A 56,970-nucleotide genomic window follows, 5' to 3' on the forward strand; every position below is an offset into this window, starting at 1 on the left:
TTACCGGGTGGTTGCCGCCGTGGTGACCAAACTTCATCTTCACGGTTTTCGCTCCGCTCGCCAGCGCCAGCAGCTGGTGGCCGAGGCAGATGCCGAACACCGGAATATCGGTTTCGAGGAAAGCTTTAATCGCGTCGATAGCGTAGTCGCACGGTGCCGGGTCGCCGGGACCGTTAGAGAGGAAGATGCCGTCCGGATTCATTTTCAGCACTTCTGCGGCCGGGGTTTGCGCCGGGACTACCGTCAGGCGGCAGCCGCGATCCACCAGCATGCGCAGGATGTTGCGTTTTGCGCCGTAATCATAGGCCACAACGTGGTAAGGCAGTTCGCTCTCTTGTTTCGCTTCCGGCAGCTCGCCCGCCAGCGTCCAGCTACCCTGCGTCCAGCTGTAGCTCTCCTGGGTCGTCACCTCTTTCGCCAGATCCATCCCGTTCAGCCCAGGGAAAGCTTTCGCTTTCTCCAGCGCCACGGTCTCGTCGAGGTTTTCGCCCGCGATGATGCAGCCGTTCTGTGCGCCTTTTTCGCGCAGCAGGCGGGTCAGCTTGCGGGTATCAATATCGGCAATCGCCACGATGTTATGGCGTTTCAGGTAGGAAGAGAGATCTTCAGTGCTGCGGTAGTTGCTGGCAATCAGCGGCAGGTCGCGAATGACCAGACCCTGCGCATGCACCTGAGAGGACTCTTCGTCAGCCGCGTTGGTGCCGACATTGCCGATATGAGGATAAGTAAGAGTGACGATTTGGCGGGAATAGGAAGGATCAGTGAGGATTTCTTGATAACCGGTCATTGAAGTATTGAAAACGACTTCCCCAACCGCCGTGCCCGTTGCCCCTATGGCCCGACCGTAAAACTGGGTTCCGTCTTCCAGAACCAATAGCGCTGACTTAATCAAAACACCCTCCAGAGAATATTCACTCACTTTATTTGCATATTAATTCATATCAGGATGATGAATCAATGCAAATTTGCTGGCCGTGGATTTTTGGCAAACGGCGGCATTCTGGAGAGATGTGGGATAAAAGTCAACTTATGACGCCTGTTTTTCTTTCTCTTTTACGCCACTGCCTGCTTTTACAGGGTTTAAGAGATAAAAAAAGAAGATAAGCAGAGCGGGGAAAACGCTTGCGCGGCAAGAAAATTGTATCTCAGTAGCGACCGGGGTGAAAAACCAGACCAGATGGTCAAAATTTACATTTTAGAAACAAAAAATGGCTTATAAACTATCTATTTCAGCGCTTTAAGGTTAAAAATCATTTTTAGAAGTCAAAATAAAAGGGCAATAAATTATTGCCCTTTGCAATCAATCCATTATGACTGCAACAACCACATCACGAAGGGTAAAAACGCTTACAGATTGTTGAGATCGAGGACATCACGCATGTCAAAAAGACCGCTTTCTTTGTCTTTAAGCCATGAAGCGGATCGCACCGCGCCATTAGCGAAGGTCATGCGGCTTGATGCTTTATGCGTAATCTCGACACGTTCGCCAATATCGGCGAACATCGCCGTATGTTCGCCGACGATATCCCCGGCGCGAACCGTAGCAAAGCCAATAGTGCCGGGAACACGCTCGCCGGTATGGCCTTCACGTGAATAAACCGCACACTCTTTTAACTCTTTATTCAGTGAGCTGGCGATCGTTTCCCCCATCGCCAGCGCCGTGCCTGACGGGGCATCCACTTTATGGCGGTGGTGGGCTTCGATAATTTCGATATCGGTGTAGTCGCCCATCACCTTTGCCGCTTTCTCCAGCAGCTTCAGCATGACGTTCACGCCAACGCTAAAGTTGGCGGCAAAGACGATGGCAATCTCCTGCGCCGCATCGCTGATGGCCTGCTTGCCCGCGTCATCAAAACCGGTTGTGCCAATCACCATAGCTTTATGGTGCTGACGGCAAAAGGCGAGATGGTGAAGCGTCCCTTCCGGGCGGGTGAAATCGATAAAGACATCGAAATCCTCTTTTACCGCCTCAAGGCTGCTCTGCACCGTGACGCCGCTTTTACCCGCGCCTGCGAGTTCACCCGCATCGCTTCCCAGCAGAGAGGAACCCTCCCGCTCCAGCGCTGCACCAAGGGCCACGCCCTCCATAGCCAGCGCCGCCTGAATCAGCTGTCGGCCCATTCGACCGCCAGCGCCCGCGATGGCTACGCGGATTGCTGCATCATGCATAGTTGTGCTCTTTTGTTAATTAAATGCGTAAAAATCGTTTCCAGATTAACCAGCCCATCGCTGAGCCACCAGCCGAAAACGCCAATAATTAGAAATTAATGATATACACCGGCAAATATCAGTAAAAGGCATGACAAGAGCCTGACTTCGTTATTAAGGTGCCAGCGCCAGCACGTCGGCGAACCATGCACGAAAGCCCTCAACATCCATATCGAGCGCTACCTGCGCATTGGCGGGCAAGCCCAGCTTGCCGTCAATATCTACCACCGTCGCACCCGTGGTGAACTGCCCCTGCGTCTCAACCGCCACAAAGCAGGGTTTTAGGGTAAAGAGATCCGGGCGGACCTGGTAAGCGATAGCGCAGAGATCGTGCATGCGCTGCCCGGTCGCCATGCTGCCGCTGCGGTAGTGGCTGAAAAGCGCATGCAACATTTTGCCGGTGCGGTTAAGGGTGGGAAGCGTCGCCAGAAACGCGGGCGCAAGGGTCGCGCGGTTGGTGACATCCAGGCCGCACATGACGATATCCAGCCCGCTGGCAAAAACGCGCGCCGCGGCGTCGGGATCGACGGCGATATTAAATTCGGCGCTCGGCGTAAAGTTACCGCGCCCGGCGGAGCCGCCCATCATCACCAGCCGACGGATGTTGAACTGGCACTCCGGGTAGTGGGTAAGCAGTAGCGCGATATTGGTCAGCGGGCCGATGGTCACAAGCGTAATGGGTTCAGGCGAGGCGAGCAGCATGTCGCGGATCGCCTGAAAGGCCGGGATCGCCAGCGGCTGGCGTGCATGTTCAATAAAGTCGTAGCCATCCAGCCCCGACTCGCCATGCACATTTGCCGCGCTGTAGAGCGGGCGCAGCAAGGGCGTGGCGGCACCCTGCGCCAGCGGGACATCCGCGTTCCAGAAGTGAAGCAGTTGCAGCGCGTTGCGGGTGGTTTTCTCCAGCGAAACATTACCGGCAACGGTGGTGATCAGTTTCAGATCGCACTCAGGCGCGAACAGCGCGGCGGCAATCGCCACGGCGTCGTCAATACCGGGATCGGTGTCGAGAATGATTGGCAGACCCATAGCCCCTCCACGAAAAATGGACAAAAAAAATGCCAGACTCGGTCTGGCATCTTCGCATAACCCTCGGGAAAAGGTTACTCGACTTCGCGAACCTCGACCCGCAGCTCTTTTGGCACTTCAAAGACGATATTCTCTTCGCGCCCTTCAAGCGGGATGGCTTCGCCGCCGCCCAGCTCCTGCAGGCGTGAAATCACATTCTGCACCAGAATATCCGGTGCGGAAGCGCCAGCGGTGACGCCAACACAGGCAATACCCTGAACCCAACTCTCCTGGATATCAGAGGCATCATCAATCAGATAGGCCGCTTTACCCATCCGCTGCGCCAGCTCGGCGAGGCGGTTGGAGTTGGAGGAGTTTTTGGAGCCCACCACCAGCACCACTTCCGCCTGCTCAGCCAGCGCACGCACCGCTTCCTGACGGTTGGTGGTCGCGTAGCAGATATCATCTTTACGTGGCCCGACGATATGCGGGAAACGCACGCGCAGAGCGTCAATGACGTCAGAAGTATCGTCGACGGAGAGCGTAGTCTGGGTCATGAAGGAGAGTTTGCCCGGATCTTTGATCTCAAGCGTCGCAACATCATCCGGCGACTCAACCAGGTACATGCCCCCTTTCGGGTTGCTGTACTGACCCATAGTGCCTTCCACTTCCGGGTGACCGGCGTGACCAATCAGGATCGCCTCTTCGCCACGACGGCTGGCGCGCGCCACTTCCATATGTACTTTCGTGACCAACGGGCAGGTGGCGTCGAAGACCGTTAAATCGCGGCTTTTCGCTTCGTTGCGCACCGCTTGTGAGACGCCGTGCGCCGAGAAGATAAGGATCGCGCCGTCCGGCACTTCGCTTATCTGCTCAATAAAAATAGCGCCGCGCTCGCGCAGGCTGTCGACCACGTAGCGGTTGTGCACCACTTCGTGACGCACATAAATCGGCGCGCCGTAGATCGCCAGCGCGTTTTCAACAATGCTGATAGCGCGGTCAACGCCAGCGCAAAAACCGCGCGGGTTAGCCAACAGGATCTGCATTTGTCTCCTCCAGTGCCGGATCGACTTCCAGCACATCGATATCAAAGTGGACGGTTCTGCCCGCCAGCGGATGGTTGAAATCGACGGTAATCGAGTCGCCGTTGATTTCGCGGATCACGCCCGGCATTTCGCTGCCATCCATTGCGGTAAAGAGCATAATCGCACCGATTTCCGGCTCGCCGGCGTCCATAAATTCACGGCGTGAGAAGTACTGGATCAGATCCGGGCTCGGCGTGCCGAAGGCGGCGTCCGGCTCAAGGGAAAAGACCTTTTTCTCCCCGGCCTTCAGGCCAAGCAGATGTTGCTCCAGCCCTTCGGAGAGGGAACCGTCGCCAAGGCGAAACAGCGCCGGCTTACCGTTGTTGCGTGTGGATTCGGCAAGTGAACCATCTTCGAGCTTGAGCGTGAAGTGCACCAGCACTGCGCTGTCGCTCTGTACGGATTTAGACATGCAGGTTGCTCTTATGTGATAGCGAATGTAGGGCCCGGGTGCGTATTGCATGCCGGATGGCGCTACGCTTATCCGGCTTAATAACCGGGCCTACAACGCTTTATGGCTTACGCCTGTTTTTTCACTGCGGCGGAGGGTAAAAACCCTTCCAGCACGATCAGCGCCGCGCCGATACAGATTGCGGTATCAGCAAGGTTAAAGGTAGCAAAATGCCAGTCGCCCACATAAAAATCGATCATATCGACGACAAAGCCATGCCACAGACGGTCGAACAAGTTACCCAACGCGCCGCCAATAATCAGCGCATAGGCGATGTTATTCAGCTTTTGCGACGCTTTGGCGCGATACATCAGCACCGTCAGCACCACGCAGATACCGATAGCGATACCCGCGAAGAACCAGCGTTGCCAGCCGCCGCTGTCGGCGAGGAAGCTGAACGCCGCCCCATAGTTACGCGCATAGTGCAGGTTTAGCGACGGGAACAGAGAGACCGTCTCCCCCAGAGCGAAGTTCTGGAGGATCAGGTATTTACTGCCCAGATCGATAATCAGCACCGCCACGACCAGCCATAGCCAGCGCAGCCCTGTTGAAAAGATCGGTTTACTCATCAGGCAAACTTACGTTTTTCGCCGTCACCGGCGACGTTGCTAACACAGCGTCCGCAAATATCTGCGTGTTCCGCCACCTGACCGACATCATGGGTGTAATGCCAGCAACGCGGGCACTTCTCACCATCGGCTTTACTCAGCGCTACTTTCAGCCCTTTGAGCAGTTCGCTCTGCTGCGCATCCGCAGAAGCGCTGGCATAATCCGCAACCTGCGCGCCTGAGGTCAACAGGACAAATCGCAATTCATCGCCCAGCGCCGTCAGTTTCGCCGCCAGCTCTGGCTGTGCGAACAGCGTAACCGTCGCTTCAAGGGATCCGCCCACTTTCTTATCGGCACGCGCCTGCTCAATCACCTTGTTGACTTCGCCACGCACTTTCAGCAGCTCGGCCCAGTAGGCGTCGTTCATCGCTTCGCTGTCCGCCAGGCCAAACAGGCCTTCGTACCACTCGCCGGTGAAGACATACTTCTCGCGATCGCCTGGCAGGTAGCCCCAGATCTCATCAGCGGTGAAGGACATGATCGGTGCCATCCAGCGCACCAGCGCTTCACAGATGTGATAGAGCGCGGTCTGACAGCTGCGACGCGCGCGGCTCTCCGCTTTCGCGGTGTACTGGCGGTCTTTAATGATGTCGAGGTAGAAGGAGCCCATTTCCACGGAGCAGAAACGCATCAGGCGCTGCACCACTTCATGGAAGTCATAGGATTCGTAGGCTTTCAGGATATCTTCCTGCGCCGCTTGCGCGCAGCCAACGGCCCAGCGATCCAGCACCACCATCTCTTCCGGTTTCACCATATCTTTCGCCGGATCGAAACCGTTAAGGTTCGCCAGCAGGAAGCGCGCGGTGTTACGGATACGACGATAGCTGTCGGCGGCACGCTTCAGGATCTCGTCGGAAACGGCCATTTCACCGGTGTAATCGGTTGATGCCACCCACAGACGCAGGATATCCGCGCCGAGTTTGTTCATCACATCCTGCGGCGAAACGGTGTTGCCGATCGATTTCGACATCTTGCGGCCCTGACCGTCGACGGTGAAACCGTGGGTCAGCACCTGACGATAAGGCGCTTTGCCCTTCATCGCCGTGGAGATCATCAGGGATGACATAAACCAGCCACGATGCTGATCCGAGCCTTCCAGATACATGTCTGCCGCGTGGCCCGCGAACTCCGGGCGAACGTCGACAACGGAAGCGTGGGTTGAACCGGAGTCAAACCAGACGTCCAGCGTATCCGGCACTTTGACATAGCTGTCGGCGTCATCGCCGAGGATGTCGCGCGGGTCGAGATCCCACCAGGCCTGGATACCGTCAACTTCGACGCGTTTTGCCACCTCTTCCATCAGCTCCAGCGTACGCGGGTGCAGCTCTTCGCTATCTTTATGGACGAACAGCGACATCGGCACGCCCCAGGTGCGCTGACGGGAGATACACCAGTCAGGACGGTTAGCGACCATCGATTCGATACGCGCCTGGCCCCAGTCCGGGATCCACTGCACGCCTTTGATCTCTTGCAGCGACTGCGTGCGCAGCCCTTTTTGATCCATGCTGACGAACCACTGCGGCGTGGCGCGGAAGATGATCGGCGACTTGTGACGCCAGCAGCACGGATAGCTGTGCTGCATCTTCTCGACGTGCAGCAGCGCGCCTTTTTCGGTCAGCAGCGCCACGATGATGTCGTTCGCTTTGAAGACGTTGATGCCATCAAGCGTCGGGTAGGTGCCCGGCAGATAGCGACCGTCCGGGCCAACCGGGTTAGCAATTTCCAGACCGTACTTCTGGCTGATGGTGTAGTCGTCCGGGCCGTGACCGCCAGCGGTATGCACCGCACCGGTACCCGCTTCCAGCGTAACGTGATCGCCGAGGATCGCCGGAACATCGAAATCGAGGAACGGGTGTTTAAAGCGCATCAGCTCAAGCTCAGCGCCGTTGACCGTAGCCAGCACGCGATAATCGCTGATGCCGGTGCGTTTCATCACGCTCTCAACCAGATCTTTTGCCAGGATCACCGCCTGACCGTCAACCTGTACCAGCGCGTACTCAAACTCCGGAGAGAGGGAGATAGCGCGGTTAGCAGGGAGTGTCCACGGCGTGGTGGTCCAGATAACCAGCGAGACTGGGCCGTTAACAGAATCAACGCCGAATTTCGCTTTCACCGCCTGCTGATCGGCAGCCTGGAAGGCGACGTCGATAGAAGGCGAGGTTTTGTCGTAATACTCAACTTCCGCTTCCGCCAGCGCGGAACGGCAGTCGACGCACCAGTGCACCGGTTTTGCCCCTTTCAGCAGGTGGCCATTACCGATGATTTTGCCCAGCGCGCGGATGATATTGGCTTCGGTTTTGAAGTCCATGGTCAGGTAAGGGTGCGACCAGTCGCCGAGCACGCCCAGACGGATAAAGTCTTTGCGCTGCCCGTCTACCTGCGTGGCGGCATATTCACGGCACTTGGCGCGGAACTCGGCGGCGGTGAACTTCTCGCCCGGTTTGCCGTACTCCTGCTCGACTTTCAGTTCGATCGGCAGACCGTGGCAATCCCAACCCGGAACGTAAGGCGAGTCATAACCTGCGAGCCCTTTGGACTTCACAATAATGTCTTTCAGAATCTTGTTAACCGAGTGACCAATATGAATGCTGCCATTCGCATATGGAGGGCCATCATGCAGAATGAAGGTTTTTTTGCCTTTTTTCGCCGCACGGATGATGCCGTAGAGGTCATCATCAGTCCAACGCGCCAGCATTCCCGGTTCGCGTTTGGCGAGATCGCCACGCATTGGGAACCCTGTTTCCGGCAAATTCAGGGTAGATTTATAGTCACTCATTAGATTCTCGGTTCCGTATTTCGGTTTGATTAATACCACCAGGCCTTAAGAAGCCGGTTTAGATAGCCCAAAAAACTCACGGGCCGCTACCTCATCTCGGGCGATTTGCGCCTTCAGTTCATCGAGGGAAGCAAAGCGCTGTTCGTTACGTATTTTTTTACGCAGTACTACGTCTATATGGCGACCATAAAGGTCCATTGCAACATCCAGCAGGTGCACTTCCAGCTGCTGGCGAATACCTGCCACCGTCGGGCGGGTACCAATATTGGCGACGCCCGGCAGCAGCGTGTCGCCGAGGCCCGCCACTTCAACCGCGTAGACCCCTTTTACCGGGGAGACCTGGCGGCGCAGCGGCACATTCGCCGTCGGAAAACCGATGGTGCGCCCCAGCGCATCGCCGTGGACAACGCGCCCGGAGATGCTGAACGGGCGGCCAAGCAGATTCTCGGCAAGCGCCAGGTCGTCGTTCGCCAGCGCCTGGCGAATCGCGGTGCTGCTCACCCGCACGCCGCCTTCGCAGAAGGTTTGCGTACTGGTGACGTCAAAGCCATATTTCTCGCCGGCCTTCTGTAATAACAAGAAATCCCCCTGGCGACCAGCGCCAAAACGGAAATCGTCACCGACTGCGAGAAATTTCACACCGAGGCGGTCGACCAGCAGGTCGCTGACAAAGGTTTGTGCGGTCAGCGCCGCAAAACGCCTGTCGAAGCGTAGGCAGAGAACATACTCCACGCCGCACTCGGCCAGCCAGCGAAGCTTCTCGCGCAGACGCGTCAGCCGCGCGGGGGATTTCTCCCCGGCGAACAGCTCCAGCGGCTGCGGTTCAAAAATCATCACCACCACCGGCAGGCCGCGCGCGCGCCCTTCTGCGCCCAGCCCCTGTAGCAACGCCTGATGACCGCGATGTACGCCGTCGAAATTACCAATAGTCAGCACACACCCGTGCGGTGCATGACTGAGGTTATGTATGCCGCGTATCAGCTTCATGTCTGGCTCAAAACAGTGAAAATCGTCGGATTATACCTTGTACAGCGGGCAACGTTAACCGGCGATTGCCTTATCGCGCCAGAAAGGAGAGGCTTTTCATCAGGCTGCCGCTGGCTGTGGTGAGAATCTGCCGCTATGCACGATTTTTCTGGTGGAAAAGCTGTATTCGCGACACGCAAGCTGTTAGAATCCTGCGCCATCACTACGTAACGAGCGTCGTTGCTTAACGGCGCTTATTTGCACAAATCCATTGACAAAAGAAGGCTAAAAGGGCATATTCCCCGGCCTTTGAATTGTCCATAAAGATCATATTTGGGAGTTGGACCTTGGCTAATATCAAATCAGCTAAGAAGCGCGCCGTTCAGTCTGAAAAGGCTCGCAAGCACAACGCTAGCCGTCGCTCAATGATGCGTACTTTCGTTAAGAAAGTATACGCAGCAATTGAAGCTGGCGACAAAGCCGCTGCGCAGAATGCATTTAACGAAATGCAACCGATCGTGGATCGTCAGGCCGCTAAAGGTCTGATCCACAAAAACAAAGCAGCGCGTCATAAGGCTAACCTGACCGCGCGTATCAACAGCCTGGCTTAATCGCTTCGCTGTTCGCTTTGTAAAAAAAACCCGCTTCGGCGGGTTTTTTCATTTCTGATGGAGCGCGAAGAGCGCCGAGTAGTCGCGATTGCAGATGCGCTGCACCGCCGGATGCTGGATCATACGTTCAGCAAAAATCGCGTGATACTCCTCCTGCACGTTGTCGAGCCTGCCGATCTCTACCATTCGCGCATCGGCATAGAAGTCGTCGCCATAAGAGGTCGGCGCAACAAAAATGGCATCATGTTTTGCGCCAAAGGCCTTCATCAGCGCGGCATCATCAAACTCGCCGAGGATCTCCACCTGCAGGTTTTGCACATGAAACCAGTTCATCAGCTTGCGGCCAAGCATTGAGCGGCGGCCGGGAATTAATAACCGACGCGTTTCAAGGCAGGCGGGAAACGGCAGTTCCGGTGCCGGGCCGCTGCTCCAGAAGCTGACGCTGCATTCGCCAATCTTCACCGAAAAGAGCCCCTCCTGCTGCGCAGAGTCGATGGGGCAATCAGAGATAATCATATCGAGCTTATGCTGGCTTAACTGCTCCAGCAGCAGCTCGTGCGTCGATTCAAAGCAGCGCAGGTGAATCGGCTCGCCTTCCTGCACGGCAGCATCAAGAATGCCGCTCACCAGCCGCTTCGAGAGCGCATCCGCCACGCCGACATCAAACAGCAGGTTCGCCTCTTTGCGGTAGTTGATGATATCGAGCATCTCCTGGCTTAACGCGAACATCTTATCCGCATAACGAAATACCAGTTGCCCCAGTTCGGTGGCTTCCAGCCCCCGCCCTTTGCGTTTAAAGAGCTTGCCCTGCAGCCGCTCCTCCAGCGCTTTGATCTGCCCGGTGATGGTCTGCGGCGTTAAGTAAAGCGCCTCCGCCGCGCCAACGACGGAGCCTTCCCGGTAGACATGCCAGAAGTAGTACAGATGGTTGTAATTGATATATGACATGGCGCTTTACCTTTTCGTTACTACGCCGTGCGGATAATGCGCGTACGCAGCAGGCAGTAACCCGCCACGGCCGAAATAACCGAGCCGGTGAGAATGCCCAGTTTGCTCCAGGCGATCATATCGGCATGAGCGTCGCCAAAGGCGAGCGACGAGATAAAGATCGACATGGTAAAGCCGATGCCGCACAGCACGCCGACCGCCATAATCTGTTTGAACACCGCGCCATGCGGCAGCTTCGCCAGTTTCAAACGCAGCGCCAGCCAGCAGAAGAGCGAAATGCCGAGCGGCTTACCGATCACCAGACCGGCAATAATCCCCAGCGGCAGCACATCCGTCAGGCCAGCAAGGGACATACCGTTCAGGGAAACCCCGGCGTTAGCAAAGGCAAACAGCGGCAGGATAAGCCAGGCGACCCACGGACTAATGGCATCGCTCAGCTGATGTAACGGCGACACGCCGTTCTCTTTCTTCAACGGCACAAAGAAACCGACGATAACGCCCGCAAGCGTGGCATGAACCCCGGATTTCAGCACCGCCGTCCACAGCACAACGCCCACTAACATATAGAGACCGATTCGGCGCACGTTGAGTGCGTTCATGATTGCCAGCACGGCGATAGCGGTCGCGGCAACACCCAACGCCAGAGTCGAGAGATCGCTGGTGTAGAACAGTGCGATAATCACGATCGCGCCGAGATCGTCAATGATCGCCAGCGCCATCAGAAACACCTTCAGTACCGGCGGGACGCGATTACCTAACAGCGCCAGTACGCCAAGGGCAAAGGCAATATCGGTCGCGGTAGGAATGGCCCAGCCGTGGCTTGCCAGCGGGTTATGACCATTAAACAGCAGGAAGATGAGCGCCGGTGCGACCATCCCACCCAGCGCGGCAATCACCGGGAATACCGCCTGCTGGCGGCTGGCGAGCGTTCCCTCAACCAGTTCATACTTCACTTCCAGACCGACCATCAGGAAAAAGATCGCCATCAACGCATCGTTAATCCACAACAGCATGTCTTTATTAATCTCAAGCGCCCCGACTTTCAGCTGGACCGGGGTCTGTAAAAACGAGCTGTAAATCTCCTGCGTCGCGCCGAGGTTCGCGCAGAGCATGGCCAGCGCGGCGGCACAAATCAGCACGATGCCACCTGAGGCATCGCTATTTAAAAAACGGTGCAAAAACTTCATCGGATTCTCCCACTCCCTGTAACGTCGTGGCGGCTATCTTACTCCTCGCTACTCTTCGTTAAAAACAGATTATTATTGCTTATCAGTTCTGTTTTCCCGAGGTATGCCAGCGGATAAAAAAAACCCGGCAGCGCCGGGTTGATAAAGAGAGGTGATGCGGGACGCTTAGCGCGTCAGGTCGTCGAAGAATTTTTTGACGCCGTCGAAGAAGCTTTTGGAGCGCGGGCTGTTGTTTTCCCCCGTCGGGCCACCAAAGCTATCCTGCAGATCCTGCAGCAGCTGCTTCTGCTTCTCGTTCAGGCCGACCGGCGTCTCTACGACCACACGGCACAGCAGATCGCCCTGTGCGCCACCGCGCACGGATTTCACGCCTTTACCGCGCATGCGGAACAGCTTGCCGGTCTGGGTTTCGCTCGGCACTTTCAGCTTCACGCGACCATCCAGCGTCGGCACTTCGATTTCGCCGCCCAGCGCCGCCATGGCAAAGTTGATCGGCACTTCGCAATAGAGGTTATTGCCTTCGCGCTCGAAGATCGGGTGCTGTTTCACCTGCACCTGAACGTAGAGATCGCCTGCCGGCGCGCCATGCTCGCCCGCTTCGCCTTCGCCACTCAGACGAATACGATCGCCGGTATCCACCCCTGCCGGGATCTTCACGGAGAGGGTTTTGGATTTCTCAACGCGACCGTGGCCGTGGCATTTATTGCACGGATCTTTAATCAGCGTACCGCGGCCCTGGCAGTGCGGACAGGTCTGCTGTACGGCAAAGAAGCCCTGGCGCATCTGCACCTGGCCGGAGCCATGACAGGTCGGACAGGTCTGCGGCTGGGTACCCGCTTTTGCGCCGCTGCCGTGGCAGATGTCGCACTCTTCCAGCGTCGGGATACGGATCTCTTTCGTGACGCCGCGTACCGCTTCTTCCAGCGTCAGCTCCATGGTGTAACGCAGATCGGAACCACGCGCCGCGCGCTGACGGCCACGACCACCGCCGAAGATGTCGCCAAAGACATCGCCAAAGATGTCGCTGAAGTCGGCACCGCCGCCAAAGCCGCCGCCACCGTATCCACCACCGCCGCCGCCCTGCTCAAAGGCCGCATGACCGTACTGATCGTACGCCGCGCGTTTCTGGGGATCGGTCAGGACCTTATAGGCTTCGTTGATCTCTTTGAATTTGCTTTCGGCCTCTTTATCGCCCTGGTTGCGGTCCGGGTGAAATTTCATGGCCAGGCGTCGGTACGCCTTTTTGATTTCAGACTCTTCGGCCGTTTTCGACACGCCGAGAATCTCGTAATAATCTTGCTTCGCCATCGGTTTATCTGCCCCTTAACATACGAGCACGGGCGTGGAGAAAACTCCGACGCCCGTGCTGGTTATCTACCCTGCATAAGGGCGATTACTTTTTGTCTTTAACTTCTTCGAACTCGGCGTCAACCACGTCGTCATCTTTCGCCGCGTTGGCGTTGTTCGCAGAAGCATCAGCGCCGCCCGCCTGCTGCTGTGCGTGCTGCTGCTGGGCGATTTCCATCAGTTTCTGGGAAACCTGTGCCAGCGCCTGCATTTTGGCGTCGATGGCCGCTTTATCTTCGCCTTTCAGCGCAGTTTCCAGCTCGCTCAGCGCGGACTCGATTGCAGTTTTGTCTTCAGCCGGCAGTTGGTCGCCTGCTTCTTCAACCTGCTTACGGGTGCTGTGCAGCAGATGATCGCCCTGGTTACGGGTCTGGACCAGCTCTTCGAACTTACGGTCAGACTCGGCGTTCGCTTCCGCGTCACGCACCATTTTCTGGATTTCATCCTCGTTCAGACCAGAAGAAGCCTTGATGGTGATCTTCTGCTCACGGTTGGTATTCTTGTCTTTCGCAGAGACGTGCAGAATACCATCGGCGTCGATATCGAAGGTGACTTCGATCTGCGGCATGCCGCGCGGTGCCGGGTTGATACCGTCGAGGTTGAACTGGCCCAGCGATTTGTTATCGGAAGCGCGTTTACGCTCACCCTGCAGCACGTGGATGGTTACCGCAGACTGGTTGTCTTCCGCCGTAGAGAACACCTGGCTGTGCTTGGTCGGGATGGTGGTGTTTTTGTTGATCAGCGGAGTCATCACGCCGCCCATGGTTTCGATACCCAGCGACAGCGGGGTAACGTCCAGCAGCAGAACGTCTTTAACTTCACCGGTCAGAACGCCGCCCTGAACCGCAGCACCGATAGCTACTGCTTCATCCGGGTTCACGTCTTTACGCGGATCTTTGCCGAAGAACTCAGCCACTTTTTTCTGCACCATCGGCATACGGGTCTGGCCACCGACCAGGATCACGTCATTGATGTCAGAAACGGAGAGGCCCGCATCCTGCAGCGCAACTTTCAGCGGCTCGATAGAACGGCTTACCAGGTCTTCGACCAGACTTTCCAGTTTCGCGCGAGTCACTTTGATGTTCATGTGTTTCGGACCGGTCGCGTCTGCGGTGATGTACGGCAGGTTCACGTCGGTCTGCTGTGCAGAAGAGAGCTCGATTTTCGCTTTCTCTGCCGCTTCTTTCAGGCGCTGCATTGCCAGCGGATCGTTGCGCAGATCGATACCCTGATCTTTCTTGAACTCTTCCACCAGGTAGTTGATCAGACGGCTGTCGAAGTCTTCACCACCGAGGTGGGTATCACCGTTGGTCGCCAGTACTTCGAAGGTTTTTTCGCCGTCTACATCGTCGATTTCGATGATGGAGATATCGAAGGTACCGCCGCCCAGGTCGTATACCGCGATAGTGCGGTTACCGGTCTCTTTATCCAGACCGTAAGCCAGCGCAGCCGCTGTCGGTTCGTTGATAATACGTTTTACTTCCAGGCCCGCGATACGGCCGGCGTCTTTAGTCGCCTGACGCTGCGCATCGTTAAAGTAAGCCGGAACAGTGATAACCGCTTCAGTTACCGGTTCACCCAGGTAATCTTCCGCCGTTTTCTTCATTTTTTTCAGCACTTCTGCAGAGATCTGCGGCGGTGCCATTTTGTTGCCTTTCACATCAATCCAGGCGTCGCCGTTGTCGGCTGCCATGATTTTGTAAGGCATGATAGATACGTCACGCTGGACTTCTTCGTCCTGGAAGCGACGGCCAATCAGGCGCTTGATCGCAAACAGCGTGTTTTGCGGGTTCGTCACTGCCTGACGTTTAGCCGGCTGACCTACCAGAGTCTCGCCATCCTGTGTGTACGCAATTACGGAAGGCGTGGTGCGATCGCCCTCGGCGTTCTCAAGCACGCGTGCCGAAGCGCCATCCATGATGGCTACACAAGAGTTGGTTGTCCCAAGGTCGATACCAATAATTTTACCCATCTAAACGTCTCCACTAAAAATTCGTCATCAGCTGGTTGTGAACCTGTAATAAGGGCAAACCTCACGGTTTCAACTGCCCTGTATTGATTTTTTTGCAAGCCCACAAAATGCGGTTGACTACAAGATGGGGTCGCCGCGCCGCGCATCAAGGGGGAGACAATAAAAAAATTTTTAATTTCCACCTGTTCAGATCATAGACAGGCCGGATGGCGCTATTTATGATGCCGCGCCCCGCTTGCAGAAAACGCCCGCGGGGTAATTATTTCTCCCCTTTATCAATTGATTCTTTTGAGGAATTATGGGCAACACTAAGTTGGCTAATCCGGCTCCGCTGGGCTTAATGGGCTTCGGCATGACCACTATTCTGCTTAACCTGCACAATATTGGTCTATTCCCGATGGATGTCATTATCCTGGCCATGGGCATTTTCTATGGTGGTATCGCACAAATTTTTGCCGGCCTGCTTGAGTATAAAAAAGGCAACACCTTCGGCTTAACAGCCTTTACCTCTTACGGTTCTTTCTGGTTGACGCTGGTAGCGATTCTGCTGTTCCCGAAAATGGGGCTGACAGAGGCGACCAACGGCCACTTCCTCGGCGTCTATTTAGCCATCTGGGGCGTCTTTACCCTGTTTATGTTCTTCGGCACGCTGAAAAGCGCGCGCATGCTGCAGTTTGTCTTCCTGAGCCTGACGGTGCTGTTTGCGCTACTGGCGGTGGGACACCTGGCGGATAACGAAAACATCGTTCATATCGCAGGCTGGATTGGCCTCGTCTGCGGTGCCAGCGCCATCTACCTGGCGATGGGCGAAGTGCTGAACGAACAGTTTGGCCGCACCGTGCTGCCGATTGGCGAAAAACACTGATTCGTTCAGGTGCCAGTATAAAAAACGGAGCCTGAAGGCTCCGTTTTTTTATAAGGATTCGAGCGGGGTGTCGGCCACGCTATCGGCATGATGCAGATCCTGGCGCAGCCAGATGCCTAAGCCAAACCCCATCAGGGAGAGCGCCAGCACGTACCAGGCCGGAGCCATCGGCGAGACGCTCATCAGCATCGTCACCGCAATTGGCGTCAGCCCGCCGAAAATGGCATAGGAGACGTTGTAAGAGAAAGAGATGCCGGTAAAACGCACCTCCGCCGGAAAGGCGCGCACCATCACATAAGGCACAGCACCCACAACGCCGACGCACAAGCCGACAAGGCCATAGAGCAGAAAGAGTTGTTCCGGGTGGCTGCCAACGCGGTGATAGAAGAGCCAGCTGGCAGCGGCGAGCAGCAAGCTGCCGACGATAAAGGTGCGGCTGGCACCGAAGCGATCGACTAACAGCCCCGCCGCCAGACAACCAAAGCAGAGCATGATCGTGGCAATGCTATTTGCCTGTAAGGTCAGAGCGGGCGCGAAGCCATACTGCTTTTGCAGCCAGACCGGCGACATCAGGATCACTACCACAATTCCGGCCGAGAGCAGCCAGGTCAGCAGCATCGAAACTACCACTGCTTTTTTGTGCTTCAACACCACCGCTTTTACCGGCAACTCCTGCGCCAGCGCTTTGCGCTGCTGCATCTCCAGGAAAATGGGCGTCTCACGCAGCCAACGGCGTAAATACATTGCCACCAGCCCGAACGCGCCGCCGAGCAGGAAGGGGATACGCCAGCCGCCATCGTGGATCGCCTGCTGCGTCATGCTGGTGTTGACCAGCGTGGCAACCACCGATCCCAGCAGGATGCCAACCGTTAAGCCCGCCGTCAGCGTGCCGCAGGCAATACCGATGCGGCGCGCCGGGACATGCTCAGCAACAAACACCCATGCACCAGGCACTTCGCCACCAATCGCTGCGCCCTGTAACACGCGCATTAACAGCAGCAGCAGCGGTGCAACAATGCCCATTGAGGCATAGGTCGGCAGCAGGCCAATCGCCAGCGTTGGCAGCGCCATCAGCAAAATGCTGAGGGTGAACATCTTCTTGCGCCCGACCAGATCGCCGAAGTGCGCCATCACAATACCGCCCAGCGGGCGCGCCAGATAACCGGCGGCGAAAATGCCAAAGGTCTGCACCTGACGCAGCCACTCGGGGATATCGGCCGGGAAGAAGAGCTCCCCGACCACAGCGGCGAAAAAGACGAAGATAATGAAATCGTAAAACTCCAGCGCCCCGCCGAGGGCGGCGAGGGTCAGGGTTTTATAATCCTGTTTATTCAGAGGGCGTGTGTAATGTGACATAGCGAACCGTTGATAAGAGTGAACGATTATATTCTTACGGGTTATGTAAAGTAAAAATGACTATACCGTAAAAATATCAATACGCCACCACCGGGATCGCATATGTCAGAAAAGCGCTACTTTCAGGATAAAGTTTCGCGCCTTGCGCTTTTAGGACGAAAAGCTGCTACGACCTGCGGATCTGTCTCCACATACGGGCCATCAAGAAGCTGTACACAATACGGTACACTGGCAAATATGCCCGCCACTTTCACTTCACCGCTCTCGCTTTTCAGCCCTTCGAGGGTCTCTTTAATCGATTTCGGCTGGCCTGGCAGGTTAAGGATCAACGCCTGCTTGCGGATCACGCCCACCTGGCGCGAAAGAATGGCCGTCGGTACAAAGTTGAGGCTGATCTGGCGCATCTGCTCGCCAAAGCCCGGCATCTCACGATCGGCAACGGCAAGGGTAGCATCAGGCGTCACGTCGCGGCGTGCCGGGCCGGTTCCGCCGGTGGTCAGCACCAGATGACAGCTCATCTCGTCCACCAGCTCACATAACGTTTGCTCGATGATGGTCTGCTCGTCAGGGATCAGGCGCGTTTCGATATGAAAAGGGGTGGTTAAGGCCGATGCCAGCCATGCTTCAAGCGCGGGCAAACCTTTATCTTCATAAACGCCGCTGGAGGCGCGATCGGAAACCGAAACTAAACCAATGCGTAGTGTGTCCATAATTATTCCGTTGCAAAAAACCGTTTACGGAATGATACACGCTGAGGGGAGAGGCAAACAGAGTGGAGAGAAGAAGCGTGACCGGGAGCCCGGCCACGCCTGATGATTACAGCAGATCGCCGATCATTTTTTCCAGTTTTTCCTGGTCAACGGCAAACTTGCGGATACCGTCCGCCAGTTTATCAACCGCCATCGGATCCTGGTTGTGCTGCCACAGGAATTCCGCTTCGCTGATGCGCTCCGGACGCGCTTTTACTTCGCCGGTGTAAACCAGTTTGCGCTCCAGCGCGCCTTCGCTTTCTGAAAGCTCTTTCAGCAGCGCCGGGGCGATGGTCAGACGGTCGCAGCCAGCCAGCTCAATGATTTCGCCGATATTACGGAAGCTTGCGCCCATTACCACAGTTTCATAACCGTGCTCTTTGTAGTACTGGTAGATTTCACTCACGGAAACCACGCCCGGATCTTCTGCCGGTGCGTACTCTTTCTTGTCGGTATTAGCTTTGTACCAGTCAAGAATACGACCTACGAACGGGGAGATCAGGTAGACGCCCGCTTCGGCACAGGCACGCGCCTGGGCGAAGGAGAAGAGCAGCGTCAGGTTACAGTTGATGCCCTCTTTTTCCAGCTGTTCTGCTGCGCGAATGCCCTGCCAGGTGGAAGCCAGCTTGATCAGGATACGATCGTTGCTGATGCCCGCATCGTTATACATTTTGATCAGGCGTTTGGCTTTGGCGATGGAGCCTTCGGTGTCGTAAGAGAGGCGCGCGTCAACTTCAGTAGAGATACGGCCCGGGATCAGTTTGAGGATTTCCAGACCGATGTTAACGGCCAGGCGGTCGGACGCATCAACCACTTGCTGCGCGCGATCGCTGCTCTGGCTACGCGCCCAGGTCACAGCTTCGTCAATCAGTTTACGGTATTCCGGGATTTGGGCTGCCCCAAGGATCAGAGAAGGGTTGGTTGTAGCATCCTGCGGCTGATAGAGCTTCATTGCCGCGATATCTCCGGTATCAGCCACGACTGTTGTGTACTGACGCAGGGAGGTCAATTTATCCGTCATGATAATGTTTCTCTTTAAACGATACCCTGAATAAATCACGTCGAGACCGATGACGCCTTTATGGCTTGTCGGGCGCAAAGGCTGCCAGCGCACCTGAACGAGAAGTATGACGAGTATACTTGTTAGGGGGATGTAACCGGTCTGGCAAGATGATAACACGACGCCCTGTCAGCGCAACCGCAGACAATGCAGGTGGCATTGTATGATAAACTCCCTGATTAATTGCCTGCGAAGGGATAAGCCCGTTGTAAACGCGCCGTCGCAGGTTACCTCTCCCGGCATCGACAAGAGGGTCGTTAATGCCAGAATTCTTCTCTTTTATCAGTGAGATCCTGTGGGGATCGCTGATGGTATACCTGCTGGCGGCAGCGGGTATCTGGTTTGCATTTCGCAGCCTGTTTGTTCCGTTTCGTTTTTTCCGCGACTTTGGCAAAAGTCTGAAAAGCGGCCGCAGCGTACCGCCCGGTGCCCTTACCTCGTGGCAGGCGCTCTGCCTGAGCCTGGCGACGCGCTTAGGCAGCGGCAACCTGGCGGGCGTGGCGTTTGCGCTCACCGCCGGTGGCCCGGGCGCGATCTTCTGGATGTGGATCGCAGCGCTTATCAGCATGGCGACCAGCTTCGCCGAGTGCGCGCTGGCCCAGCTCTATAAAGAGCGCGATGCCAATAACCAACTGCGCGGCGGCCCGGCCTGGTATATGGCGCGCGGCCTCGGTATGCGCTGGATGGGCGTGCTCTTCTCCATTTTCCTGCTCCTCGCTTATGGGCTGGTGTTTAACACCATTCAATCCAGCGTAGTGACGCGCGCCGTTCACTTCGCCTGGCAGGTGCCGGGCACGCTGACCGGGCTGGTGCTGGCGGTGGGCTGCCTGCTGTTTATGACCCGCGGCCTGGCGGTGCTCTCCCGTCTGATGCAGTGGATGGTGCCGCTGATTGCGCTGGCATGGATTGCGGTGAGTTTCAGCATCAGCCTCTGGCATGCCAGCCTGTTACCGGAAGTCTTCGAGACCATTTTTAAAAGTGCCTTCGGATGGCAAGAGGCGGCGACCGGCACCATGGCATGGACGCTGAGCCAGGCGATGACCAGCGGCTTTCAGCGCAGCATGTCGACTAACGAAGCCGGAATGGGCTCTTCACCGAATGCCGCGGCGATGGCAGCCTCCTCCCCGCCCCACCCCGTTGCGCAAGGCATTGTGCAGATGATTGGTGTGCTGACGGATACCTTTCTGGTCTGCACCGCCAGCGCGATGATGCTGCTGCTGGCTGGTAACGGGTCGGCAGAGAGCAGCCTCATTGGCATCCAGTTGATGCAGCAGGCGATGGTCTCTCTTGCAGGCGGCTGGAGCGCCGGGTTTCTCGCGCTGGTGGTGCTGCTGTTCGCCTTTACCTCGATCCTCGCCAACTACCTCTATGCCGAGAACAATCTGATCTTTTTAGGCCGCAACAGCCGTGGCAACCTGATGCTGCTGCGGGGCGTGGTGGTGTTAATGGTGCTGTGCGGTTCACTGGTCAGCGTACCGCTGATTTGGCATATTGCCGATGTGGTGATGGCGCTGATGGCGATGATTAACCTGACCGCCATCCTGCTGCTGTCGCCGGTGGTTAAGCTGCTGGCGGGGGACTATCTGCGCCAGCGTAAACTCGGCGTCGAGCCGGTGTTTAACCCGCAGCGTTATCCGGAGATTCAGCGTCAGCTGGCGCCAGGCAGTTGGGACTCGCTTCCCCCTTCGTCTCGCTAATCGCAACTATCGATCAAGCCAGGTGATTTTTTTGTTAAAGTCAGCGGAAATTTCTCACACAGCAAGGAGTGAGCATGCTGATTTTGATTTCACCTGCCAAGACGCTTGATTACCAGAGCCCGCTGGCAACCGAGCGCTACACCCAGCCAGCGCTGCTGGAGCACTCTCAACAGCTGATTAAGACCGCGCGCACGCTTTCGGCGCCGCAGATCAAAAAGCTGATGGGGATAAGCGATAAGCTCGCCGACCTCAACGCCACCCGTTTTCACGACTGGCAACCCGACTTCACCCCGGAAAATGCGCGTCAGGCATTGCTGGCGTTTAAAGGCGATGTTTATACCGGCCTGCAGGCTGAAACCTTCAGCGATGCAGATTTTGACTTCGCCCAAAAACATCTGCGCATGTTATCCGGCCTGTATGGCGTGCTGCGTCCGCTCGATTTAATGCAGCCCTACCGTCTGGAGATGGGCATTCGTTTTGAGAATGAGAGAGGCAAAGATCTCTACCAGTTCTGGGGCGATATCATTACCGATACCTTGAATGAGGCGCTGGCCCAACAGGGCGATGAGATTGTGGTGAATCTGGCGTCTGATGAGTATTTCCGCGCCGTGAGGCCGAAAAAGCTCAATGCGCGCATCATCAAACCGGTGTTCCTCGATGAGAAAAACGGCACGTTTAAGGTCATCAGCTTCTACGCCAAAAAAGCGCGTGGCCTGATGAGCCGCTACATCATTGAGCAGCGTCTGACGAAGCCGGAGCAGCTAACAGGCTTTGACCGCGAAGGGTACTTCTTTGATGAGACGGCCTCGACGCCAGACGAACTGGTGTTTAAACGCCACGAGCAGTAAGCAGAAAAGCGTCCCCCACCCGCAGGTGGAGGACGTTTGAAATTACGCTTTTTGCATCATCAGCTGGCGTAACGCCGCAAAATCCGCAGGCAGGGAGTGGGAGAGCAGCGGCAGATCTGCACGGTCAGCCAGCTCTTTCGGCAGCGGCAGCGTTTCGCCGAGGATAGCTTCCACGCTCTCTTTGAACTTCGCCGGATGCGCAGTGCCGAGGAAGAGGCCATATTCCCCCGGATGAAGCTGATCGCGCAGGGCGCGGTAAGCAATCGCGGCGTGAGGCTCTGAGACGTAGCCCTTCTCCTTCAGCTCAACGATCGTCGCTTTGGTGGTGTCATCATCCACCGCCGCGTAACCCAGCTCGTTCAGACGCCAGATTTTACGGCGGAACAGCTCCTCCACGCGCGGCCAGTTGTTCGGCTGGCTGACATCCATGGCGTTTGACAGCGTCGCCTGCGTCGCTTTTGGCTGCCACTCGCCCTCTTTCAGAAAACGCGGCACGGTGTCGTTAGCGTTGGTGGCGGCGATAAAACGCTTCACCGGCAGGCCGAGTGACTTCGCCAACAGCCCGGCGGTCAGATCGCCAAAGTTGCCGCTTGGCACCGACACCACCAGCTGATTGCGCGCCTCTTGCGGCAGCTGCGCCACCGCTTCGAAGTAGTAGCACACCTGCGCCAGCAGGCGGCTGATGTTAATCGAGTTGGCGGAGTTGAGGCCCAGCGCGCTCTTGAGCTCTTCATCGTCGAAGGCCTGTTTAACCAGCGCCTGGCAGGCGTCGAAGTCAGCATCAATGGCAACCGTTTCGATATTCCCACCCAGCGTGCAGAAGAGCTTCTCCTGCAACGGGCTGATTTTGCCCTGCGGATAGAGGATCACCACGCGAACATTCTTCATGCCGTAGAAGGCATGAGCAACGGCCGCGCCGGTGTCGCCAGAGGTCGCAGTCAGAATGGTGACCGGCTTATCACCGCTGATGGCGCTCAGCATCTGCGCCATAAAGCGCCCGCCGAAATCTTTAAACGCCAGCGTCGGTCCGTGGAACAGCTCAAGGCAGCCGATATCGTTTTCGACCGGTTTTACCGGTGCAGGAAAGGCAAACGCAGCACGCACGCGGGCTTCCAGCGCTTCCTGCGGGATCTCATCGCCGATGAATGCAGAGAGGATCTTCGCGCTGCGGCTGACAAAGTCCTGCTCCAGCATCTCGTCGATTTCCGTCAGGTTGAATTCCGGCAGATCGTGCGGGAAGAAGAGGCCCTGATTTTTGCCCAGCCCTTGTGTGACGGCCTGCGCGAAGCTGACCTGCTCATTGTGATCTTTTAAGTTGTAGAGTTTCATTGGTTATCCCACTACCCTTGCGCCCGCCGTGTCCAGCCGGCAAATATGAACGAAGCCTTCCTGATTTTGCAGATAGTGTTTGCCGAGCCAGTCGGCCACGCGCTGCGCGGTATCCGGCTTGTCGCACAACGCAAACAGCGTTGGGCCCGAACCGGAGATGCCGCAGGCCTGCGCGCCAATATCCGCCACCGCCTGACGCGCCTGCTCAAAGCCTGGCAGCAACTTCATGCGATAGGGTTCGGCAATCACATCTTTCATCAATTTCGCCGCCAGCGCGGGCTGGCGGGAATAACAGGCATGAATAAATCCAGCCAGGTGACGCCCGTGAGCAATACACTCCTGACGGCGATACTGCGCCGGTAAAATGGCGCGCGCTTCTGCCGTCGAAACTTTAATGCCCGGGTAGGCAAGCACCCATAACCACTCATCAAAGCATGGCACCTGCTGGCTGATAATGCCGCCTTCCTCGATCATCAACTGCATGCCGCCGAGATAACAAGGCGCGACGTTGTCGTAATGCACGCTACCGGAGATACGCCCTTCCAGCTCGCCCATCAGCGCCAGCATGCGCGTCTCATCAAGCGGTTTACCGCAGAACTCGTTCATTGCCACCAGCGCCGCCACGACCGAACAGGCGCTGGAGCCGAGACCGGAGCCGATCGGCATGTTTTTTTCCAGCGTCATCGCCACCGGCACCTGCTTGCCAATCTCCTGGCAAAAGAGCTCCCAGCATTGATAGACGATATTTTCCCGCGCTTCGCTCGGTAATTTACTGGCGAAGCGCCCTCTGTTTTGCAGACTAAAGTGGTCGGCGGCTTCCACCGACACCGTGTCCCCTAACAGCGTGCCATCGACCGGCGTTACCGCCGCGCCGAGGACATCAAACCCTACGCTCATATTGGCGCTAGACGCCGGTGCATACACCTTCACCATCTCAGACCCCTAACTTCCACGAAAGCGTACGCAGCAGGTCGGCAAACACGCCCGCCGCCGTAACATCATTACCCGCGCCGTAACCGCGCAGCACCAGAGGCAGCGGCTGGTAATAATGGCTATAAAACGCCAGCGCGTTCTCGCCGTTTTTCACTTTATACAACGGATCGTTGCCGTCGACTTCAGCGATCTTCACCCTGCAGGTGCCATCCTCTTCAATGTTGCCAACATAACGCAGCACATTGCCAGCGTCACGAGCCTTCGCCACGCGGCTGGCAAACTCATCATCCAGCGACGGCAGACGCGCCATAAAGCTGTCGACATCACCGGAATCATCGAAGCTTGCTGGCAGCACCGGCTCGATCACGATATCCGTCAGTTCCAGCTCGCGCCCGGTTTCACGGGCGAGGATCAATAACTTACGCGCGACATCCATGCCGGAGAGATCGTCACGCGGATCCGGCTCGGTGTAGCCCATTTCGCGCGCCACTTTTGTCGCTTCCGACAGGCTCATCCCTTCGTCGAGCTTACCGAAAATAAAGGATAAAGAGCCGGAGAGGATCCCCGAGAAACGTTGCAGCTCATCACCGGCGTTAAGCAGGTTTTGCAGGTTTTCAATCACCGGCAGACCCGCGCCAACGTTGGTGTCATAGAGGAATTTGCGGCGCGATTTCTCTGCGGCGCGGCGCAGCTGATGGTAGTAATCCATCGACGAGGTGTTCGCTTTTTTGTTCGGCGTGACGACGTGGAAACCTTCGCGCAGGAAGTCGGCATACTGATCGGCGACCGCCTGGTTGGAGGTGCAGTCGACGATCACCGGGTTCAGCAGGTGATACTCCTTCACCAGACGAATCAGTCGGCCCAGGTTGAACGGCTCCTTCGCTTCGGCAAGCTCGGCCTGCCAGTTGTCCAGGTTCAGCCCGTGAACATTGGTCAACAGCGCTCTTGAGTTAGCGACGCCGCAGACACGCAGATCGATATGCTTACTCTTCAGCCACGTTTGCTGGCGCTTCAGCTGTTCCAGCAATGCACCGCCGACACCGCCAACGCCGATCACAAAGACTTCAATCACCTGATCGGTGTTGAACAACATCTGGTGAGTGACGCGCACACCGGTGGTGGCATCGTCATTGCTCACCACAACAGAGATAGAGCGCTCAGAAGAGCCCTGGGCGATTGCCACGATATTGATATTGGCGCGTGCGAGTGCGGCAAAGAATTTCGCCGAGATGCCGCGTAAGGTGCGCATGCCGTCGCCGACAACGGAGATGATCGCCAGGCGCTCCATCACGGCGAGCGGCTCCAGTAACCCCTCTTTCAGTTCAAGATAGAACTCTTCACTCATCGCGCGCTGCGCACGGGCGCAGTCGGACTGCGGCACGCAGAAGCTGATGCTGTACTCGGATGAAGATTGGGTGATAAGCACGACGGAGATGCCGTTGCGCGACATGGTGGCGAAAACGCGGGCGGCCATGCCGACCATCCCTTTCATTCCCGGGCCGGAAACGCTGAACATCGCCATATTGTTGAGATTAGAGATACCCTTAACCGGCAATGCGTCGTCATCCGAAGTGGCACCAATCAGCGTACCTGGTGCTTGCGGGTTGCCGGTGTTTTTAATCAGGCATGGGATCTGGAACTGGGCGATAGGGGTAATGGTGCGGGGGTGAAGAACTTTAGCGCCGAAGTAGGAGAGCTCCATGGCTTCCTGATAGGACATCGACTTCAGCAGCCTGGCGTCCGGCACCTGGCGCGGGTCGCAGGTATATACGCCGTCAACATCCGTCCAGATTTCACAACAGTCGGCGCGTAAACATGCGGCCAGCACGGCGGCAGAGTAATCGGAGCCGTTACGCCCGAGCACCACCAGTTCGCCCTTCTCATTCCCGGCAGTGAAACCGGCCATCAGCACCATGTGATCCTGCGGAATACGGCTGGCTTCGATACGACGCGTGGATTCAGCGATATCGACCGTCGATTCGAGATAGTGCCCGACCGCGAGCAGTTTTTCGACCGGATCGATAACCGTCACTTTATGACCGCGCGCTTCCAGCAGCCCGGCCATAATCGCGATAGAGAGTTTTTCCCCCCGGCAGATAAGCGCAGCATTAATGCTGTCCGGGCACTGGCCCAACAGACTAATGCCGTGCAGAACATGTTTGATCTGCGCGAACTCGGCATCAACGACGGTTTTAAGTTGTGCGAGCGGAAAACCGGGCTGGGCATCTGCAAGCCCCTGCAGCAGTTCGGAGAAAATACGCTCCGCATCGCTAATGTTGGGAATTGCATCCTGTCCGGAGATGGTTTTTTCAATCATCGCGACAAGATGGTTGGTAATTTTTGCGGGAGCAGAGAGTACGGTTGCGACTTGCCCCTGCCTGGCATTACTTTCCAAAATATCGGCAACACGCAGAAAACGCTCCGCATTTGCCACTGATGTACCGCCGAACTTCAACACTCTCATGCTTTACCCCTTGATTTTTGCTCGAAAAAAAAGCCCGCACTGTTCAGGTGCGGGCTTTTTTCAGTATTTCCTGTACGCGTCAGCCCGCACCGTTACCTGTGGTAATGGTGATGGTTGTAATAGTGGTAATCGTGCAGATGCGTGCCATGGATGTTGTGCTCTGTATTATTATCTGTCTGTGCTGTATGCCTATATTGGTTAAAGTATCTGCCTGCTTAAGTCAATTTATTTTTTAATTATGCAGAATTTATTCAATTCCCGTCTGCGCTAAAAGCGGAGCCGTTTACAGCCCGATCAGGGCGATGAGAAATCGATATCGCAGCATCTTCAGCTATAAAAGAATCTTATTACAGCGCGTTACTCGATAAGCTTTTTTTCGATATCGTGAAGCAAACGGTGCAACATGGCGGTGTCGCGCTGCTCCAGCAAGCCAAGCCGCTGATCCAGCCAGTCGACCATTTTCATATCATCAACCACGTCTAATTTTTTGAGTAAATTATGTGCCCGTAAACGCAGTGCGCTTAACTGGTTATTATCAACCTGAGAAATAGTTTGCGGCGCACTTTGCATTAACGCAGATAATTGATAGCAAAATACCATTACCGCCTGGCCGAGATTAAGCGAAGGGTAATCTGCCGCCATCGGTACCCCGGTCAGAATATCCGCCAGCGCTAGTTCATCATTGGTCAGCCCGGAATCCTCGCGCCCAAAAACCAACGCCGCGCCGCTAAGCCAGGCGCTTTTCTCCTCTAATAACGGCACAAGCTGCTCAGGCGTTGCGTAATAGTGGAATTTCGCCCGACTGCGCGCGGTAGTGGCAATACTGAAAGGAATATCGGCCAGCGCATCAGCAAGCGTAGCGTAGTGCTTCGCGTTATCCAGGATGTCGCCCGAGCCGTGCGCGACGCGCCTTGCGGCTTCCTGTAAATGAGCCTCGCTGTCGACAATACGTAAATCAGTAAAGCCCATCGTTTTCATGGCACGCGCCGCTGCGCCGACGTTTTCCGCTCGCGCGGGGGAGACAAGAACTATTGCCAGTTGCATCGAAACCTTCTTTTTTCATGCCCGCTGAAAAATGTGACACCAATCAACATATTACGCGGAGCGAATTTACAATTAGATAACACCAATCGCCGATCTGACCCGTCTCTACGCTTAAAAAAAGCTAAACTGTTTATCAGCAATATTACCTGTTAAGATGTTAACAGAACGGGCATATCCCTCTGTTTCTTCTTGGCATTTTAATACAGAAATGTCTGCCTGTGTTGGATTCAGGCTATTTATCAATTAGCGCACGCAACTACTTGGTTTATTGAAAATTTGTAATAGAAGCTAGCAGCTGGCTATCAGAATTTCGCTAAAGTGTTAACGTGCTACAATTGAACTTGATATATGTCAACGAAGCGTAGTTTTATTGGGTGTCATTTGCGTCTTAGCCTGTTATGTTGCTGTTAAAATGGTTAGGATGACAGCCGTTTTTGACACTGTCGGGTTCAGAGGGAAAGTGCCCACGACCAAGCTAATGATGTTGTTGACGTTGATGGAAAGTGCATCAAGAACGCAATTACGTACTTTAGTCATGTTATGCCGTCATGTTAATTTTCGACATGCACCAGGCTGGTCAGGGACTTTTGTACTTCCTGTTTCGATTTAGTTGGCAATTTAGGTAGCAAACATGCAGATCCCGCACATTCTTATTGTTGAAGACGAGTTGGTAACACGCAACACGTTGAAAAGCATTTTCGAAGCAGAAGGCTACGATGTCTTTGAAGCGACTGATGGCGCTGAAATGCATCAGATCCTTTCTGAACACGATGTAAACCTGGTGATTATGGATATCAATCTGCCGGGTAAAAACGGTCTTTTACTGGCGCGTGAGCTGCGTGAGCAGGCAAATGTCGCGCTGATGTTCCTGACCGGTCGCGACAACGAGGTCGATAAAATTCTCGGTCTTGAGATTGGCGCTGACGATTACATCACCAAGCCCTTTAACCCGCGTGAATTGACTATCCGCGCGCGCAACCTGCTGTCCCGTACCATGAATCTCGGTACCATCAGCGAAGAGCGCCGCAGCGTCGATAGCTACAAATTCAATGGCTGGGAGCTGGATATCAACAGTCGTTCGCTGATTAGCCCGAACGGCGAGCAGTATAAGCTGCCGCGCAGTGAGTTCCGCGCGATGCTGCACTTCTGCGAAAACCCGGGCAAGATTCAGTCGCGTGCTGAGCTGCTGAAAAAAATGACCGGGCGTGAGTTGAAACCGCACGATCGTACCGTGGATGTCACCATCCGCCGTATCCGTAAGCACTTTGAATCAACGCCGGATACGCCAGAAATTATCGCCACCATTCATGGCGAAGGTTACCGCTTCTGCGGCGATCTGCAGGAATAAACGAACGCAAACGAAAAAGCGGCGCAGTGCGCCGCTTTTTTTATTTCCAGATCCTTAACTCATCTTCCGTCGCAGGCTCCGCTGCGATCCGTTTTATCCCTGCCGCTGACAATGCATACCAGTCAAATTTACGTGTCAGGAACATTACCGCAGTCAGTGCCACAAACAGCACGCCGGTTCCCAGTAAGAGCGCATTATCCTCAGAGTTGAGCAGCCCCCACATCACCGCATCAAGCAACAGTAGCGCGGCGGTAAAGCCCAGACTGGCGCGCCAGCTCTTCATCACGCCTTGCAGATAGAAGCCGTTCAACAGCGCGCCGAGCAGGCTGGCGACAATCCACGCGGCGGTAAATCCGGTATGTTCAGAAAGCGCCAGTAATACCAGATAAAACATCACCAGCGACAAGCCAACCAGCAGATATTGCATCGGGTGCATCTGCCGCGCGGTGAGGCTTTCAAACACGAAGAAGGCGAGGAAAGTCAGCACGATCAGCAAGATGGCGTACTTTATCGCTCTGTCGGTCAGTTGATACTGATCCGCCTGGGTGACGATATTGACGCTGAATGCCGGCAGTTCCCAATTGTTCTTACTGGAAAGCACCGCCGTATCGCGCACCTTGCTGTCCAGGTTGTTGGCAAACCAGCTGCTCTGCCAGTGCGCCTGAAATCCGCTCTCGCTCACTTCGCGTTTTTCCGGCAGGAAATCGCCCATAAAACCCGGGTGCGGCCAGTCGCCCTTCAGCGCCATCTCGCTATTGCGGCCAAGCGGTACAACGGAAAACTCACCGGTTCCACTCAGGTTGAACGACATCGCCAGCTTCAGCGGTTTTTGCAGGCTCTCCATCGCCAATGGCATATGGACACCTTGTAGATCGCTCATCAATCCCGTCCCGGGCTCGACGCGCAGCGCTTCGCCGTTCACGCTTGTGCTGCGCACCAGGCCAATGCCGCGAGAATCGCTCACTGCCAGCACGATAAACGGTTCGCCAAGCGTCACATTTTCACTCGGTTTGATATCCAGCCGCTTCGGGTCGAACTCGGCGTTAATATCGATGTTGTTATGCCAGAGCTGCCCGTCATAGATACCGATTTTGCGCGTTTCAACCTGCTGATTACCGTTGACCATCAGCGATTCCGGCAACCATAAGCGGATAAAACTCTGCTTGCGGCGTATCTCTTTTGGCGGTTCGTTTTCGCCGCTGCTCTCCAGCGACACCGTGGTTTCCGTCACCGGAATAGCGATCAGCGGGCCAATCAATTTTTGCGAGCCGGCGCTGCTCTGGCGCAGCGTATCGGTCACTTCATGTCGATAATCGGCGCGCTCGCCAATCAGGCTGCTGAGCATTGTCAGCGGGATAAGTAACACACACAGGCAACTTGCCAGCGTAACCATTTTCCAGAACAGGGGGGATTTCAACATAGCCTTCTCCTTAGTGATGCGCGCAGCATAACGAGGCTATGTGTGAAGCATTTGAAGTTATGTGAAGTGAGGGTGAAGTGTCAGACGGGCTTCGCAGCCCCCTTCCGCACGGTTCGACACCGTGACCGCGCCGTGATGCAAACGCGCGACTTCCTGGACAAATGCCAGCCCTAATCCGCTGCTCTTCTGCCCGTTCCCGCGCGGCAAGGAGTAGAAGCGCTCAAAGATGCGCGGCAGCGCGTAATCAGGAATACCGGCGCCGCTGTCGCTCACCGTGATAACTATCTTGTCGGCTTCCTCTGCGGCGCGCAGCACAATATTGCCGCCAGCAGGTGTAAAGTCGATGGCATTATCCAGCAGGTTTCCCACCGCCTGCGCCAGCAGCTCTTTGTCACCCGCCACCACCGCATCGTTGGCTTCAAAAACAATGTTTAGTGCCTTTGCCGCTGCCACCGCGCTTCGCTCCTCCTGCAATTGCTGAAACAGCGTACTCATCTCTACAGGCGCAAAGGCGATCTCCAGACGGTTCTCCAGCTTCGCCTGGTGCAGCAGCTTCTCAACCAGGCGCTGCATACGGCTATTCTGCGCAAGAATATTCTCCGTGAAGCGGGTCGCGACTGGCTGAGGAGGATGTTCACGCAGGATCTCCGCCGCGCCGCGGATGGCCGCCAAGGGGCTTTTCAATTCATGGGTCAGGGCATAAACATACTGTTCGATATAGTTTTTCCCCTCCAGTTTGACGCGCATGCTCTCCAGCGCCTGCGCCAGTTTGCGCAGTTCACTGCTGCCCAGCTTGGGCAGTGGCACCGGGCGGTCTTCGGTTACCGAATCCGCATAGCGGGCGAGCTTGCCGATCGCGCGGTTGATCCACCAGACCATTGCACCGCCAATCAGCAGCGCAATGCCAAGCAGCGCGCCGCCGGCCCACAAAATGCGCCGCTCGCTGCGTTTTATCACCGGATCCATGGCACTGTTGGGTTTACCGACACTCACCACGCCAATGATCCGCCCAGCCTCTTTCACCGGCGCGGCGACATACATCACCGTACTTTGCGGATCGCCCGCCACCAATGGTGAGCTACGCGCGCCATACTGCCCGCGAAGCGTCAACCAGACATCGTTCCAGCGCGAATAGTCCTCGCCCAGCGCTTTGCCCGTTGAATCGAATACCACGCGCCCGCTCGCGTCCGTCATATAGACATGGTACTCATTGCGCACTTTGTGAATGCCGTTGATATGGGCGTTAATCGGGTGCTGATGAAGGGTGGAAAAGGCCTGCGCCAGCCGCCCATCCTGCGCATGCCCGCTGAGAAGATCCTCGCGGGCAAACTCTGCCAGCAATGTCGCAGTATCAATCAGCGTGCCTTCCGTTGCGCGCCGCACCCCGGGTTTGATCTCCTGCACAAAGATAAACAGCACAAACCAGGCGGCCACCGCCACAATCAGGAAGTAGCCCAGCAGCAGGCGCATGCCGATACGCATCAGCGCAGCCCCAGGCTGTAACCCATGCCGCGATGGGTGTTGATCGGCGTCAGTTCCGGATTGATTGCGCGCAGCTTGGCACGCAGCGTTTTGATATGGGTGTCGACCGTACGATCGAAGCTCTCTTGCCCATCGCACCACACCTGGTCCATCAACTGCTGGCGCGAGAAGATCCTGCCCGGTGCCTGCAACAGTGTTTTCATTAACAGGAATTCATACCGCGTCAGGTTCAGCGTTTCGCCGCACCAGAGGATAATCGCCGCCGTTTCATCCAGTTCAAACTCGCCGACGCGAATACGATCGCTATGCAGCGACGCTTTCTGCAACCTGCGCAGCACGGTGCGCACGCGGGCGCACACTTCGCGCGGCGAGAAGGGTTTGGCGATATAGTCATCCGCGCCCATCTCCAGCCCCAGCAGTTTGTCGACCTCTTCACTGCGCGCGGTCAGAAACAGCACCGGCAGCGCGGGTGCGCGTGCCAGTAGACGCCGACACAACTCAAAGCCGCTGATATCCGGCAGGCCGACATCAAGGATGACCAACTCGGGCAACCGCTGCGCTGCTGCATCCAGCACCGGCAAACCCCGCTCAAATGCGGTGACGGCAAACCCATCCTGTTGCAGCATATAGAGTAAGGTTTCAGCGATGCTGGCTTCATCTTCCACCAGCCATATCAGCGGTTGCGGCATAGACACGTTGCTTATTTACCCCACGGCATGATCGGCACCGCACTGATGGCGTTCTTCGGTGAACCTTCGACCACTTTATCGGAGTAAGCTAAATAGGCCAGCGCGTTACGTTTGGCATCGTAGAAACGAACCACCTGTAACTTTTTGAAAACTAAAGAGGTGCGCTTCTGGAAAACGACATCGCCCTGCGCTTTGCCGTTCTTGATTTTATCGCTCAGTTCAACCGGCCCTACCTGCTGGCAGGAGATCGCCGCATCGGAGGTATCCTCCGCTAACCCTAACCCACCTTTGATGCCGCCGGTCTTTGCCCGGCTGATATAACAGGTCACATTTTTCACATCGGGATCGTCGAATGCTTCAACGACGATTTTGTGATCAGGCCCGAAAATCTTGAACACCGTATCCACCGATCCAATCTGCTCCGCCTGTGCGGAAGCCAGTGAGGTCAACAGGAGAGCAGGAATAACAAACTTTGTATATTTCATATTGTTACCATTTTTGAATATTACGTTACGCAACTATTCAGTTTTCATATGAGAAACTGTTTGCAGATCACCCATTTACAAAATTTATGATTAAAATCAGTCACAATGCGCGGGTCAGCGCAAAAAAAACACTGCATGCTAAACCCCTTAAAACCCGCTATTATCCCTCCCCTGATATCAAGCGTTCACCGCTGCTGTGCTATGGAAGAGGATATTTTATGGATCAGGCTGGCATCATTCGCGACTTACTTGCCTGGCTGGAAGGCCATCTCGATCAGCCGCTGTCGTTAGATAATGTGGCGGCAAAAGCGGGTTATTCCAAGTGGCATTTGCAAAGGATGTTCAAGGATGTCACAGGCCACGCTATCGGCGCCTATATCCGCGCCCGCCGTTTGTCGAAATCCGCCGTTGCGCTGCGTCTTACCGCCCGCCCGATTCTTGATATCGCGCTACAGTATCGCTTCGATTCCCAACAAACCTTTACCCGCGCGTTTAAAAAACAGTTTGCCGTTACCCCAGCGCTCTATCGCCGTTCACCGGACTGGAACTCGTTTGGCATCCGTCCGCCGCTGCGTCTGGGCGAGTTCGCCTTACCGATGCACAGCTTTGTCACGCTGCCACCGATGAAGCTTATCGGTACTACGCAAAACTACACCTGCGCGCTGGAGGAGATCTCCGATTTTCGTAACCAGATGCGTATCCAGTTCTGGCGCGAGTTTTTAAGCAATGCGCCAACCATTCCGGATGAGCTGTACGGCCTGCACGAGCCGCGGCCGAGCCAGGAAAAAGATGACGAGCAGGAAGTCTTTTACACCACCGCCCTGACGCCGGAGCAGGCAAATGGTTACCTGAACAACGCTCAGCCGGTCGAACTGGAAGGGGGAGACTATGTTGCCTTCTCCTATGATGGCGCACCGGAAGGGTTGCAGGAGTTTATCCTGACCGTCTACGGCACCTGCATGCCGATGCTTCAGTTGACGCGCCGTAAAGGCCAGGATATCGAACACTTCTACCCGCAGCGTAACGCCACCAACGATCGTGAACCGCCGACGCACATCCGCTGCGAGTATCTGATCCCTATCCGCCGTTAACGCTGCATCTCATCGAGCGCAGGAGCGTCCAGATGCGAGACGTCGCCTGCGGTTTCCACCACCCAGCCTGACGCCAGCCATGGGCTCTGCTGATAGTCGATGCGGGAGATGGAGCAGTTGCGCAGGCGCAAACGGCGCTCGGCGTAAGCCGGCAGGCCAAGAATCGTGCTCACCAGACACCCCAGCGCCATGCCGTGGCTCACCAGCAGCGGACGGCTGCCCTGTGGCAGTTCGAGACAGGCTGCCAGCGCGGCGTGCATACGATCGCTCAGCTCCTGCATCGATTCGCCTTCGGGAATGCGGCCATCTGCGGTGCCGTTGACTAACTGACGACGCCAGCCCTCCTCCTCTTCGGTTAAAGAGTCAAGGGGGCGTCGCTCCAGCACGCCCATATTGAGCTCGCGCAGGCGCGGTTCCAGCGTCACGTCGCAGCCGCAAATATCCGCGATAATCTCCGCCGTGCGGCGCGTACGCCCCAGGTCGCTGGTGATAATGTGGGTGATGCCCAGTGCTTTCGCGCGTTCCGCCACCTGTCGGGCCTGTGTTTCGCCCTTGTCGGTTAACGGACTGTCAGACTGGCCTTGAATACGACGCTCGGCGTTCCAAAGGGTTTCACCGTGGCGAACAAGGTATACCTGTAACATGTATTGTTATCCATTATACTGCGATGAATTTATTTCTCTGAGGAAGGCTCAAGTCCGCACGGGAAAAGCAGTTTCCTCTCGGACATGCCTTAGATGATTATGCACCAAGTTGTCTGCGCTACCACCAATCCCGCCAAAATTCGGGCGATTCTGCACGCTTTTAACCAGATTTTCGGCGAAGGATGCTGCCATATTGACTCTATTTCCGTCGAGAGCGGCGTTCCGGAGCAACCCTTCGGCAGTGAAGAAACGCGAGCTGGCGCACGAAACCGCGTGCGAAACGCGCGCGTGGCGCAGCCGAATGCGGATTTTTGGGTCGCGATCGAAGCGGGTATTGATGAAGGGAGCACCTTCAGTTGGGTGGTGATTGAGAATGGTGAGTTGACCGGCGAATCCCGCTCGGCAACGCTGCCGCTGCCGGAAGTGATCCTGCGCGATGTTAACGCTGGCGAAGCGCTGGGGCCGGTGATGTCACGCTATACCGGCATTGATGAGATAGGCCGCAAAGAGGGAGCCATCGGTGTCTTCACCGCCGGGGCGCTGACCCGCGAAAGCGTCTATCACCAGGCGGTGATTTTAGCGCTCAGCCCGTTCCATAACGCCGTTTATCGCTGAGCGTTAAGTAACGCTTTCTCCAGCCACAGACGCAAATCCGTCGGCGCGGCTTTCAGGCTGTTTGAGCCGCGCGTGATGGTCGCAATGCCCGCGCCAAGCTCATTTTTCAGCTCGCGCTGGCTCATCTCGCCGCGCAACAGCTCTTCGATAATACGCACCCGCGTGCCCAGCGCTTCACGCTCGTCCGGCGTAAGCATCAGGTTAAGCAACGGGATATGCAGTTCGTTGTCGTACGCCTGCCTGAGCAGATCAACAAAGCGCTGCCACTCCTGCTCGCGCTGTTCGGCCATCGCCGCTGAATAGGGGGATTGCTGAGTCATAGTTTGTCGCCGTGTTAGGGATTTTTATGCTGCGTACTCATGCATGAGTACGCAGCATAGCATAAACCACACTAATCAGTAACGGCGCTGCCATTCAGCGTCACTGAGGATGGCCGCTTTTTCGTCCTGCAGGAAGTAACGGTAGTAAGCATCATAGGCCAGCACGTTTTTCACATAACCGCGCGTTTCCGAGAAAGGAATGCTCTCAATAAACGCCACCGCATCCAGCTTGCCGCCGCTGTTATTCAGCCAGCTACGCACCCTGCCCGGCCCGGCGTTATAAGCCGCCGAGGCGAAAATACGGTTATCGCCAAACTGCTGATAGACATATTGCAGATAGCTGGTGCCGATCTTGATATTGGTTTCCGGATCGAAGAGCTGGCTGGCATTGCTGTAGCCGGGGATCGAAAACATCTTCACCGTATGCGTGGCGGTGGCAGGCATAATCTGCATCAGCCCGCTCGCGCCGACCGGCGAGCGCGCCGTCGGGTTCCAGGCGCTCTCCTGGCGGGAGATCGCCATCGCATAACTCGGCGAAATCTCTTTATCGCCGGTATAGCGCGTATAGAGATCGCGATACGCCAGCGGGAAACGCTCCTCTAACTGATCCCACAGCTTGCCGCTGATCGTTGCCTGAACGCTCAGATCCCACCACTGCTGCTCAAAGGCATAACGCGCCAGCTGCGCCTGCTGTTGCTGGCTACGGCTGGAGACCAGATTCGCCCACTCGCCGCGCGCGGTGTTATCCATCTTCCAGTACATCAACTCGCGCACGCGCGCCATCTCTGCGCTCTGCAACAGGGTTGGATCAACGTTGCCATCAGCCTTATCTATCTTCAGCTGATACGCTTCGCCCAGACGCTGCGCGGCAGCCATCGGGTAGAAGCCCCGCTGCTGCATCAGCGCATGGAGGATCTCTTTGGCATCATTTTCACGCCCGCGCTCCAGCAGCAGATCGGCCTGCCAATAGCGCCACTCATCTTTCTCTTTCGCCTCCATCGGCAGGCGCGAAAGCCAGGTATTCAGCCCGCGGCGGTCGCCATTGCTGAGCGCCATGCGTACGCGCCGCTCCAGCAGTGAAACGGATTGCGAACGCATAATCGTATCGTCGCGCCAGCGCGCCTGCTCGCTGGTGACATCATTGCCCATCAGTCGCCACGCAACCGTCTCGCGCAGCTGCTGCGTCTGCTCTTCATTGAGTTTTTGCGCCTGCGCCAGCGACGGGATCATCAACCGGGCATTTTCCACATCCTGGCGCGCCACGCTTTCAAACGCTTCTGCCGCCATCTGGCGCGTAAAGTCCGTCGCCCCGGTGGTAGTGGCAAAACTCATCACCGTCATCGGATCGTTAGCGAGCGTCACGATCGCCGACGAGATGGTCTGGTAATCGGGCGGCATCTGGCTCGCCAGCAGGGTGACAAGCCGCGTATTGCCGGCTTTCATCGCCAGACGAATACGTTCCAGGTAAGCGAGCGGATCCTGTTTACCCGATGCGCGCCATGCACCAAACAGCTGATCGCAGGCGTTCGGCTGGCTTTTGCCGCTGAGCCAGAGATCTTTCGCGCCCGCCCAGGCTTCATCCGCCTGGCCGCTGTTCCATTTGGCGAAGTAGTAGTTGCACTGCGCCTCGGTGGTCGTGGGTTTGTCCGGGCTAAAGGCCAGCAAACCCTGCCAGTCCTGACGTCGCGCCAGCTCATTCACAAAGCGGTTTTTCAGCGTGCGCGCGGCGGGCAACGTCGGGTACTGCTGCACAAATTGAGTGACAGTGAGCGCCGGTTCGCTCATCAAATCGTCGGTGATCTGCCGGTATTGCAGGTAGGGGTAAAGGGGATAAGTTTGCAGCGTCGGCATTAGCTGCTGCACAACGTCCATCTGGTTGTTGTCCCAGGCGCTTTTGATTTGCGCATACCGATCGCGTTGTTCATCCAGTGAGTCCGCCCGCGCCGCATTGCTGAAGGACAGCAAACACACGCAGGCCGCCGCTAACCGCCAGGCGGCATGTTTAGCTCTCTGCACAGCTCTTTCCTCTTATCTGTCACATTTTTACAGCATCATGCCGCATACAGGGGTTAATGCTAACCGGGCATCCCGTAACGCGCCACGTTACGCACACTTTTTTACCTTTCTGGTGTGATTTAACAGTGTGAGCGTCGCTGGCTGGGATTAGCGCGCGAAAACGGCTACACTCCGCTGTTAAATGCACTACTCATAACAAAGAGGCGAAGTCCACCGTGGCTCAATTCGTATATACCATGCACCGTGTCGGCAAAGTTGTTCCGCCGAAACGTCATATTCTGAAAAATATCTCCCTCAGTTTCTTCCCCGGCGCAAAGATCGGCGTACTCGGCCTTAACGGTGCCGGTAAATCGACGCTGCTGCGCATCATGGCCGGTATTGATACCGACATCGAAGGGGAAGCGCGCGCGCAACCGGGTATTAAAATCGGTTACCTGCCGCAGGAGCCGCAGCTCAATCCTGAGCAGACGGTTCGTGAATCGGTTGAAGAAGCCCTTTCTGAAGTGGTTAACGCGCTGAAACGTCTGGATGAAGTTTACGCCCTCTACGCTGAGCCGGAGGCGGATTTCGACAAGCTCGCCGCTGAGCAGGGCAAGCTGGAAGAGATCATCCAGGCGCACGACGGTCACAACCTGAACGTGCAGCTTGAGCGCGCCGCCGATGCGCTGCGTCTGCCGGACTGGGATGCGAAAATCGCCAATCTCTCCGGGGGTGAACGCCGCCGCGTCGCGCTGTGCCGTCTGCTGCTTGAAAAGCCGGACATGCTGCTGCTCGACGAACCAACCAACCACCTGGATGCTGAATCCGTTGCCTGGCTGGAACGCTTCCTGCACGACTTCGAAGGTACCGTAGTGGCGATTACCCACGACCGTTACTTCCTCGATAACGTTGCAGGCTGGATCCTGGAGCTTGACCGCGGTGAAGGTATTCCGTGGGAAGGCAACTACTCCTCGTGGCTTGAGCAGAAAGATCAGCGTCTGGCGCAGGAAGCCTCTCAGGAAGCGGCTCGCCGTAAATCCATTGAGAAAGAGCTGGAGTGGGTTCGCCAGGGTGCGAAAGGCCGTCAGTCGAAGGGCAAAGCCCGTCTGGCTCGCTTTGAAGAACTTAACAGCACCGAGTACCAGAAACGTAACGAGACCAACGAACTCTTTATTCCGCCAGGCGCGCGCCTGGGCGATAAAGTGGTTGAAGTCAGCAACCTGTGCAAAGCCTACGGCGACCGCCAGCTGATCGATAACCTCTCCTTCTCCGTACCGAAAGGGGCCATCGTTGGCATTATCGGCCCGAACGGCGCCGGTAAATCGACGCTGTTCCGCATGATGTCCGGTCAGGAGCAGCCTGATGCCGGTACGATCACCCTCGGTGAAACGGTGAAACTGGCCTCTGTTGACCAGTTCCGTGACGCAATGGATAACAACAAGACCGTCTGGGAAGAAGTCTCCGGCGGGCTGGATATCATGCGTATCGGCAACACCGAAATGCCAAGCCGCGCCTACGTTGGCCGCTTTAACTTTAAAGGCACCGACCAGGGCAAACGCGTTGGCGAACTCTCCGGCGGTGAGCGCGGTCGTCTGCATCTGGCGAAGCTGCTGCAGGTTGGCGGCAACATGCTGCTGCTCGATGAACCGACCAACGACCTGGATATCGAAACCCTGCGCGCGCTGGAAAACGCCCTGCTGGAGTTCCCGGGCTGCGCGATGGTTATCTCGCATGACCGCTGGTTCCTTGACCGTATCGCCACCCACATTCTGGATTACCAGGATGAGGGCAACGTGGAGTTCTTCGAAGGTAACTTCACCGAATACGAAGAGTACAAAAAACGCACGCTGGGCGCTGAAGCGCTGGAGCCGAAGCGTATCAAGTACAAACGTATTACCAAGTAATAAGCAGAGCGAATGGGGAAACCCATTCGCTCACTTTTTTCCGCAAACCCTCAGCAAATTCCTCTTTTTTCCCACGCTAAAAAAGTATTTTTGTTTTTCTATTATTCCGGTCGAATAAGCTACCTCGTTATATTCGCCATAGAAATAAAATAAAAACAAACTGCATCAAACAGAACTAATCGACAGCAGAAATAACTGCGCAATAAATATCGGCAGAATATCTGTTTTAGCCTTTGCTAAAAAAGCCGCATCTTGAATAACGCTACAGCCAGTCGCTACCATTTTGCTTCCTCGCAACAGGCAGTAAACGGAGCCCTCTTATGCACATCATTACGGACGATCGCTTCCTGGCGTGCGGTCTGCGGGCGCTGTTTGATCAGGGACTATTTAATCTTGCCGAAGAGGACGTTATCGTCGATTTTGATAATCACTTTCTGATTATTACCACGCTGCCGACGTTAAAAACGATTATGTCTGGCGACCAGTGCTTCGAGCATTTTTTATTACAGCCCTTTTATAAAATTGAAAAGCGCATCGCCATAAAAGCGTTACCGCTTCAGCTAAAATACCGCCCCTGGCGGCAGCGCAAATATACGCCGCCATCACTGCCTCTCACGCGCAAAGAGCGGGCGCTGCTGACTTATGTGATGAACAGTGAATATCAAAACGGGATTTTTGATTATGGCGAACTGGGTAGCAAAACCCTGAGCACTCACAAATACAATCTGCTGCGGAAGGTGAACCTGCGCTCGATTGCCGCGCTGGCGCAGGTGCATATGCGCTGGAAAACGCTCTCTCATCTGCGCTGTTTCTGGCCGGAGAGCGCATGCGCCAGACCGGCCAGAGAGAGCGCGCTACGCGCCCATCAGCTGTTTTACCAGGTCAACACATTGCAGGAAGCGTGAGTCATAATCGGCCTCTTCAACGCGAACATAGTCGATATTATTCGCTTCCAGCATCGAGACCAGCAGATCCTGAAACTCACGGCGATCGACAGAGCTGCCGAGGCTGCGCAAGCCGTCGTTGATCCACGGCGTGTTGTTTTCCAGCAGGATCACCAGATCGAAGCGATACTCATCGATCAGCGCCTGCACAAAGGGGTGCTCGCGCCCCTCATACTTTTTACAGAAAGCCTGCGTGGTGACAAAGTCGGTATCGATAAAGGCGACTTTATTGGCGTACTTCACCGCAAAATCAATATATTGCGCATGGCCGAGGGCGATTTTGTCGTAGTCGGAATATTGCAGCGCAATCTCATCCCCGCCGAGATGGGAGAAGACGTAATCACGGCCAAACTCCCAGGCGCTGGTGGTGTTGAAGATATTGGCAAGCTTGTTCACCAGCGTCGACTTCCCGCTCGACTCACCGCCGAGGATCGCCACCGTGCGCACAAAGAAGGGCTTCACTTCCGTCGGAATGTATTCCCAGTAGCGGAACGGGTTTTCACGAATTTGTGAGCCGCTGATGTTCATAAAGGTGCGCTCGGGATCGACCAGCACCGCTTCCGTGCCGAGATGCTGCAAATATTGCGGCGCATCCGCGGCCTCAGAGGTGTAGATCCAGTTCGGCGTAATGCCCTTTTCCGCCATAAAGGCTTTGATGCCATTGCTCCAGACGTCCCAACCGTGAGGATAGGGCTCCATCCCCTCTTCATTGAACGCATGGATGCGGATATTTTTCTGGTACTTAAAGGTTTGCAGCAGCCAGCGCAGGCGGTCGCTCACCGTCGGCTGCTGCGACATCGCGCTCTCTTCAAACAGCGCGCGATCGCGGGTTTCGTCATAACCGAGAATGATATGCAACTCGTCAACCTGGCTACAGGCGCGCTGGATCAGGTAGATATGGCCGGTGTGCAGCGGGTAGAACTTACCGAACACCACGCCGATATTTTTCTCGCGACGCGGGAAATCCAGCCCGAGAAAACGGTGCAGCGCCTCCAGCTTTTGCGCGCTGGGGCTTTTGATTTTGGCATTCAGCAGCTGGCTTAAGTAGCCTTTGGTCATGCCGCTGGCATCCGCGACCTGCTGCAACGTGCAGCCCTTCTGGCGAATGGCGGTTTTTAAGTAGTCGAATGACGACATCGTTGCCTCCTGCAAAAGTGATAAGCCAATTATAAGTCGTCAAAGACGCTTAGCGCATCGGCGAGCTTCTTCACGCCAAAGATCTGCATGCCTTCCGGCGCCTTTTTCGGCACGTTTGCCGCCGGAACAATCGCCCGGCGAAAACCGTGTTTTGCCGCTTCCGAGATACGCTCCTGGCCGCTCGGTACCGGGCGGATCTCACCGGCCAGGCCGACTTCGCCGAACACCACCAAATCCTGCGGCAGCGGGCGATCGCGCAGGCTGGAGACCATCGCCAGCAGCAGCGCTAAGTCGGCGCTGGTTTCCGTCACTTTCACCCCGCCGACCACATTGACAAACACATCCTGGTCCGACATCTGCAAACCGCCGTGGCGGTGCAGGACTGCCAGTAAAATCGCCAGCCGGTTCTGCTCAAGCCCTACCGCCACGCGGCGCGGGTTCGACATCATGGAGTGATCGACCAGCGCCTGGATCTCCACCAGCAGCGGGCGCGTTCCTTCCCAGACCACCATCACCGAACTGCCGGAGGTCACTTCATCCCCACGGCTGAGGAAGATGGCCGACGGGTTGCTCACTTCGCGCAGCCCCTGCTCGGTCATGGCGAAAACGCCCAGTTCGTTGACCGCGCCAAAACGGTTCTTATGGCTGCGCAGCGTGCGGAAGCGGGAGTCGGCATCGCCGTCGAGCAGTACCGAACAGTCGATACAGTGTTCAAGCACTTTCGGCCCCGCCAGCGAACCATCTTTCGTCACGTGGCCGACCATCACAATCGCCACGTCGCGGGTTTTGGCAAAGCGGGTGAGATAGGCCGCGGTTTCGCGCACCTGCGCGACGCTGCCGGGCGAGGACTGGATATCCGCCATGTGCATTACCTGGATGGAGTCGATCACCATCAGGCGCGGCTTCTCCTCTTCAGCAATCATGCAGATCTGCTCGATGCTGGTCTCGGAGAGCATATTCAGGTTCGTGGTCGGCAACCCTAAACGGTGCGCGCGCATCGCCACCTGCTGCAATGACTCTTCGCCGGTGACATAGAGGGTTTTCATCTGCTCGGCGAGCTTGCAGAGCGTTTGTAACAGCAGCGTCGATTTACCCGCGCCCGGGTTACCGCCAATCAGAATGGCGCTGCCGGGCACCACGCCGCCGCCGAGGACGCGGTCAAACTCTTTAAAACCGGTGGAGAAGCGCGGCAGCGCTTCGAGGCTGATATCGGAGAGCTTTTGCACCTTCGACACGCCCGCGCTGCCCGCATAGCCGGAGAGGCGCTCGTTGCGCGCAACGGTTGGCGAAGCGGCCACGCGCACTTCGGTAATGGTGTTCCAGGCGTGACAGGCGCTGCATTGCCCCTGCCAGCGCGGATAATCAGCGCCGCACTCATTACAGACAAACGCACGTTTTGGAGCTTTCGCCACATTCACCTCTACTTCTTATTAATACTGCCGGAAAGGATACAAAATACGCCCATCAGGTCGGCGTGACGAATGGTCACTTCCGCCTTCTCATTCACGGTCGGTTTGGCGTGAAACGCGATGCCAAGGCCGGCGGATTTGATCATCGGAAGATCGTTGGCGCCATCCCCAATCGCCACGGTCTGATCCGCGGCGATCTCATACTCTTCCGCCAGCAGCTTCAGCGTTTTCGCTTTGTACTGCGCATCGACGATATCGCCCAGCACCTGGCCGGTAAATTTGCCGTCGACGATCTCCAGTTGATTCGCCACCGCCGCCGTCAGATGCAGTTTGTCGCGCAGGTAGTCGGCAAAGAAGGTAAAGCCGCCGGAGGCAATCGCCACTTTCCAGCCAAGGGTTTCCAGTTTTAACACCAGCTGCACCAGGCCCGGCATCAGCGGCAGGTTTTCGCGCACCTGATGCAGGATAGCAGCATCCGCGCCTTTTAAGGTTGCCACGCGGCTGCGCAGGCTGGCGGTGAAATCGAGTTCGCCGCGCATTGCGCGCTCGGTCACTTCAGCCACCTGTTCGCCGGTACCGGCCAGTTTGGCGATCTCATCAATACACTCAATCTGGATCGCGGTGGAGTCCATATCCATTACCAGCAGCCCTGGCGAGCGCAGGTGTGGGATTTTACCGAGCGGCGCGACATCCATACCCTCATCGTGCGCCAGGCGCGTTGCGCGCGGTGTCAACGAGCCTGCCAGGCGAATCACCTGATACTCATCGACGCTCCAGGCTGAAACAATCACCATCGCGGCACCCAGCTTGCGCTGATAGGTGGTCAGACGCTGCTTATCGAGGCTCCGGCTATAGAGCAACCAGCCGCTACGACCAGCGTGATAATCCAGAGGCATCACCTCATCACCACTGAGAGAGAGCGGCAATCCCGGCCACTGAGAAACATCATCGGGCAGGTCGCACCAGGTCAGACTGTTAGGCATTAAAGCTCCTGTAAAAACGTTCGCGCCAGAAAGCACCGGAGGGGAAAATAACGCAAGAGGCTACCTTGTAATCAACGCTTCTGGCAACATTAAGCATCAAATTTACAACAGGTGACACATGAGTCGCGCAAAACTTAAATTTCGGCTGCATCGCGCCGTGATTGTCCTTATCTGTCTGGCGCTGTTGGTCGCGCTGATGCAGGGTGCCTCCTGGTTCAGCCAGAAGCATCAGCGCCAGCGAAATCCGCAGTTTGAAGAGCTGGCAAGAACCCTGGCGCGCCAGGTCACGATCAATCTCACCCCGCTGATGCGCACCGAAACGCCCGATGAAAAACGTATAGCCGCCATCTTAGGCCCGCTGACGGAAGAGAGCCGCATTCTCGATGCCGGCGTTTATGATGCGCAGGGCGACCTGGTGGCGCACGCCGGTGAAGGTATTGAGGTGCGTGACCGGCTGGCGCTGGATGGCAAAAAGGCGGGTGCCTACTTCAATCAGCAGATCGTTGAGCCAATCCAGGGCAAAAGCGGCCCGCTAGGTTACCTGCGCTTAACGCTGGATACGCACACGCTGGCGACGGAAGCTAAACAGGTAGATAACACCACCAATATTCTGCGTCTGATGCTGCTGCTCTCCCTGGCGATCGGCGTGGTGCTGACGCGCACCCTGTTGCAGGGTAAACGCACCCGCTGGCAGCAGTCCCCCTTCCTGCTGACGGCCAATAAAGCGGTGCCGGAAGAGGATGAACAGGAAAAGCGAGAGTAGCCGCAGCGGCTTCCCGTCCGCCCCCTGATTTTTAGCAAGGATATCGCCTATGTCGACGCTTCGTCTTCTTATCTCCGACTCTTACGATCCGTGGTTTAACCTGGCAGTTGAGGAGTCGATTTTCCGCCAGATGCCCGCTACGCAGCGGGTGCTGTTTCTCTGGCGCAACGCCGATACGGTGGTGATTGGCCGGGCGCAGAATCCGTGGAAGGAGTGCAACACTCGCCGCATGGAAGAGGACAATGTGCGGCTGGCAAGGCGCAGCAGCGGTGGCGGCGCGGTGTTCCACGATCTCGGCAATACCTGTTTTACCTTTATGGCCGGCAAGCCGGAGTATGACAAAACCGTCTCCACCACCATTGTGCTCAATGCGCTACAGGCGCTGGGCATTAACGCGGAAGCCTCCGGGCGCAACGACCTGGTGGTGAAGACCGCCGAGGGAGATCGTAAAATCTCCGGCTCGGCCTATCGCGAAACGCCGGATCGCGGCTTTCACCACGGGACGCTGCTGCTCAACGCCGATCTCAGCCGTCTGGCGAACTATCTCAACCCGGATAAGAAGAAGTTGCAGGCCAAAGGCATCACCTCCGTACGCGGTCGGGTGGCGAATCTGGTCGATCTACTGCCGGGTATCACCCATGAGCAGATTTGCGCCGCCGTTACCGAAGCCTTCTTTGAGCACTATGGCGAACGTGTCGAAGCAGAGATTATCTCGCCGGACAAAACGCCAGACCTGCCGAACTTTGCTGAAACCTTTGCCCGCCAGAGCAGCTGGGAGTGGAACTTCGGCCAGGCTCCGGCCTTCAGCCATTTGCTGGATGAGCGTTTTACCTGGGGCGGCGTGGAGCTGCACTTTGATGTCGAAAAGGGACACATTACCCGCACGCAGATCTTTACCGACAGCCTGAACCCGGCACCGCTGGAGGCGCTGGCGGCACGTTTGCAGGGCTGCCTCTATCGCGCCGATATGCTGGCGCAGGCGTGCGATGCGCTACTGGTGGATTTCCCGCAGCAGCAACAGGAGCTGCGCGAACTGTCGGCGTGGATTGTGCAGGCAGTGCGATAGAACAGTAAGCCTGGCGCTGTGCGTATCAGGTCTGAATAGATACGTGAATAGATTCTCAATCACTATTATTTTGATTTACAAACAAAATAATGCAGATATGCATCAAAAGATGAATAGATAGTGAGGGGTAAAATGCCGGGCAAGCTTACCGCCGCCCGGCAGGCAAAATTACGCGTTGTCGCCCAGCAGGACAGATTCCAGCGCGATTTTGATCATGTCGTTGAACGTGGTTTGACGCTCATCGGAGGTGGTCTGCTCGTGGGTGCGGATATGGTCGGAAACGGTGCAGATAGTCAGCGCTTTCGCACCGAACTCTGCCGCAACGCCGTAGATACCCGCCGCTTCCATCTCAACGCCGAGAATGCCGTACTTCTCCATCACGTCGAACATCTCGCCATCCGGGGAGTAGAAGAGATCGGCGGAGAAGAGGTTACCCACGCGCGCGTCGACGCCAAGGTTTTTCGCCGCGTCAACCGCGTTACGCACCATGTCGAAATCCGCGATTGCTGCGAAGTCGTGATCCTTGAAACGCATACGGTTCACTTTGGAGTCGGTGCAGGCACCCATACCGATCACGATGTCACGCAGTTTCACATCCATACGCACGGCACCGCAGGAGCCGACGCGGATGATCTTTTTGACGCCAAAATCGGTGATCAGCTCTTTGGTGTAGATGGAGCAGGAGGGAATACCCATACCGTGACCCATTACAGAGATTTTGCGGCCTTTGTAGGTGCCGGTGTAGCCCAGCATGCCGCGCACGTTGTTCACTTCACGATAATCTTCGAGAAACGTTTCGGCGATGTGCTTTGCGCGCAGCGGGTCGCCCGGCATCAGTACGACGTCCGCGAAATCGCCCATTTCTGCATTGATATGTGGGGTTGCCATCGTTGCTTCCTTTGACTTGTTAGAAAATGGAGGGCGGGAAAGACCCCGCCCAAAAAGATCAGAACATGGCTTTGCCATACTCCATATCAGAGACGCCGAAGTAGCGGGCGATCGTCTGACCAATATCAGCGAAGGTCTCGCGGTGTCCCAGCGAGCCTGCTTTTACTTTCGGGCCGTAGATCAGTACCGGAATGTGTTCGCGGGTATGATCGGTGCCTTTCCAGGTCGGATCGCAGCCGTGGTCGGCGGTGAGGATCAGGATATCATCTTCACCCACCAGCTCCATCAGCTCCGGCAGACGGCGGTCGAACAGCTCCAGCCCGCCCGCATAACCGGCGACATCGCGGCGATGACCCCAGGAGGAGTCAAAATCGACGAAGTTGGTAAAGACGATGGTCTTATCACCCGCTTCTTTCATCTCGGTGATGGTGGCATCAAACAGCGCGTCGAGGCCGGTAGCCTTCACTTTTTTGGTGATACCGCAGTTGGCGTAGATATCGGCGATTTTACCGACGGAGACCACCTGCCCATCCTTCTCCTCGACCAGTTTTTGCAGCACCGTCGCGGACGGCGGCTCAACGGCCAGATCGTGACGGTTGCCGGTACGCTGGAAGTTACCCGCTTTGTCGCCCACAAACGGACGCGCGATAACGCGGCCAATGTTGTAGCCGCCTTCGGTCAGCTCTTCACGGGCAATTTCGCACAGCTCATAGAGCTTATCGAGACCAAAGGTCTCTTCGTGGCAGGCAATCTGGAACACCGAGTCGGCAGAGGTATAGAAAATCGGCTTGCCGGTTTTCATATGCTCTTCGCCGAGCTGGTCAAGAATGACCGTCCCGGAGGAGTGGCAGTTGCCGAGATAACCCGGCAGGTTAGCGCGCTCGACCAGCTTATCCAGCAGCTCCTGCGGGAAGCTGTTTTCGGTATCGCTGAAGTAGCCCCAGTCGAAAAGTACTGGTACACCGGCGATTTCCCAGTGGCCTGACGGCGTATCTTTCCCGGAAGAGAGTTCATGCGCCCAGGCATACGCGCCAATAATCTCGGCGTTGCCGTCCATACCGGCAGGGATCTCGCCGGTTGCGCCTTCGTGGGCTTTCGCAAGCCCGAGGCGAGTGAGATTCGGTAGATTAAGCGGACCTTTGCGCCCGGTATCTGCTTCACCTTTCGCACAGGCTTCAGCGATGTGGCCGAGAGTGTCGGAACCCGCGTCGCCGAAGCGATCCGCGTCTTCTGTCGCGCCGATGCCGAAAGAGTCCAGCACCATGATAAATGCACGTTTCATATGTTCTCCGTACCTTGTGCTTTGAAAAAAAGCGATCAGATCAGTATACCGCTATTCAGTAATGCGGCGATAGACCGTCGGTGTCTCTTTTGGTGCGCGGTCGCTCACACTTATCGCCGCTTTCACCACCTGTGCGGCGCTCTGCCAGCTGGCTTCATCTTTAGCGTGAATAATGGCGAGCGGGCGTTGGCCATCAACCTGTTCACCGAGGCGCACCATATCGGTTAAGCCAACGCTGTAATCAATGGTATCGGATGCCTGACGACGACCGCCGCCCAGCGAGACCACCGCCATACCCAGTTCGCGGGTATCCATTGCGCTGACAAACCCTTCATCGTCGGCGTACACCGCCTTGCTCAGGGTCGCCGTCGGTAAATAGCGATCGTAGTTCTCAACAAAATCATGGGGGCCTTTCTGCGCGGCGACCATGCGCCCGAAAATCTCGGCCGCTTTACCGTTATCCAGCACCGCCTGCAATTTGGCGCGCGCGTCAGCGTCATCTTTCGCCAGTTTGCCGGAGATGAGCATTTCGGCGCTGAGGGCCATCGTCACCTCAAACAGGCGCGGATTACGGTATTCACCCGTCAGGAACTGCACCGCTTCGCGCACTTCCACTGCGTTACCGGCGCTGGAGGCCAGCACCTGATTCATATCGGTCAGCAGCGCGGTCGTGCGCACGCCCGCACCGTTGGCAACGCCCACAATCGCTTCCGCCAGCTGTTCTGAACGCTCATAGGTCGGCATAAACGCCCCGCTGCCCACCTTCACATCCATCACCAGCGCATCAAGCCCTTCCGCCAGTTTTTTGGCGAGGATCGAAGCGGTAATCAGCGGAATGGAGTCAACGGTGGCGGTGATATCGCGGGTGGCGTAGAAGCGCTTATCCGCCGGTGCCAGCGAGTTGGTCTGGCCGATAATCGCCACGCCCACCTCTTTGATGATGTCGCGAAAACGCTGGTCGGAGGGGAAAATATCAAAGCCCGGAATCGCTTCCAGCTTATCGAGCGTGCCGCCCGTATGGCCGAGGCCGCGCCCGGAGATCATCGGGATATAGCCGCCGCAGGCTGCCACCATCGGGCCGAGCATCAACGATGTCACATCGCCAACGCCGCCGGTGGAGTGCTTATCCACCACCGGGCCATTAAGATCGAGGCTTTTCCAGTCAAGCACGGTTCCGGAATCACGCATCGCCATGGTCAGCGAGACGCGCTCTGGCATGCTCATATCGTGGAAGAAAATGGTCATCGCCAGCGCGGCGATTTGCCCTTCAGAAACGGTGTTATCGCGAATTCCGTTGATAAAGAAACGGATTTCTTCATCACTCAGCGCGATGCCATCGCGTTTTTTACGAATAATTTCTTGAGCGAGAAACAAGGTAACCCCCTGAGGATAGAGAGGGCCGGGCAACAGATTCAGCCCGGCAATATGGCTAGTGATGGCGCAGCGCCATCAGGCAATTATCAGTAAGCGCTGCCGCTTTTACCGTCGCCGTGACCGAGCGCTTTCAGCAGGCTCGCCAGCAGGCTGGACGCGCCAAAGCGGTAGTGACGCGCATCGGCCCAGTCGGCGCCAAACAGCTGATCGGCAATCGCCAGGTACTGCTGCGCATCTTCCGCCGTGCGCACGCCGCCCGCCGGTTTAAAACCAACGCTTTTTTCCACGCCCATATCGCGGATCACTTCCAGCATGATGCGCGCGCTCTCAGGCGTAGCGTTGACCGGCACTTTACCGGTGGAAGTTTTAATAAAATCAGCCCCGGCTTTGATTGCGATTTCAGAAGCTTTGCGAATCAATGCCTCCTCTTTCAGCTCACCGGTTTCGATGATCACTTTCAGCAGCACATTCGCCGCCGCACAGGCCTCTTTACACGCTTTCACCAGATCGAAACCGACCTGCTCGTTACCGGCAATCAGCGCGCGGTAAGGGAAAACAACGTCCACTTCGTCCGCGCCGTAGGCGATGGCCGCGCGGGTTTCCGCCAGCGCAATCCCGATATCGTCATTACCGTGCGGGAAGTTGGTGACGGTAGCGATGCGGATCTCTGGCGTCCCCTGCTCGTTCAGGGTCTTACGCGCAATCGGGATAAAACGTGGATAGATACAGATCGCGGCAGTATTGCCGACCGGGGTTTTCGCCTGATGGCACAGCGCAATGACTTTCTCATTGGTGTCGTCATCATTCAGGGTGGTCAAGTCCATCAGTTTCAGCGCGCGCAGGCTGCTGGCAGTTAAATCAGTCATATTCTCTCCGACGGCATAATGCCGGTTTCAGTTCGGTTTTGTGAGTATTCTAACATTCACCCACAATTACACTTCGACACGCATCACAGTTAGCAAAAAGTTTGCTTACGCTTGCATAACTGCAACGAGACATTGATCAAATTATTCTGGTACAGAAAGGCGACCACGCGTGGAGGCAGCCGCAGCAAGCCCACGCCATTTGAATGTGAGAATTTTAACACAGGAGAGTCTGCCTGCCGACGAAAAAGCGTTACAGCCGCGAATCAGGCAGAGCGAAGAGCCGTTGGGTATTGTGAAACAGTGCATTAGCAATCACATCCGGCGCTTCCTGGCGCAGCTCGCAGAGGGTTGCAAAAACGTTTGCCGCCCGCTCCGGGCGGTTGGGCTGCCCCTGAAAGCCGTTCAGCGGCATATCGGGCGCGTCGGTTTCAAGCAGCAGCGAGGCGAGCGGCAGCTGCGCCATCACATCGCGGGTTTTGCTGGCGCGCGGATAGGTAATCGTGCCGCCAACGCCGATGCAGTAGCCAAGATCGATAAAACGCTGCGCCTGTTGCAGGCTACCGGCAAAGCCGTGCACCACGCCGGTTCGCGGCAGGTTATGCTTTTTCAACTGCATCGCCAGCTTGTCATGGGTGCGGCGGGAGTGAAGAAGCACCGGCAAATCATAGCGCTTCGCCATTTTTAGCTGCGCATCAAGCAACTCCTGCTGGCGTTCAAACTGCGGATTATCGCGATAAAGGTCGAGGCCGATTTCGCCGATGGCGATCACCTTCTCAGGCCGGGTGGCAAGCAGCGCATCCAGCTCTTCAAGGCTCTGCTGCGTATGCTCCTCCACCACAATCGGGTGCAGGCCGAGCGCGGCATAGAGGGCGTGATGCTGCTGTGCAAGCTTGCAGACGCGGTCAAAATATTGGGCAGCGATGGCAGGCACAATAATGCGCTCGACGCCCGCCTCTGCCGCGCGGGCGATACTGGCCGCTTCATCGCCTTTGAAGGGTTCAAAATCGAAATGGCAGTGGGTATCGATAAAGCGAAAACTCACGCGCTGTCCTCGTTATTGAGCGAAATATCATTGGCCTCCGGCGCGGTCACCAGCGGCAGATCAAGCGCGTCGTTCGCCACTTCGGCGGGCGGCACCACGCGCGTGGTCGGCGCGACCACCGGCGTATAGCGCAGCAGCGGCGGCGTCTCCGCCAGCAGTTTGCCCACCGTCGCCAGGAAGTAGCGCCCGCACAAGCGGCCAATTTTATAATCTTCCCGTAGCGCCGGTAAACGGCTGCCGAGCGCCATGCTTTTTAATAGCTTCGGCGGGTAGATTTCGATGATGCGCAGCTTGCCCGGCGGGGATTCAATAAACTGCTGCGTGGCGAGATAGCTCTTCTCATGGTGCTGCACCAGGTTGACCAGCGACTGCAGGCTGCTTTCGCCGAGCCAGCGCTCCATACGCTTAAACCACTGCGGCGTGTAGTACATCTGCGACGGCACGGTGCGGATCACCACGATGGTGTCGGCCCCACGACGCGCGGCTTCCTGCACGGGTATGGCGTCGCTAACGCCACCATCAAGGTAGTTCACGCCGCTCAGCGCCACGCCGGTGCGATAAAAGCCTGGAATGGCGCTTGAGGCACGGATCAGATCGAGCCATGTCTGGTGATTGGGTAAAAAATACTCCGCCGAATAATCATCCTGGCGGCAGGCGCACATGTAAAAGGCTTTGCCGGCGTCAAAAGCGCGTACGCCATGATCCATTGCCAGTGGCATCTCCGTCGCGGTGGCGTTAACCAGCCAGTCAAGATCGATAAGGTTGCCCCCGCGCACAAAGCGCAGCGGGTCGAAAAATTCCCGTCGGGTGGTGTAGCGCATAATCACTTTACGCGCGTAACCCGGTTGGTTGCAGACATACGCCGACAGGTTCTGCGCGCCGGCAGAGGTGCCAAAGAAGAGATCGAAAGGGTTGAAGTCGGCGCGCATAAACTCATCCAGCACGCCCGCGGTAAAGATGCCGCGCTGGCCACCGCCTTCGCACACCAGTGCCAGACGTCCCGGTCGAAAGGGTTTCAGCGCCAGCGGCGCAATATTGCCGAGCGTGATGGGAATATGTTGCCCCACTTCGTTTTCCTTTTAAGCAATTGTCACAACAAAGTAGCGCAATATTTAAGACCCTGAAACAGCAAAGCCAGTCACGAGGACTGGCTTTAATGTAACCGAAGTTTAAGCGTGTTAAACGCTACGGGCGCCGACGACCCATGAACAGGCTGACCAGGAACAGAACGATACCAACGATGAAGACGATTTTCGCCGCACCGGCTGCTGTACCTGCCAATCCACCAAAGCCCAGAGCGGCGGCAATTAACGCGATAACCAGAAAAATAATGCCCCAACGAAACATAAAACTCTCCTTAACCATAGTTAATGTCGACCGCAAGCGATGGGCTCTCAGATGCCCATCCGCGATATTTCCTGCCAAGTATCTATCGCGCCCGGACATCGCCAGGCGCGGATTTTCTCACGTACTCTTATTTAACTTTCAGGTCGTTCTTCACGCTTTTCACGCCATCAACTGCTTTGGCGATGCTTTCAGCGCGCTCACTTTGAGCCTTGGATTCCACCGTACCGGATAACTGAACAACGCCGTCAGTGGTTTCCACTTTCACCATACGGGACGGGACGTTTTCATCGGCCAGCAGCTTCGCTTTGATTTCGCTGGTGGTGGCGGTATCACCCGCGTAACCTTTTGCAGTGCTCTCTTTCGCATCGCGAACGTGCAGTTTGTCGCTTACAGAAGCTACACCTTCTACACCTTTCGCCACGGAAACCGCCTCTTCAGCCTGTTTCTGGCTTTCGACGAAACCGCTCAGGGTTACCACTTTTTTGTCCGTTTTCACGGAGATATCGGTGCTTTTAATGCTTTCATGATCGACCAGCGCCGCTTTAACTTTTGCAGTAATGGTACTGTCGTCCATGAATCCACCGACTTTATTCATAGAGCTATCAATTTTGTCCCCTGCACTGGACGCGGTGCTTTGCGCTTTATCAGTGGTGGTTTCCGCCGCCAGGGCAGAACCCGTGGTCAGAACAGAGCCCAGCGTAATAGCCAGCAGGGTTTTAGAAAGAGTCAGCTTTGTCATAGTCATCGATGTTATTCCTGTATGTTTGCCCACCATTTGGGCCGCTGCAGCAAGAAGCTGCCAACTGCTGCGGTGAAACTCACCGTATCAACGTCAATGGTTGCGATCACATTCCGGCAAATCGCTGCGCTGATGCAGTTGTTAATGTTATCTTGTGATGGGTTGAGTGGATAAAAGACCATTAAACACGTATTGAGCAGTACTTTCGGCCACGCACCTTGTCATCACTTTGTTAAATATAGATCACTATCGACAAAGATCCTGTTGGAGTGCGTAAAAAGCGAGCAACAGACAGAAAAAGCGAGGGTTTTAAGAACTTTCCGCAAGAAACGGCAGGGTGGAAAAGAGGCCGGAGCGCGGCTTCTGCCGCGCTCCGTAGAGGGATTAGTGTTCGCGGGTTTTATGGAAGGTCACTTCCGGGTAACGCTCCTGGGTCAGGTTGAGGTTAACCATGGTCGGCGCGATATAGGTCAGGTTATCGCCGCCATCGAGCGCCAGCTGGATCTCGTTCTTACGCTTGAACTCTTCGAACTTCTTCACATCGCTGCTCTCTACCCAACGCGCGGTTGCCACGTTGACGGACTCATAGACCGCTTCGACGTTGTATTCGCTCTTCAGACGCGCTACTACCACATCAAACTGCAGCACACCCACCGCGCCGACAATCAGATCGTTGTTGGCAATCGGGCGGAAGACCTGCACCGCGCCCTCTTCTGAAAGCTGAACCAGACCTTTAAGCAGCTGTTTCTGTTTCAGCGGGTCGCGCAGGCGAATACGGCGGAAGAGCTCAGGGGCAAAGTTCGGGATGCCGGTGAACTTCATCATTTCACCCTGCGTGAAGGTGTCGCCAATCTGAATGGTGCCGTGGTTGTGCAGACCGATGATGTCGCCCGGGTAGGCTTCTTCAACGTGAGAACGGTCGCCTGCCATAAAGGTCAGCGCATCGGAGATCACCACATCTTTACCGGTACGAACCTGGCGCAGCTTCATCCCTTTTTCGTAGCGCCCGGAAACCACGCGCATAAAGGCAACGCGGTCACGGTGCTTCGGATCCATGTTGGCCTGGATCTTAAAGACAAAGCCGGTGAACTTCTCGTCGTCCGCTTTCACTTCGCGCACGTCGGTTTTACGCGGCATCGGCGGCGGTGCCCATTCAACCAGGCCATCCAGCATATGATCGACGCCAAAGTTACCGAGCGCGGTGCCGAAGAAGACCGGCGTCAGCGCGCCGCTCAGGAAGAGATCCTGGTCGAACTCATTGGAGGCACCCTGCACCAGCTCCAGCTCATCGCGCAGCTGCTGGGCCAGATCCTCACCGACGGCGGCATCCAGCTCCGGGTTATCAAGCCCTTTAACGATGCGGACTTCCTGGATGGTGTGGCCTTTACCGGTCTGATAAAGGTAGGTTTCATCTTTATAGAGGTGGTAAACCCCTTTGAACAGCTTGCCGCAGCCAATCGGCCAGGTGATCGGCGCGCAGGCGATCTTCAGCTCGCTCTCTACTTCATCCAGCAGCTCCATCGGATCGCGGATGTCACGGTCGAGTTTGTTCATAAAGGTGAGGATCGGCGTATCGCGCAGACGGGTCACTTCCATCAGCTTACGGGTACGATCTTCGACGCCCTTAGCCGCATCGATCACCATCAGACAGCAGTCAACGGCGGTTAAGGTGCGGTAGGTATCTTCGGAGAAGTCTTCGTGCCCCGGGGTGTCGAGCAGGTTGATCAGGTTCTCGCGGTACGGGAACTGCATCACGGACGTGGTAATGGAGATACCACGCTGCTTCTCCATCTCCATCCAGTCAGATTTTGCATGCTGGTTGGAGCCACGGCCTTTTACAGTACCAGCGGTCTGGATCGCCTGTCCGAACAGCAGCACCTTTTCGGTGATGGTAGTTTTACCGGCATCGGGGTGCGAGATGATAGCGAACGTGCGGCGCTTCGCTACCTCTTGGTAATAAGGAGACAACGTCATAATTGAGATCTTCTGTGTAATTGCGCGGCACTGAGCCCCGCGTTAAAGACGAAAAATGCGGCTATTGTACTCAACGGTTGAGTGCAGACAATCAATGTTTACACAGGAGTTGCTCCAGTTCGTTCAGGGACGTCACCGTCCAGGTCGGGTTGATACCTTCAGGCAGCGCGCGGTTGTGGGCATTGAGCCAGCAGGTCGAGAGCCCCGCGTTGATGCCGCCCAGAATATCTGACTCCGCCGTGTCGCCAACCATTAAGACGCGATCGCGGGATGGGTTACCGGCCTGCTTCAGCGCATACTCAAAGATGCGCGGATCCGGTTTAGCCACGCCAACCTGTTCAGAAATCACTAACAGATCAAAATAGTCGCGCAGGCCGGTGCGTTCCAGCCGGATTTGCTGCAAGGCGGTAAAACCGTTGGTGATGATGCCGATTTTCACTTTGCCCTTCAGGCTGTCGAGCAGCGACACCGCACCCGGCAGCGGCGCGCAGATTTCCGCCATCGCGTTAAGAAAAGCTTCATTAAGCATGCCCGGCGGCACATCCAGCCGCTCGGACCAGCTCTGGAAACGCTGATGCTGCAACTGTAGCGCGGTGATGGCGCCGTTCTGGTAATCGACCCATAAAGGTTTATTAACAGATTGATATTCTGCGAAATCCTGGTCGGTGAATGTCACGCTATAGTCAAGAAACATCCGTTGTAAGCCGCCAAACGAGTCGAAGGTGAACAGCGTTTCGTCAGCGTCAAAGAGTATCCAGTCCCATTTCATTACATCACCTTTATTCAATTACAGAGGAAGCGCCATGATGATGGCATCCTCACGCCCGTGGGTCGTGGGATAGTAGTTGCGCCTGATAGTCGCTTCGTTAAAACCTAAACTTTCATACAGCGCAATGGCGGGCTGGTTAGAGGCGCGAACCTCCAGCCACAGCGTCAACACATCGCGCTTTTCCAGCTCGCTGATCAGATGTTCAAGCAACTGGCGGCCCAGCCCCTGGCGCTGCCAGGCGGGATCGACGGCGATATTGAATAGCGTGGCTTCATCAAGCACCACCTGCGTAATGGCGAAGGCTGCCATCTCGTCGCCCACCATCAGCCGATAGTTGAGGTAGCGCTCCCCCTGATTGCTGGCGAGCGTTTTTTCGCTCCAGGGGAAGGCGTGCGCCCGGGTCTCTATTTCGTAAGCGCGGGGCAGATCAGTCGTGCTGAGGGAAGAAATCGTGTTCATGTTCGCAGATTTGTTGCCATAAGGCGGCGCGTGCCGCAGGGTTTGCGCGTAGCTCATCAACAGCGGGCGTCGAGACCTGCGCGCCCGACAGCGGCAGCGGCGCATCAATGCCCAGCAGCCAGCTGTTGCAATGGCTCTCAGGCGGCAGCATCGCGACGCGATCCGGGGTGAGTTGCAGCACCTGATCTGCCGTCACGGTCAGGGCACGCAGCACGTCGGTGACAAGCGGATCGTTTAATGCAGGCAGCGCCGGCGAGACCATTACCAGACGAATATGCGCGGGCAGCGAAATGGCGATCTCGCCCTGTAACGCCGTCGGGCGGCGCAGGGTCCACTGGGTAATGCCCAGTTGCTGTAATTGCCAGTCGCGTCGGGAAGTCATCGTGAAACACTCCTGTATCAGGCGCGCAAATATAACAAAC

General features: G+C 56.3%; 54 protein-coding genes, 1 pseudogene and 1 other annotated feature (1 of these 56 running past the window's edge). Of the genes and pseudogenes, 11 read left to right on the forward strand and 44 right to left on the reverse strand.

Annotated features, from left to right (window positions below; translation table 11 throughout):
- The 9 genes and pseudogenes from carA to N7V53_RS22345 all read right to left on the reverse strand — a co-directional run.
- On the reverse strand, nt 1-892 hold the 5' portion of the coding sequence (gene carA / locus N7V53_RS13130; protein WP_279793630.1) for a glutamine-hydrolyzing carbamoyl-phosphate synthase small subunit. Its footprint begins 257 nt before the window's first position; only the first 892 of its 1,149 coding nucleotides appear in the window; the start codon lies at nt 890-892; its stop codon lies off the left edge, out of view.
- Between the two features lie 455 nt (nt 893-1,347).
- The gene (gene dapB, locus N7V53_RS13135) at nt 1,348-2,169 is read right to left on the reverse strand and encodes a 4-hydroxy-tetrahydrodipicolinate reductase (protein ID WP_279793631.1); all 822 of its coding nucleotides are present in this window, start codon (nt 2,167-2,169) and stop codon (nt 1,348-1,350) included.
- Nucleotides 2,170-2,322: 153 nt separating this feature from the next.
- Nucleotides 2,323-3,237: a ribonucleoside hydrolase RihC gene (rihC, locus tag N7V53_RS13140; RefSeq protein ID WP_279793632.1), complete on the reverse strand. Its 915-nt coding sequence runs from the start codon at nt 3,235-3,237 to the stop codon at nt 2,323-2,325.
- Between the two features lie 74 nt (nt 3,238-3,311).
- Nucleotides 3,312-4,262, reverse strand: coding sequence for a 4-hydroxy-3-methylbut-2-enyl diphosphate reductase (gene ispH, locus N7V53_RS13145; RefSeq protein WP_279793633.1), 951 nt, complete (start codon nt 4,260-4,262; stop codon nt 3,312-3,314).
- Complete coding sequence (gene fkpB, locus N7V53_RS13150; protein WP_023480425.1) at nt 4,243-4,713, reverse strand: FKBP-type peptidyl-prolyl cis-trans isomerase; 471 nt, start codon at nt 4,711-4,713, stop codon at nt 4,243-4,245. Before fkpB ends, ispH begins: the two co-directional genes overlap by 20 nt.
- Nucleotides 4,714-4,820: 107 nt before the next feature.
- Entirely contained in the window at nt 4,821-5,321 is a 501-nt protein-coding gene (lspA, locus tag N7V53_RS13155) for a signal peptidase II (RefSeq protein WP_023480416.1), read from the reverse strand.
- Entirely contained in the window at nt 5,321-8,137 is a 2,817-nt protein-coding gene (gene ileS / locus N7V53_RS13160) for an isoleucine--tRNA ligase (RefSeq protein WP_279793634.1), read from the reverse strand. The genes lspA and ileS overlap by 1 nt, the downstream gene beginning before the upstream one ends.
- 45 nt (nt 8,138-8,182) lie before the next feature.
- Nucleotides 8,183-9,124 carry a bifunctional riboflavin kinase/FAD synthetase gene (gene ribF, locus N7V53_RS13165; RefSeq protein ID WP_023480490.1) on the reverse strand — a complete coding sequence of 314 codons (942 nt, stop codon included), beginning with the start codon at nt 9,122-9,124 and terminating at the stop codon, nt 8,183-8,185.
- Between the two features lie 7 nt (nt 9,125-9,131).
- Nucleotides 9,132-9,361, reverse strand: a pseudogene (locus tag N7V53_RS22345) (DUF2575 domain-containing protein).
- An 89-nt stretch (nt 9,362-9,450) separates the two neighbouring features.
- Here N7V53_RS22345 and rpsT point away from each other — a divergent pair.
- Complete coding sequence (rpsT, locus tag N7V53_RS13170) at nt 9,451-9,714, forward strand: 30S ribosomal protein S20 (protein WP_023480327.1); 264 nt, start codon at nt 9,451-9,453, stop codon at nt 9,712-9,714.
- Nucleotides 9,715-9,762: 48 nt separating this feature from the next.
- Here rpsT and nhaR read toward each other — a convergent pair whose 3' ends face one another.
- The 4 genes from nhaR to dnaK form a co-directional block, all read right to left on the reverse strand.
- Nucleotides 9,763-10,662 carry a transcriptional activator NhaR gene (gene nhaR, locus N7V53_RS13175; protein WP_124969886.1) on the reverse strand — a complete coding sequence of 300 codons (900 nt, stop codon included), beginning with the start codon at nt 10,660-10,662 and terminating at the stop codon, nt 9,763-9,765.
- A 20-nt stretch (nt 10,663-10,682) separates the two neighbouring features.
- Nucleotides 10,683-11,849, reverse strand: a complete 1,167-nt coding sequence (gene nhaA, locus N7V53_RS13180) for a Na+/H+ antiporter NhaA (protein ID WP_279793635.1) — start codon at nt 11,847-11,849, stop codon at nt 10,683-10,685.
- Nucleotides 11,850-12,014: 165 nt separating this feature from the next.
- Nucleotides 12,015-13,157, reverse strand: coding sequence for a molecular chaperone DnaJ (dnaJ, locus tag N7V53_RS13185; RefSeq protein WP_023480326.1), 1,143 nt, complete (start codon nt 13,155-13,157; stop codon nt 12,015-12,017).
- Nucleotides 13,158-13,242: 85 nt separating this feature from the next.
- The gene (gene dnaK / locus N7V53_RS13190; protein ID WP_076768922.1) at nt 13,243-15,168 is read right to left on the reverse strand and encodes a molecular chaperone DnaK; all 1,926 of its coding nucleotides are present in this window, start codon (nt 15,166-15,168) and stop codon (nt 13,243-13,245) included.
- A gap of 298 nt (nt 15,169-15,466) precedes the next feature.
- On the opposite strand from dnaK, the gene satP reads away from it, so the two are divergent.
- Complete coding sequence (satP, locus tag N7V53_RS13195; protein WP_042715340.1) at nt 15,467-16,033, forward strand: acetate uptake transporter; 567 nt, start codon at nt 15,467-15,469, stop codon at nt 16,031-16,033.
- Between the two features lie 48 nt (nt 16,034-16,081).
- Here the strand turns inward: satP and N7V53_RS13200 are convergent, their stop codons facing one another.
- The 3 genes from N7V53_RS13200 to tal form a co-directional block, all read right to left on the reverse strand.
- Entirely contained in the window at nt 16,082-17,389 is a 1,308-nt protein-coding gene (locus N7V53_RS13200; RefSeq protein ID WP_279793636.1) for an MFS transporter, read from the reverse strand.
- 122 nt (nt 17,390-17,511) lie between these two features.
- Complete coding sequence (gene mog / locus N7V53_RS13205; protein ID WP_124969899.1) at nt 17,512-18,099, reverse strand: molybdopterin adenylyltransferase; 588 nt, start codon at nt 18,097-18,099, stop codon at nt 17,512-17,514.
- Nucleotides 18,100-18,205: 106 nt separating this feature from the next.
- On the reverse strand, nt 18,206-19,159 hold the full coding sequence (tal, locus tag N7V53_RS13210) for a transaldolase (protein ID WP_042713423.1): 954 nt from the start codon (nt 19,157-19,159) through the stop codon (nt 18,206-18,208).
- 299 nt (nt 19,160-19,458) lie between these two features.
- Here tal and N7V53_RS13215 point away from each other — a divergent pair, with 299 nt between their 5' ends.
- Nucleotides 19,459-20,895, forward strand: coding sequence for a sodium:alanine symporter family protein (locus N7V53_RS13215; protein WP_279793637.1), 1,437 nt, complete (start codon nt 19,459-19,461; stop codon nt 20,893-20,895).
- Nucleotides 20,896-20,969: 74 nt separating this feature from the next.
- Complete coding sequence (gene yaaA / locus N7V53_RS13220) at nt 20,970-21,743, forward strand: peroxide stress protein YaaA (RefSeq protein ID WP_279793638.1); 774 nt, start codon at nt 20,970-20,972, stop codon at nt 21,741-21,743.
- A gap of 42 nt (nt 21,744-21,785) precedes the next feature.
- Here the strand turns inward: yaaA and thrC are convergent, their stop codons facing one another.
- The 6 genes from thrC to yjjY form a co-directional block, all read right to left on the reverse strand.
- Nucleotides 21,786-23,072 carry a threonine synthase gene (thrC, locus tag N7V53_RS13225; RefSeq protein ID WP_279793639.1) on the reverse strand — a complete coding sequence of 429 codons (1,287 nt, stop codon included), beginning with the start codon at nt 23,070-23,072 and terminating at the stop codon, nt 21,786-21,788.
- 3 nt (nt 23,073-23,075) lie between these two features.
- Complete coding sequence (gene thrB / locus N7V53_RS13230; protein WP_124969908.1) at nt 23,076-24,005, reverse strand: homoserine kinase; 930 nt, start codon at nt 24,003-24,005, stop codon at nt 23,076-23,078.
- A 1-nt stretch (nt 24,006) separates the two neighbouring features.
- A complete protein-coding gene (gene thrA, locus N7V53_RS13235; protein ID WP_279793640.1) occupies nt 24,007-26,469 on the reverse strand; it encodes a bifunctional aspartate kinase/homoserine dehydrogenase I in 2,463 nt (820 codons plus the stop codon).
- A 23-nt stretch (nt 26,470-26,492) separates the two neighbouring features.
- Nucleotides 26,493-26,610 (reverse strand) — a sequence feature (Thr leader region).
- Nucleotides 26,549-26,617 carry a thr operon leader peptide gene (gene thrL / locus N7V53_RS13240; RefSeq protein ID WP_124971581.1) on the reverse strand — a complete coding sequence of 23 codons (69 nt, stop codon included), beginning with the start codon at nt 26,615-26,617 and terminating at the stop codon, nt 26,549-26,551. Its footprint overlaps the feature before it by 62 nt.
- Before the next feature lie 209 nt (nt 26,618-26,826).
- Complete coding sequence (locus N7V53_RS13245; protein ID WP_279793641.1) at nt 26,827-27,513, reverse strand: tRNA/rRNA methyltransferase; 687 nt, start codon at nt 27,511-27,513, stop codon at nt 26,827-26,829.
- A gap of 396 nt (nt 27,514-27,909) precedes the next feature.
- Nucleotides 27,910-28,050 (reverse strand): protein YjjY, encoded by a 141-nt coding sequence (gene yjjY, locus N7V53_RS13250; RefSeq protein ID WP_086870418.1) that lies wholly within the window; start codon nt 28,048-28,050, stop codon nt 27,910-27,912.
- Between the two features lie 94 nt (nt 28,051-28,144).
- Here yjjY and arcA point away from each other — a divergent pair, with 94 nt between their 5' ends.
- Nucleotides 28,145-28,861, forward strand: coding sequence for a two-component system response regulator ArcA (gene arcA, locus N7V53_RS13255; protein ID WP_023480336.1), 717 nt, complete (start codon nt 28,145-28,147; stop codon nt 28,859-28,861).
- Between the two features lie 40 nt (nt 28,862-28,901).
- Here arcA and creD read toward each other — a convergent pair whose 3' ends face one another.
- The 4 genes from creD to creA are packed head-to-tail and all read right to left on the reverse strand — an operon-like array spanning nt 28,902 to nt 32,937.
- Complete coding sequence (creD, locus tag N7V53_RS13260; protein ID WP_279793642.1) at nt 28,902-30,281, reverse strand: cell envelope integrity protein CreD; 1,380 nt, start codon at nt 30,279-30,281, stop codon at nt 28,902-28,904.
- A gap of 57 nt (nt 30,282-30,338) precedes the next feature.
- Entirely contained in the window at nt 30,339-31,763 is a 1,425-nt protein-coding gene (gene creC / locus N7V53_RS13265) for a two-component system sensor histidine kinase CreC (protein WP_279793643.1), read from the reverse strand.
- The gene (creB, locus tag N7V53_RS13270; protein ID WP_128483678.1) at nt 31,763-32,452 is read right to left on the reverse strand and encodes a two-component system response regulator CreB; all 690 of its coding nucleotides are present in this window, start codon (nt 32,450-32,452) and stop codon (nt 31,763-31,765) included. Before creB ends, creC begins: the two co-directional genes overlap by 1 nt.
- 11 nt (nt 32,453-32,463) lie before the next feature.
- On the reverse strand, nt 32,464-32,937 hold the full coding sequence (gene creA, locus N7V53_RS13275; RefSeq protein WP_023480363.1) for a protein CreA: 474 nt from the start codon (nt 32,935-32,937) through the stop codon (nt 32,464-32,466).
- Nucleotides 32,938-33,155: 218 nt separating this feature from the next.
- Between creA and robA the strand changes: the two genes are divergently transcribed.
- Nucleotides 33,156-34,028 carry an MDR efflux pump AcrAB transcriptional activator RobA gene (gene robA, locus N7V53_RS13280; protein ID WP_279793644.1) on the forward strand — a complete coding sequence of 291 codons (873 nt, stop codon included), beginning with the start codon at nt 33,156-33,158 and terminating at the stop codon, nt 34,026-34,028.
- Here the strand turns inward: robA and gpmB are convergent.
- Nucleotides 34,025-34,672 carry a 2,3-diphosphoglycerate-dependent phosphoglycerate mutase GpmB gene (gpmB, locus tag N7V53_RS13285; RefSeq protein ID WP_023480352.1) on the reverse strand — a complete coding sequence of 216 codons (648 nt, stop codon included), beginning with the start codon at nt 34,670-34,672 and terminating at the stop codon, nt 34,025-34,027. The genes robA and gpmB overlap by 4 nt on opposite strands.
- A 99-nt stretch (nt 34,673-34,771) precedes the next feature.
- Between gpmB and yjjX the strand changes: the two genes are divergently transcribed.
- Complete coding sequence (yjjX, locus tag N7V53_RS13290) at nt 34,772-35,287, forward strand: inosine/xanthosine triphosphatase (RefSeq protein WP_023480394.1); 516 nt, start codon at nt 34,772-34,774, stop codon at nt 35,285-35,287.
- Here yjjX and trpR read toward each other — a convergent pair.
- Both trpR and sltY read right to left on the reverse strand, forming a co-directional pair.
- Nucleotides 35,278-35,607 carry a trp operon repressor gene (gene trpR / locus N7V53_RS13295; protein ID WP_023480369.1) on the reverse strand — a complete coding sequence of 110 codons (330 nt, stop codon included), beginning with the start codon at nt 35,605-35,607 and terminating at the stop codon, nt 35,278-35,280. The genes yjjX and trpR overlap by 10 nt on opposite strands.
- A gap of 75 nt (nt 35,608-35,682) precedes the next feature.
- Nucleotides 35,683-37,623 carry a murein transglycosylase gene (gene sltY, locus N7V53_RS13300; protein WP_279793645.1) on the reverse strand — a complete coding sequence of 647 codons (1,941 nt, stop codon included), beginning with the start codon at nt 37,621-37,623 and terminating at the stop codon, nt 35,683-35,685.
- Nucleotides 37,624-37,838: 215 nt separating this feature from the next.
- On the opposite strand from sltY, the gene ettA reads away from it, so the two are divergent.
- Nucleotides 37,839-39,506: an energy-dependent translational throttle protein EttA gene (gene ettA, locus N7V53_RS13305; RefSeq protein WP_279793646.1), complete on the forward strand. Its 1,668-nt coding sequence runs from the start codon at nt 37,839-37,841 to the stop codon at nt 39,504-39,506.
- Nucleotides 39,507-39,826: 320 nt separating this feature from the next.
- Nucleotides 39,827-40,411, forward strand: coding sequence for a LuxR C-terminal-related transcriptional regulator (locus N7V53_RS13310; protein WP_023480289.1), 585 nt, complete (start codon nt 39,827-39,829; stop codon nt 40,409-40,411).
- Here N7V53_RS13310 and nadR read toward each other — a convergent pair.
- From nadR to serB, 3 genes are read right to left on the reverse strand one after another with little or no spacing between them, the layout of a single operon-like run.
- Nucleotides 40,361-41,587, reverse strand: coding sequence for a multifunctional transcriptional regulator/nicotinamide-nucleotide adenylyltransferase/ribosylnicotinamide kinase NadR (gene nadR / locus N7V53_RS13315; protein WP_023480307.1), 1,227 nt, complete (start codon nt 41,585-41,587; stop codon nt 40,361-40,363). The two genes, N7V53_RS13310 and nadR, sit on opposite strands and share 51 nt — an antisense overlap.
- Before the next feature lie 29 nt (nt 41,588-41,616).
- The gene (gene radA, locus N7V53_RS13320; protein WP_023480209.1) at nt 41,617-42,999 is read right to left on the reverse strand and encodes a DNA repair protein RadA; all 1,383 of its coding nucleotides are present in this window, start codon (nt 42,997-42,999) and stop codon (nt 41,617-41,619) included.
- An 8-nt stretch (nt 43,000-43,007) separates the two neighbouring features.
- Entirely contained in the window at nt 43,008-43,979 is a 972-nt protein-coding gene (serB, locus tag N7V53_RS13325; protein ID WP_076768934.1) for a phosphoserine phosphatase, read from the reverse strand.
- 118 nt (nt 43,980-44,097) lie between these two features.
- Between serB and N7V53_RS13330 the strand changes: the two genes are divergently transcribed.
- Nucleotides 44,098-44,742, forward strand: a complete 645-nt coding sequence (locus N7V53_RS13330; protein WP_279793647.1) for a YtjB family periplasmic protein — start codon at nt 44,098-44,100, stop codon at nt 44,740-44,742.
- Nucleotides 44,743-44,791: 49 nt separating this feature from the next.
- Complete coding sequence (gene lplA, locus N7V53_RS13335) at nt 44,792-45,808, forward strand: lipoate--protein ligase LplA (protein WP_279793648.1); 1,017 nt, start codon at nt 44,792-44,794, stop codon at nt 45,806-45,808.
- A gap of 168 nt (nt 45,809-45,976) precedes the next feature.
- Here the strand turns inward: lplA and deoD are convergent, their stop codons facing one another.
- The 12 genes from deoD to N7V53_RS13395 all read right to left on the reverse strand — a co-directional run bounded on the left by deoD (nt 45,977) and on the right by N7V53_RS13395 (nt 56,930).
- The gene (gene deoD / locus N7V53_RS13340) at nt 45,977-46,696 is read right to left on the reverse strand and encodes a purine-nucleoside phosphorylase (RefSeq protein ID WP_023480392.1); all 720 of its coding nucleotides are present in this window, start codon (nt 46,694-46,696) and stop codon (nt 45,977-45,979) included.
- A 58-nt stretch (nt 46,697-46,754) separates the two neighbouring features.
- Nucleotides 46,755-47,978: a phosphopentomutase gene (gene deoB, locus N7V53_RS13345; RefSeq protein WP_042716009.1), complete on the reverse strand. Its 1,224-nt coding sequence runs from the start codon at nt 47,976-47,978 to the stop codon at nt 46,755-46,757.
- A 51-nt stretch (nt 47,979-48,029) separates the two neighbouring features.
- On the reverse strand, nt 48,030-49,352 hold the full coding sequence (deoA, locus tag N7V53_RS13350; protein ID WP_279793649.1) for a thymidine phosphorylase: 1,323 nt from the start codon (nt 49,350-49,352) through the stop codon (nt 48,030-48,032).
- An 86-nt stretch (nt 49,353-49,438) separates the two neighbouring features.
- Nucleotides 49,439-50,218, reverse strand: coding sequence for a deoxyribose-phosphate aldolase (gene deoC / locus N7V53_RS13355; RefSeq protein WP_279793650.1), 780 nt, complete (start codon nt 50,216-50,218; stop codon nt 49,439-49,441).
- 250 nt (nt 50,219-50,468) lie between these two features.
- Nucleotides 50,469-51,260, reverse strand: coding sequence for a TatD family hydrolase (locus N7V53_RS13360; RefSeq protein WP_279793651.1), 792 nt, complete (start codon nt 51,258-51,260; stop codon nt 50,469-50,471).
- Nucleotides 51,257-52,327 carry a patatin family protein gene (locus tag N7V53_RS13365; RefSeq protein WP_076768940.1) on the reverse strand — a complete coding sequence of 357 codons (1,071 nt, stop codon included), beginning with the start codon at nt 52,325-52,327 and terminating at the stop codon, nt 51,257-51,259. The genes N7V53_RS13360 and N7V53_RS13365 overlap by 4 nt, the downstream gene beginning before the upstream one ends.
- Before the next feature lie 118 nt (nt 52,328-52,445).
- On the reverse strand, nt 52,446-52,607 hold the full coding sequence (locus tag N7V53_RS13370; protein ID WP_023480205.1) for a DUF1328 family protein: 162 nt from the start codon (nt 52,605-52,607) through the stop codon (nt 52,446-52,448).
- Nucleotides 52,608-52,734: 127 nt separating this feature from the next.
- A complete protein-coding gene (gene osmY, locus N7V53_RS13375; RefSeq protein WP_023480446.1) occupies nt 52,735-53,352 on the reverse strand; it encodes a molecular chaperone OsmY in 618 nt (205 codons plus the stop codon).
- 378 nt (nt 53,353-53,730) lie between these two features.
- Entirely contained in the window at nt 53,731-55,320 is a 1,590-nt protein-coding gene (gene prfC, locus N7V53_RS13380; protein ID WP_279793652.1) for a peptide chain release factor 3, read from the reverse strand.
- Between the two features lie 91 nt (nt 55,321-55,411).
- Nucleotides 55,412-56,089, reverse strand: a complete 678-nt coding sequence (gene yjjG / locus N7V53_RS13385; protein ID WP_124969963.1) for a pyrimidine 5'-nucleotidase — start codon at nt 56,087-56,089, stop codon at nt 55,412-55,414.
- 18 nt (nt 56,090-56,107) lie between these two features.
- Nucleotides 56,108-56,548 (reverse strand): ribosomal protein S18-alanine N-acetyltransferase, encoded by a 441-nt coding sequence (gene rimI, locus N7V53_RS13390; protein WP_124969966.1) that lies wholly within the window; start codon nt 56,546-56,548, stop codon nt 56,108-56,110.
- Nucleotides 56,517-56,930: a DNA polymerase III subunit psi gene (locus N7V53_RS13395; protein ID WP_042716030.1), complete on the reverse strand. Its 414-nt coding sequence runs from the start codon at nt 56,928-56,930 to the stop codon at nt 56,517-56,519. The genes rimI and N7V53_RS13395 overlap by 32 nt, the downstream gene beginning before the upstream one ends.
- Between the last annotated feature and the right edge of the window lie 40 nt (nt 56,931-56,970).

This window comes from Kosakonia sp. HypNH10, from assembly GCF_029850615.1.
Classification (GTDB): domain Bacteria; phylum Pseudomonadota; class Gammaproteobacteria; order Enterobacterales; family Enterobacteriaceae; genus Kosakonia; species Kosakonia cowanii.

Bases quoted from the DNA above. Each gene is read 5' to 3' on its own strand.
- dapB (WP_279793631.1), bottom strand. From the start codon at position 2,169: ATGCATGATGCAGCAATCCGCGTAGCCATCGCGGGCGCTGGCGGTCGA.
- rihC (WP_279793632.1), bottom strand. From the start codon at position 3,237: ATGGGTCTGCCAATCATTCTCGACACCGATCCCGGTATTGACGACGCC.
- ispH (WP_279793633.1), bottom strand. From the start codon at position 4,262: ATGCAGATCCTGTTGGCTAACCCGCGCGGTTTTTGCGCTGGCGTTGAC.
- fkpB (WP_023480425.1), bottom strand. From the start codon at position 4,713: ATGTCTAAATCCGTACAGAGCGACAGCGCAGTGCTGGTGCACTTCACG.
- lspA (WP_023480416.1), bottom strand. From the start codon at position 5,321: ATGAGTAAACCGATCTTTTCAACAGGGCTGCGCTGGCTATGGCTGGTC.
- ileS (WP_279793634.1), bottom strand. From the start codon at position 8,137: ATGAGTGACTATAAATCTACCCTGAATTTGCCGGAAACAGGGTTCCCA.
- ribF (WP_023480490.1), bottom strand. From the start codon at position 9,124: ATGAAGCTGATACGCGGCATACATAACCTCAGTCATGCACCGCACGGG.
- nhaR (WP_124969886.1), bottom strand. From the start codon at position 10,662: ATGTCATATATCAATTACAACCATCTGTACTACTTCTGGCATGTCTAC.
- nhaA (WP_279793635.1), bottom strand. From the start codon at position 11,849: ATGAAGTTTTTGCACCGTTTTTTAAATAGCGATGCCTCAGGTGGCATC.
- dnaJ (WP_023480326.1), bottom strand. From the start codon at position 13,157: ATGGCGAAGCAAGATTATTACGAGATTCTCGGCGTGTCGAAAACGGCC.
- dnaK (WP_076768922.1), bottom strand. From the start codon at position 15,168: ATGGGTAAAATTATTGGTATCGACCTTGGGACAACCAACTCTTGTGTA.
- satP (WP_042715340.1), top strand. From the start codon at position 15,467: ATGGGCAACACTAAGTTGGCTAATCCGGCTCCGCTGGGCTTAATGGGC.
- N7V53_RS13200 (WP_279793636.1), bottom strand. From the start codon at position 17,389: ATGTCACATTACACACGCCCTCTGAATAAACAGGATTATAAAACCCTG.
- mog (WP_124969899.1), bottom strand. From the start codon at position 18,099: ATGGACACACTACGCATTGGTTTAGTTTCGGTTTCCGATCGCGCCTCC.
- tal (WP_042713423.1), bottom strand. From the start codon at position 19,159: ATGACGGATAAATTGACCTCCCTGCGTCAGTACACAACAGTCGTGGCT.
- N7V53_RS13215 (WP_279793637.1), top strand. From the start codon at position 19,459: ATGCCAGAATTCTTCTCTTTTATCAGTGAGATCCTGTGGGGATCGCTG.
- yaaA (WP_279793638.1), top strand. From the start codon at position 20,970: ATGCTGATTTTGATTTCACCTGCCAAGACGCTTGATTACCAGAGCCCG.
- thrC (WP_279793639.1), bottom strand. From the start codon at position 23,072: ATGAAACTCTACAACTTAAAAGATCACAATGAGCAGGTCAGCTTCGCG.
- thrB (WP_124969908.1), bottom strand. From the start codon at position 24,005: ATGGTGAAGGTGTATGCACCGGCGTCTAGCGCCAATATGAGCGTAGGG.
- thrA (WP_279793640.1), bottom strand. From the start codon at position 26,469: ATGAGAGTGTTGAAGTTCGGCGGTACATCAGTGGCAAATGCGGAGCGT.
- N7V53_RS13245 (WP_279793641.1), bottom strand. From the start codon at position 27,513: ATGCAACTGGCAATAGTTCTTGTCTCCCCCGCGCGAGCGGAAAACGTC.
- yjjY (WP_086870418.1), bottom strand. From the start codon at position 28,050: ATGACTAAAGTACGTAATTGCGTTCTTGATGCACTTTCCATCAACGTC.
- arcA (WP_023480336.1), top strand. From the start codon at position 28,145: ATGCAGATCCCGCACATTCTTATTGTTGAAGACGAGTTGGTAACACGC.
- creD (WP_279793642.1), bottom strand. From the start codon at position 30,281: ATGTTGAAATCCCCCCTGTTCTGGAAAATGGTTACGCTGGCAAGTTGC.
- creC (WP_279793643.1), bottom strand. From the start codon at position 31,763: ATGCGTATCGGCATGCGCCTGCTGCTGGGCTACTTCCTGATTGTGGCG.
- creB (WP_128483678.1), bottom strand. From the start codon at position 32,452: ATGCCGCAACCGCTGATATGGCTGGTGGAAGATGAAGCCAGCATCGCT.
- creA (WP_023480363.1), bottom strand. From the start codon at position 32,937: ATGAAATATACAAAGTTTGTTATTCCTGCTCTCCTGTTGACCTCACTG.
- robA (WP_279793644.1), top strand. From the start codon at position 33,156: ATGGATCAGGCTGGCATCATTCGCGACTTACTTGCCTGGCTGGAAGGC.
- gpmB (WP_023480352.1), bottom strand. From the start codon at position 34,672: ATGTTACAGGTATACCTTGTTCGCCACGGTGAAACCCTTTGGAACGCC.
- yjjX (WP_023480394.1), top strand. From the start codon at position 34,772: ATGCACCAAGTTGTCTGCGCTACCACCAATCCCGCCAAAATTCGGGCG.
- trpR (WP_023480369.1), bottom strand. From the start codon at position 35,607: ATGACTCAGCAATCCCCCTATTCAGCGGCGATGGCCGAACAGCGCGAG.
- N7V53_RS13310 (WP_023480289.1), top strand. From the start codon at position 39,827: ATGCACATCATTACGGACGATCGCTTCCTGGCGTGCGGTCTGCGGGCG.
- nadR (WP_023480307.1), bottom strand. From the start codon at position 41,587: ATGTCGTCATTCGACTACTTAAAAACCGCCATTCGCCAGAAGGGCTGC.
- serB (WP_076768934.1), bottom strand. From the start codon at position 43,979: ATGCCTAACAGTCTGACCTGGTGCGACCTGCCCGATGATGTTTCTCAG.
- N7V53_RS13330 (WP_279793647.1), top strand. From the start codon at position 44,098: ATGAGTCGCGCAAAACTTAAATTTCGGCTGCATCGCGCCGTGATTGTC.
- lplA (WP_279793648.1), top strand. From the start codon at position 44,792: ATGTCGACGCTTCGTCTTCTTATCTCCGACTCTTACGATCCGTGGTTT.
- deoD (WP_023480392.1), bottom strand. From the start codon at position 46,696: ATGGCAACCCCACATATCAATGCAGAAATGGGCGATTTCGCGGACGTC.
- deoB (WP_042716009.1), bottom strand. From the start codon at position 47,978: ATGAAACGTGCATTTATCATGGTGCTGGACTCTTTCGGCATCGGCGCG.
- deoC (WP_279793650.1), bottom strand. From the start codon at position 50,218: ATGACTGATTTAACTGCCAGCAGCCTGCGCGCGCTGAAACTGATGGAC.
- N7V53_RS13370 (WP_023480205.1), bottom strand. From the start codon at position 52,607: ATGTTTCGTTGGGGCATTATTTTTCTGGTTATCGCGTTAATTGCCGCC.
- osmY (WP_023480446.1), bottom strand. From the start codon at position 53,352: ATGACTATGACAAAGCTGACTCTTTCTAAAACCCTGCTGGCTATTACG.
- prfC (WP_279793652.1), bottom strand. From the start codon at position 55,320: ATGACGTTGTCTCCTTATTACCAAGAGGTAGCGAAGCGCCGCACGTTC.
- yjjG (WP_124969963.1), bottom strand. From the start codon at position 56,089: ATGAAATGGGACTGGATACTCTTTGACGCTGACGAAACGCTGTTCACC.
- rimI (WP_124969966.1), bottom strand. From the start codon at position 56,548: ATGAACACGATTTCTTCCCTCAGCACGACTGATCTGCCCCGCGCTTAC.
- N7V53_RS13395 (WP_042716030.1), bottom strand. From the start codon at position 56,930: ATGACTTCCCGACGCGACTGGCAATTACAGCAACTGGGCATTACCCAG.